The following is a 55,775-nucleotide window of genomic DNA, read 5'->3' as shown; positions in this document are numbered from 1 at the left end:
ACCTTTGGTAATGCGATCGCGGTGCTAAATACTTGAACCGCTGTTCTCAACCGTCGCATCCCCACACGCATCTGATGCAGGGGTTCAGGATCTTTATCTTTTAAAACAGCTGCTTCTTGATCGACAAACCTCTGGAAGTTTTCACGAATGATTTGATATCCGTAATCACCCAGCTTGATGGAGAGGTCTAATGGCTGAGTCTTCATACAACATTACCTTGCATGATTGGTTCAAGGATACATCAATCTGCTTTGGAGGTTCAGCTCATTGATTATATTGTCTCATATTCCAGAAATCCTGCTCCTTACCAAAGAGAAGAGCGTCAAGACTTGGAAGCCACAGATGCTCCAGCAGATCGTCCATTTGATCCATCCCAAGCCAAAAATATCTCTTAATGATCGAATGCCTCCAGCCGTTCTTGATTCCCTATCTTCAGCACCTGTGGAACGTTATTCTTGAATCGATGGATTCCTTTGATCAAAGCCCACGATTCGTGTTAGTTAGTACCCGTGTTGGGCGGCTGGGGAATCAGCCATGTTACTGGAGTATCTTGACCACTGCCGTAGTTCCAGGCTTCTAGGCGACGCTGCCAAGCGTATTGCTGGCTGCCATTGAGGGAATTGATCCACGGAGTCAGTAGAGGAGTCAGCTGGGATAGGAGGGTGTAGGTTCCCAGATTGATATAGTGAGCCATCCAGTTGAGTAAAGCTGGAACCCCTACCTGGGGAAGGACTTTGGCAACCAGTACGGGATGGTGAAGGGCTGTGATCAGCAACGACTGGGAAAGGGCGGGAAACTGCACCACATCCTGAAGGAAGGGGCGCAACACCGGATCCCCCGAATTGAGCCATGCTCTGAAACACAGCCCCGAGTAACTGATTTATCTGATCAGGGGCCAGGGACTGTTCCACACGGGCACTCATCGCCCGTTGAAACAACCAAGTGACTGATAAACTCGGTTGATAGGGCTGCAACAGTGCCAAGTGATCGCGCTGGAGACATTCCTGTCGCAATGCCTGATCAATTCCCGTTGACAGTCGCCCTAGGTGGCGCACCATGGCTCCAAAACCCCCGAAGCTAAGGGGCGACTGACTGCCACTACTATCTCCCACGGGCAACATCCGGTTCCAGGGCAACTGGAGGGGACTCTGTTGATAGCAGGGGAAAAATCCATATAGCGCCCGTTTGAATTGCACTTGGGCTAGTTCGATGCCCTGATAGGCCGGCAGCAGCCGCAGATACTCAGCAAACAATTGCTCCAAACTGGGACGTGCAGGATCAACATCCACATAGGTGAAGAGGTAGGTGGTACGACCTTCCCTGGCGGGGAAGGCTTCCCAAAAGTACTGGCATTGATTTTGTAACGGTGTCAGCGAGACCATTAGATCCCCGGTCAGGTTGGGGGGAAACCCTTGGGCACAACTCCCCACCACCAAGCACACACTGTCGGGTCGTTGCCCTCGGCGAGCCTGCTGTACCAGGGGCGATCCGTGACCCATGGCATCAATGAGTAAGCGGGTTGTTAGGTGGATCTCCGTTCCTTGGCTACGGGCGGCAACCCTCACCCCATCGCCATAAACCGTGGCTGATGTAAACGCCGTCTGTTCGCATAATTGTCCCCCATCTGCTAGAAATCGCTGCCGCAGCGTTGCCAATAAAAAAACCCGGGTCAATGCCAATATTGAGGACATCGCGAACCCAAACCGCTGGCGTACCCGCAAATTGCACCCGTACTGGATTAAATTCAGTGGCGATCGCCTGCTCCAACTCCGCCGAGGTTAATAGCTCTAAGTCTAGAAATGTCTCCAATTCTTGGCGGGAAATATTCCACTCCTGATCCCTGCCCCGCAGCATCCCCTGTTCTAGCACCGTTACCCGCCAGCCACGACGGCTGAGGGCACAACCCATCAGAATCCCCAGAGTCCCCCCACAGATCACCACATCCCAGTCAGGACTGCCTAGGGACACCACATCCTCCTGCACCACCTCTGGAAAGGGCAGTGCCCCTGTTTTGAGGGATTGCCAACGCTGATCGACCCGCCGCAACCCACCCCAGGCATCACCGGGGAGGGCGGTGAGGATCTGTTCTGTGAGGCTCATGGTTCAGTTGCAGTCGTCCCAGAGGCTGGGGTGGGGGTGACCACAGCACTGGGAATCGTCGCCTCGGGAGCAGCACTGGTCGGTTGAACCACGGTGGGAGTAGACGCTGGTTTCAGGAGGTAGCGATAAGCTACTCGCGAGGTTTGGCGAATCAGTTCTTGGGCACGGGGGTCATTGAAGGGACGTTTCACCATAGCCACGGCAACATAGCGCTTGCCGTTGGGCATATCAATTAGGCCCACATCTCCAACCATGGCACCAATATCTCCCGTTTTGTGAGCAATGGTTGCCCCGGCTCCTAACCCTTGGGGTAAGAGGGTGTTGGTAACGGTTTGGCGCATAATAGACAATAGGCGATCGCGGGATTTCATCGAGACGAGCTTCCCCTGACTGATCAGCGCCATGAGGTTGGCCAGATCGTGGGGTGTCGTCACATTGGTTCCGGCTAAATCTGGCAAAAAGTGGTGAATTTGGGTATGGCTCAAACCCCAGTTCAGGAAGCGCTGGTTGAGTTGTTGTGCCCCACCCAAGCGATCAATCAGCATATTGGTGGCCGTATTGTCGCTAATGACAATCATATTGGTCGCCGTTTCTAGGGCTGTGAATTTAGTCCCAACGGGTTGATACTGCATGGTGCCCGATTCGGAAACCACCAGATCCTTTCGCATGGTGAGCAGCTCGTCTAGGCGAATTTTGCCCGCATCAACATCCTGAAAAAACTGCCACCAGCACTGGAACTTTGATCATGCTGGCCGTGGCAAAGGGCTTCGTGCCATTGATATCCAGGTAAGCACCGCTATCGAGGTCTTCGAGAAATACCCCCAGGGTCAACCCCGGATTCCGAGCTGCCAAGGTCAGCACTTGTTGCTTCAAGGGCAGCATTTCTTGAGTGGATTGCAGAGCCTGACTGGGGATGGCAGGGGTAAGGGGTGGGGTGGGGGCAGCTGCTAATTCTAGTCGTTGGTTGACCCGTGGCCCGATCCCCATGCGGTAGTTCGTCGGGTTCCAGATCGCCAAACCAGTTCCTGCGATCGCCCCCAGACCGACCCCCAGAATCAACAACCGAACACCATGTAAAACGGAGAGACCCTGGGCGCTTACGACCACCGCGCAGTCCCGTTGTTGTCACGATGGCACTGGCTTCCCCTGCTACCTGTGGGGCGTTGGGCAGCCGCTCCATCCGGGGATCTGAAACCGGGAGGGAGAAATCAGGAGCTGACGGTTTGCCCGATGTCCCGGAGCGGGAACGTTGGCGACGCTGACGACTCTGAGAGGGGCGTTGGCGTTGCCCCTCCTCCGTCGCCAGATCACTTTCTGAGCGGCGCTGTCCCTTCGACGGACGAGCCTTGTCATTTTCATCAGATGCCCTCTTTTTAACCCTTGCTACCGTTCTGGACGCATTAGAGCGGGCTGCAAACTTCTGAGTCACTCCGTTCTCCTCACACTGCCTATACGAATCGTGACAGATTTCTCACACTGTGATAGTTATAGCTGCTTCTCGGCCATTTCATGTAGGGAAGGAGCAATTAATTTTGTCGAAACCATCAGAGCACAAACAATATAGGTGCTTGGAGATCGCTTCGGTAGTGCGTTAAACAATGGTGGGAGAAGTGATTAGATCATGCCAAGTCCAAGGCTTTAGCGTTATTCCTGCTCGTTGAGCTGCCGTTGTCTTCAATCGACTATGCGGCCCGATCCAGTTGAAATAACTCACGACTAACCGAGTCGTCACTTTGGTTTGCTCCCATACTTTGCCAAACTTATATTGATTAAATTGAATCGCCATCTTCAAGGGGGAAAATGGCTTGATCTTTCACCGCCAGTCAGCACCGTACCTTCGTCAACTTAGCCATCGCTTACCTCTGTCGGGGGTGGGATTTCTGCGCGATCGCATACAAGACATCCACCTCCAGAGACTGCACTTGATTCGTCAGGAGAAATTGAAGGTTTGCCTGTCGAACCCGTTCCCGAGCTGCCGGATCAAGTTGGTCGATTGTGCCTCTGAGTCCCCCACCCAAAACCATGGTCCACCAATCTTCCGGCGCAGCCAGTTCATGAATGCTGGACTCTGCAAAAACCTTGACCTGGGTCGCTCCCCCTGATTCTAGAAGTGCTTGCAGCGAGGCCCGATCACGAATTCGATCCCAGGGTGTCAATTTCTTCACCAAGTCCGGGCGTTCAGTTTCAAGGATTTCCCAGAACCGTTGATTTGCTGGTTCAAAGACCTTTGCTCCCCAGGAGGTAATGGCGAGTTTTCCCCCCGGACGAACCATGCGCCACAGTTCGCGAACCGCTGCCACCATATCAGGAACAAAGAAAATCCCGAACACACACACAATGGCATCAAAGCTTTCCCTGGGGAGGCCGAGATGTTCAAAATCCCCGTGGCGAAACTCGATATTTTTCAGGCCCTGCTGTCGGGACTTCTGACGCCCTAGTTCCAGTAAGGATTCGGCCAGATCTACCCCCAGCACCTGCCCTGTGGAACCGACACAGACTGCGGCGGGAATCGCTGAAGCACCCGTGCCACAACAAACATCCAAAACGCGATGGCCGGAATGCAGAGACAACCGATCAATGGTTTGTTGCCCAAAGCGACTCCAGAAAGATAACGCTGGCGCATCAAAATAATCCGATGCGGCATTAAAAACTTTTGCGGTTGTCGTGTTTGCCTCTTCCTTGCTGATCATGGATGACATCCCTATCCCTGAGGTACGGCAACCGTATTCCATAGGTTTTAAGAATCGGGATGACAGGATTTGAACCTGCGGCATCCTGCTCCCAAAGCAGGCGCGCTACCAAGCTGCGCTACATCCCGTTGCTGTAATGCTGGGTTCTGCAACTGTGCAGCCCACAGAACGACGCATTTTTCAGCTAGCTTACACATCTTAGCAAATGATTTGCTCCAGGGGCGTCCTCTCGTCCCGAGAAAAGTCTCACTAGGTCGCAATCTCACTAAGTCGCAACCCCTGAGCCGTCGCCTCGGGCGATCGCCTTAAATCGATGGACTTGGCTTCGGTTTGTACTGCGGACAGTAGGTGTTCACCGCTGCCGTATTAATCGCAGCGAAGTAAGCCGCTGGATACCGACTTTCCTGGGATTTTTGCTCCGGATCAGGCAGGGTACCGCCCGCAGCCAAGGTTTGGCAAACTTCTTGCCCCAGACTGATCGTGCCGCTGCGTCCCACAATTTGTACCGTATTCAGGACTTGGGGGTCATTGATAGCACTGGAGAAGGTTTCCCAAAAGCGATCATCTAGATTCCCCGCTGCCTCTGGAGCCATCGGCTGACTCGGTGGCGGCAGCGTACTGCCTACAGGGGGTGATAGGGGACTGGTTACCGGCTGAGGGCGGCTATAACCACAGACAGATTGGGACAAATCGATCAGCCGACCCGAACTATCACGGATGAAACACGGAGAATCGGATGACTGGGCAACCGCTGGGATGGCAACAGGGGCAGCGCCCAGGAGCATCGAAATGGCCAGGACTACTTTCCAGAGAGAGACTCGCATAGGTTGAGAGGGCAATTCACCCCCTGGTTGTAGCACTAAATCACGCAATTTAAATCTCCTACTTTTTGGGTAAAGCGGAGATTTTCCCGGTAATCTACGGGGCAGTCAATCACCGCAGGTACGGATTGAGCCAGGGCAAGTTTTAAGGTTGGGATCAGATCGGCACTGGACTCAATCCGATAGCCTTTTAAGCCCATACTTTCCGCTAGTTTGACAAAATCTGGGTTGCTAAATTTGACAAAGGCCGAGCGGCCAAAGTGGTTATGCTGCTTCCATTCAATCAAACCGTAGCCGCCGTCATTAAAGATTAAAGTGACAAAAGGGGTGCCCACCCGCAGGGCGGTTTCTAGCTCTTGGAAGTTCATCATAAACCCCCCATCCCCGGTGACGGCCACAACATGTCGGTCGGGGTGAACTAACTTGGCGGCGAGGGCTCCTGGAATGGCAATGCCCATGGCGGCAAAGCCGTTGGAAATGATGCAGGTATTGGGACGCTCACAGTGGTAGTGACGCGCCATCCACATTTTGTGGGCACCGACATCGCTGATTACAATATCGGCAGCTCCCATCACCTGGCGCAGATCGTAGATCAGCTTTTGTGGCTTTACCGGAAACCCTTGATCCTGGGCATACTGTTCGTAGTCAGCGCGAATGTTATCTCGCAAACTCAGGGAGGCAGGGATCGGTTTGTCCCGGCGATCGGCACGTTGCAAGATTTCGTGGAGGGAATCAGAAATATCCCCCACCACCTCAGCTTTGGGAATATAACTGCTGTCAATTTCAGCGGCGATCGCCCCAATATGCACAATGGGAATCTGACCATCCGGGTTCCACTTCTTGGGGGAATATTCAATCAGGTCATAGCCGACCGCAATCACCAGATCGGCGCGATCAAACCCACAGCTGATGTAATCCCGCAGTTGCAGCCCCACGGCCCACAGCGCTAGGGGATGGGTGTAGGGAATGGCTCCTTTGCCCATAAAGGTATTGGCCACCGGAATCTGTAGCTCGCTGGCAAACTGGGTCAGGGCAACACTGGCGTGGGAGCGAATCACCCCGTTCCCTGCCAGAATCAGGGGATGTTCGGCTTGGGCAATCAGCTCCGCTGCCTGGTGGATGCTGCGAAACGAGGCGTAGGTTTTTTCCAGATCTCCCTTACTCAGGGGGGCTCCCACCGCTGCCATGGCTGCAATATTTTCCGGCACATCAATGTGAACGGCTCCTGGCTTTTCAGACTGTGCCAGCTTAAAGGCGCGGCGGACAATTTCTGGGGTAATGCTGGGGCGGACAATTTGGGCATTCCATTTGGTAACAGGTGAAAACATCGCCACCAAATCGAGATACTGATGGGACTCAATGTGCATGCGATCGGTTCCCACCTGCCCGGTAATCGCCACTAAGGGAGCCCCATCCAAATTGGCATCTGCCACCCCGGTCATTAAATTAGTGGCTCCCGGCCCTAAGGTGGACAGACATACCCCTGCCTGTCCGGTGAGCCGCCCATAAACATCCGCCATAAAGGCTGCGCCCTGTTCGTGCCGGGTGGTGATGAACTGAATTGATGACTGACTCAGGGCTTCGAGTACCTCTAAGTTTTCTTCACCGGGGAGGCCGAAGATATAGCGCACCCCTTCGTTTTCGAGACAGCGCACCAGTAATTCAGCAGTGTTCATAGGGTTCCTTCGCCGCGTTATCGAATCCAAATCGTCTTGATATTGACAAATTCTTGAATGCCCTGGCTACCCAGTTCCCGCCCGTAGCCGGATCGTTTGATCCCCCCAAAGGGCAGCCGCGGGTCTGACTTCACCAGGCCATTTATAAAGACCGAGCCAGAGACCAACTCGTTAATCAGGAGATCGCGCTCTTCAGGGACAGTTGTCCAGGCACTGGCTCCCAATCCAAAGCTGGTTTTATTGGCCAGGGCGATCGCCTGATCCAGATCCGCCACCTGAAATAGCAGCGCCACCGGCCCAAAAAACTCTGCTAGATCAGCCAAACTGCCTGGGGGAATATCTGTCAGCAGGGTGGGGGGATAAAAGTTGCCGGGGCGATCGAGGGGCTGTCCCCCCAGGAGCAGACGGGCTCCCTGCTGCACTGACTGTTGCACCTGCTGGTCTAACTCGTGCAAAATTTGGGGAGTCGCCAAGGGTCCCAGATCCGTTTCCGGCAGCAGGGGATCTCCCACCTTCAGGGCTTGCAACTGAGCCATCAGCTTTTGGGTAAAAACGTCCCCAATCTCCCCGACCACGATCAATCGCTTGGCCGCAATACAAGACTGACCATTATTCAGCATCCGAGCCGTCACCGCAGCGGTGACAGCGGTTTCTAGATCGGCACTGGGCAGCACAATCAAGGGGTCACTGCCGCCCAACTCCAGAACAGTTTTCTTTAAATAATGCCCCGCAGTTGCCGCCAAACTCATGCCCGCAGGCTCACTCCCCGTCAGGGTCGCCGCCTTAATGCGGTCATCGGCGATCAGGGACGCCACTTGATCGGCTCCCACGAGCAGGGTTTGAAACGCCCCCTCGGGAAAGCCTGCCTCGCGAAAAATCTCGGCGATCGCCAAGGCACACTGGGGCACATTGGAGGCATGTTTGAGGATGCCCACATTCCCAGCCATCAGTGCTGGTGCAGCAAAGCGAAACACCTGCCAGAAGGGAAAATTCCAGGGCATGACCGCCAGAATCGCCCCGAGGGGCTGGTATTTCACGTAGCTCTGATGGGCATCCGTGGTCACGGCAACATCAGCCAAAAAAGTAGCTGCATGTTCTGCATAGTAACGACAGACCCAGGCACATTTCTCCACCTCGGCGATCGCCGAGGTCAGGGTTTTACCCATTTCCAGGGTGATCAGCCGTCCGAGATCTTGCCGTTGCGCTGTCAAGATCTCGGCTGCGGTGTTCATCCAGGCAGCCCGCTGGGGGAAGGGAACCCACTGATAGGACTCAAAGGTTGCTTGGGCGAAGGCGAGTTTCTGTTCAATCTCCCCCGGGGTCAGTGCGGCAAAGGTTTTAATCAGTTCACCCGTCGTCGGATTAATCGTTGCGATCGCCATAGCCAATTCCATACCACTGTCTCAACCGTAACCCACAGCTCCCGGATCTAGCAGAGATTTCAGGAGAAAGTAACCCAGGGCGATCGCCCGTCTTCAGGTTTTAAAACATATAAGGGAGACTCCCTTCACAGAGAGACCCCCTTGGCGTAATTTTCTGATTTTTACAACCAGAAAATCGGTACTGCGAAACAGCCCGGATCTGGTGACAAGGCTCTACATCATCCAGGGGATTAGAGATCCTGCTCTGAAAACTCCCGCGTCATGTAGTCAAAGGGTTGATCTAAAAAGGCGACATCCTCAATTCCAGCAGCTGCTACCAGATCTTTGACCATGTCTTTCATAATCTGAATTCCACGAACTGTGGGGGCAATGGGAACCCCTAGGGAGTTATAGGTTTCCCGCAGGCCCTGGAGAACCCGCTCATCTAGAACATCCATACTGCCAGCCACCAATGCATAGCTGGCATAGCGCAGATAATAGTCCATATCCCGGAGGCACGCTGCGAAGCGACGAGTTGTATAGGCATTGCCACCCGGACGAATCAGTTCCGGGAGTTCCTCAAACAACTTCGATCCTGCTTGTCTGACAATCGCCGCTGCGTTGGCATTCACTACACCAGCCGCTTGTACCCGAGCCACACCGCTGCCAAAATAGTCTTTCAGAGCCTCAACAGCATTGCGATCTAAATACTGTCCTTTGAGGTCATAGTTCTCAATCAGGCCGGTCACTACATCCCGCATGGTCTCTCCCAATCATTCCTAATCACGGTTTACTATGATTCTGAAGCGCTACCTACACACCCGAGGAATTGCATCAGATTGTTCTTTCGTAGGTTTAGCGTCAAGTTTACCATGGCGTGTGACCCCAACATTGAACAGGCTAGGCCCCATCGGGACGGCAGCAATTAATCTTTAGACTTTGTTAAGCTCTCCCCTGAAGAAATTCGAGTAGCGGAAGCCCTCATATTTTTTGTAGCAAATAATACAATATTTTCGTCAATTCTATCTCTAGGATGATCTAGGTATAAACGTAGTCGGTTCCTGAGAGGCATGCGATCGCTAAGCATGGACGTATTTTGATGCCAATCTAGTCAAGAGCAGAGGGAATCCAGCGGTGGTGGTGCTTTCGACGGGGGTAAGAGTTGCTAAACCTTTGGTTGAAAGTTCTGAAACAGCAGATGTCTCCGTTTTGTCAGTCCTGAGGCTCTTTGGCAGCCCCCTCGTTAAACCTCATCATTTACTGTGAGTTGAGATTGCTCAGAAACTTAAGGAGTAACGCATGTCAACCCCCCAAGAAATTTTGCAGATGATTAAAGATCAGGGCATTCAGATGATTGACCTGAAATTTATCGATATGCCCGGAACCTGGCAGCACTTAACCGTATACTACGACCAAATTGACGAGAGCAGCTTTGTAGACGGCGTACCCTTCGACGGTTCCAGTATTCGGGGTTGGAAAGCCATTAATGAATCTGATATGGCCATGGTGCTCGACCCAACAACCGTCTGGATAGATCCCTTCATGGAAGAGCCAACCCTGAGCATTCTGTGTAGCATCCAGGAACCCCGAACCGGAGAACCCTATGCTCGCTGTCCACGGGTGATTGCCCAGAAGGCCGTTGACTATCTGAAAGCAACGGGCATTGGGGACACAGCCTATATTGGCCCTGAAGCTGAGTTTTTCATCTTTGAAGATGTCCGTTACGACCAGACCGAAAACAAAGGTTACTACTACGTGGACTCGGTTGAGGGTCGTTGGAACTCTGGCCGGGAAGAAGTGGGGGGCAACTTGGGCTATAAACCTCGCTATAAAGAAGGTTATTTTCCGGTACCGCCCACGGATACCTTGCAAGATATCCGCACCGAGATGCTCCTCACCATGGCCAAATGCGGAGTTCCCATTGAAAAACACCACCATGAAGTGGCAACTGGGGGACAGTGTGAGTTAGGTTTCCGGTTTGCTGAACTGGTGAAGGCAGCAGATTACTTAATGACCTATAAGTACTGCATTAAGAACGTCGCCAAAAAATACGGCAAGACGGTCACCTTCATGCCCAAGCCACTATTTAACGATAACGGCTCCGGGATGCATACCCACCAATCCATTTGGCAGGACGGCCAACCCCTGTTCTGGGGCGATGGCTACGCCAACCTCAGCCAGACAGCTCTCTGGTACATTGGCGGTTTGTTAAAGCATGCACCCGCTTTGCTTGCCTTTACGAACCCTACCACCAACTCCTATAAACGATTGGTGCCAGGGTTTGAAGCCCCCGTGAACCTCGCCTACTCGCAAGGCAACCGCTCAGCTTCCATCCGCATTCCCCTATCAGGCAGTAATCCCAAGGCTAAGCGGCTGGAGTTCCGTTGCCCGGATGCCACCTCCAACCCCTATCTCGCTTTTGCGGCCATGCTCTGCGCCGGGATTGATGGCATTAAGAATCAAATTGACCCCGGTGAACCGCTGGATAAGGACATTTACGATCTGTCCCCTGAGGAACTGGCGCTGGTTCCTTCTACTCCTGGATCCCTGGAGTTGGCGCTCAAAGCCCTTGAGGAAGATCATGAATTTCTGACCGCAGGTGGCGTGTTTACCCCCGACTTGATTAATACCTGGATCACCTACAAGTTGGATAACGAAGTCAACCCGATGCGGTTACGTCCCCATCCCTATGAGTTTGCTCTCTACTACGATGTCTAACCCTCCTTAAGGGGCAGCAATTTCTGATGATTGCTGGGGGAGTTTTGATTTGAAAGGGGTACAGGTTAATCTGTACCCTTTTTTAATGGGGCTGGTCATCCCGCGCCAATCGTTCTATCTGATAGCCAGGGTGCTCCATCATTCTTGCGTTACGATCAGGAAAACAAATTTACAAAAAAACATAATTATGACTGTCGCTTACCCTCGTAAACTTCAGAATGCTCTGAGTGCCCGAGAAATCTTGATGCAGGTGGTGCGCGATCGCGAGGTGCACTTAATTACCCTGAATCGCTACCGCTACAGTGAGCAACGCAGCTGCAAAGACCTGACAGATCTCGTGGAGCAGCTTGACGGCCAGCCCCCAGAACTGGTGCGGGATCTGTCTCGACATATTGCGGATGAGGCTCGTCATGCCCTGTGGCTCACCGAGCTACTGGTCGATTTAGGAGCCAGTGTGGGGACACCACCGGGGGCTTCCTACATTCAAGAGTTTGAGCGGTTGCTAGATCGAGGACAAGACCCGAAGCGAGATGTCGATGATTTTCTCATTGCATCCCTGGCTGCCATCAATGTCACCGAAAAACGGGGGTGTGAGTATTTTTCCGCCCATATTCATGCCTTGAAGCAGGCGGCTCAAACCCCAGAAAATCTTAAAATCCAGGCCACGATTGAGGGAATTTTCCCCGAAGAAGCCGCCCATGTGCGCTGGGGCAATCGCTGGCTGGCAAAAGTGGCTGCCCAAAGCCCAGAGCACCGCCGCAAAGTGGAACTGGCGAAGCAAAGATACACAGCCATTGAGCAGGCCGCCTTTGAGTCTGGGTTGGATATCACCTTAGGAGCAGAATTGCGGCGGGTCGGTTCCCTCCTGGATGTCGCCAATACCTTACCCCTATGGCAACGGCCTCAGTATGTCATAGAGAGACTTCCCCAAAGTCTCCTGTCCCTCGACTTGCAGCAGACTCGCGTTGATGTGATACAACGGGCTTGGCAGCGAGATCCCCAGGGATTTGTGGAGCGATTAATTCCCCTGTTTGTAGGGGGGCTAAGTCGGCAGTCCAAACCTCAGAAGGCCACGGCCTAGACCTGTATGACTTCAAATTGTCGGAGTGCTTGGAGTAAGCTATTGGTTGCGATGGTTAAAGATCGGCCGCCGGCCATCGCTGGCGCACCCTGCTCAGCCTGATCTCTGGGTGGGGGATGCAGCAGCAGTGGCCTGACTCACCTGACATGCTTTGAGGATAAACGCGATGACGACCTTACCGCCCTCGACTGAGACAACGGCCAACGTAGATTTATTTAGCGATTGGCTGGAGTCGATTACCCCGAACCATATCGAGATCATTGAAACCGTCATTTCCAGTCTGGATAGCGACCGCAGTGCCATGGTTAGCCACAGTGACGGCGGCTATCTTTGGAAGTTTAACTATGGCAGTGTGGAGGTCTTTGTCCAACTCACCGGGCTGACGGATGAAGACACCTTTACCGTTTGGGCAAGTGTGCTGAAACTACCTGCCAAGAATGAGCCCCAGTTGATGCGGGCACTCCTAGAAATGAACTGGTCTGCCACCTTTGAAGCCCGATTTGCCATCTTGGATGACCAGGTTGTAGTCTTAACCTCCCGGACGCTGGCAGAACTCTCCCCAAGTGAAATTTCCCGATCAGTGACCGTTGTGGCCTCGATCGCCGACAACAACGATGATGACCTCCAAGCCGAATTCTCTCAGGCATAGTACCTCTGAGATCGACTAATGAGATCGACTAACAGGGCACAGTGACAGTCCTCTTATTGAGGATTTTGAGGCTGCTTTGGGATTGTCGAGCAACCTGCGGGTATGCTAGGACTCAGCTATGGCAATTATCTCGTCTCAATCCCAGCCTTCAGATCAACCCCCTGCCCGACCAAAGCGATCTGGGCAAAAATCTACGTCCCCGATTACCAGACAAACAACTGACCCGTCAGCTCCGGGGCGATCGCCCGCCTCCGAGGACTTGCCGCTCCTCCGGCCCCAAGCAGAACCGGGGGAGGTAGGCAAGCCAGAGGAGAGTCTACGTCCGCAGCAGTTAGCTGAATATGTGGGGCAAAAGGACTTAAAGGAGCTGTTGCAGATTGCCATCCAGGCAGCAAAAGCCAGGGGAGAAGCCCTGGATCATCTGCTGCTATATGGGCCGCCCGGTCTTGGTAAAACGACGATTGCCCTCGTCCTGGCCGCGGAGATGGGGGTGGGCTGCAAAATTACCAGTGCTCCTTCCCTGGAACGCCCCCGTGACATTGTGGGGTTGTTGGTGAACTTGCAACCAGGGGATATCCTGTTCATTGATGAAATTCATCGGCTGCTGAGAGTGACGGAAGAAATTCTCTATCCGGCCATGGAGGATTTTCGCCTGGAGATTACGATTGGTAAGGGCCAGAGTGCCCGTACCCGCAGTATTTCCCTACCCCCCGTTTACCCTGGTGGGAGCCACTACCCGCATGGGTTCCCTCACCTCGCCCCTGCGCGATCGCTTTGGCCTGATTCAACGCCTGCGCTTTTACGAGCTGGATGAACTCACCCAGATTATCCAGCGAGCTGCCATGATCCTCCATACGGCAATCACCCCTGACGGCGCGGCGGAAATTGCCCGTCGTGCCCGAGGTACTCCCCGGATTGCCAACCGCCTACTCAAGCGGGTGCGGGACTATACCGAAGTCAAACAGTTGGGAACAATTAGTCAGGCGATCGCGGGGGAAGCCTTAGAATTGTTGAACGTCGATCCCTGCGGATTGGATTGGACCGATCGTCGCCTCTTAACCTTGATGATTGAAAATTTCCGAGGGGGACCTGTGGGACTAGAGACCCTGGCTGCGGCGACAGGAGAAGAAGCTCAAACCATTGAAGAAGCCTACGAACCCTATCTGCTCCAGATTGGCTACTTGCAGCGCACGGCCAGGGGGCGAGTTGCTACCCCTGCGGCCTGGAAACATCTCGGCTATTCGCCGCCCGATACCCAGCTATCCCTCCTGTCCTAGGTTTCGAGCTATAGTTGCATTGGTTTTTCAGCCCACCGATTGAGACAAACGAACACGTCCTGGCAACCTGGTGAACAGCGCAAAGTTCGGGAATTGTATTCAACCTTGACAATTGGTAGGGGGTTGCACAACAGCATGAAGCTATCGCTGCATAAAACCAATTTGGCTTGGTTGTACAGAACTATAGTTCCTTGTACACGTACTCCGTGGGATGTTAGGAGTCTCTAAGCTGCCTGTGGACGTATAGCGCCTATCAGTCTAGTAAGGTATACTGCAAGGAAGATGCTTTATAGTAACTGATAGACAACATGAGACCCTACTCCCTAGACTTGCGTCAGAAAATTGTTGATGCGTATGAGACCGGCAATATTTCACAACGCCAGTTAGCAAAAAACTTTGGAGTCGCTTTAAGTTTTATCCAAACCTTACTTAAACACTATCGTGAACAGGGTAGCATCGTCCCCAAAGTTCGGACTCAGCAGACCCCGACCAAACTTAATGCGGAACAACTTGAAGTCCTTAGGCAACTGGTCGAAACGCAGCCCGATGCCACGTTAGCAGAGCTTCGGGAACAACTTCGCGAAAAAACTGGGGTCTTAATTGGAGTAGCTACTGTGGATCGGATGGTACGTCTGAAACTCGGTTTCACCTTTAAAAAAAAGCCTCTACCCCACGAAGAAAGGAACGGATGAAGTCCAACTAGCCCGATTTGAATACTGGTCACTCCTGAAGGGTATCAAGTCGTTGAGTAGTTCAAATTGGGCTTGAGACAAATTACTGGGGTAAGCTTTACTCATGACGCTCTCTCAGTGCTGTGTACGACATATTCGCAGCTTACACTGAGTGAGCTTTTTTAACTGACTAACCGACTTTTAAAGCACCCTCTAAGAGTGAGGGGCTTTTTGGGGATGCTCGTACTTAAAACGTAAAGGTAGTCCGAATAACAGCTACACCGGTTGTCAGGTTATTGGAATCTCCTTCCGGATTGAAAATGACAAAGGCACCTGGAGTGACACTAATGTAATCATTCAGACGAATGTTATAGTAAGCCTCCACCTGGTAAGGGGTTGCCCGATTAATTGAGGGACCGCCAGTAAAGCTATTCGACGGAGTAAGAGATGCCCCACCACCAGCAGCAACTCGATACAAGGGTTGCCCAAACATAATCGCAGCGGTATTTCCTTTCACAAGTGCATCTGGGAAGTAGAAGCCCAGCAGCCAGCTAGTAAAGTTTGTATAACCGTCTCCAGCCGCGTTATTTACCATGATGTAAGCACCATAGGTGGCCAAGGATACTTTGGGATGGAATCGCCACGTTAATGTAGCACCAACAGAGTTGAGGTGTACTGGAGTTGTAATGGGTAGGCCGGCTAGGGATCCTGTTGAGAGACCTGCCAGTCCCATGCCCAAAATATTGACCTGATGATAGCTATAGGCGTAGTTCAGCCCAATATCCAGAGTTTTAGCTGGCTTCAGGGTTAACTGAGTAGAAGCAACAAAACTGCCATTAAAAAGCCCTGCTCCTAAAACATTTTCTGGGAAGGGGCCATTGGCAGGGATAGGAGCATTCACACTACCGTATAGGGCTCGCCAGTCAACCTTGGGCGTAGGAATGAAGATAAAGCCAGCTGCAGAAGCCAATCCTGTTCCAGACGTTCCACCAGAAACCCGCAGAACCGGGTTAAGTGCGACAAATCGAGAAATCGCCCCCTGTCCTTCACTAGCCCAAGGAAGCAGCGTTGGAAAGGCATCAGACACTTCGGCCAGTGGTGCAGCAAACAAGGTGAGCTTTTTAGCAACGGGGAAAATATAGAGCAGCTTATACAGGCAAACATCATTTCCCCCACAGCTCGATGTCAAGTTCTGGGGATTAAAGCCAGGAAACTGGGGCTCAAAGTTGAGCTTTGTGTTGCCTTCACTTAAAGGCGAACCAGCATTGGGAAATAAGACTTCCTGGACAGAACTGCCTCCGGCAATCACACTGCTGAAGTTGTAAGACTGCAAGCCGGTAATCAACAAATCCTTACCCGTGAAGCTAGACACCAAATTCAGGCGCACCCGGTTAACCATAATGGGTTGGGGATCTTCTCCAGCAGGTGTCCGGCTGCGAGGTTCCCCACCTGAGCCTCCCACCACAGCAAAAATTGCCTCTCCATTCAACTTGGTTGTTGTCGAGAATTGTTGGGCTTCCAGCTGTGTAGTCCGAGCTTCAAGCGTATCTACGCGCCCTCTCATCGTCACCAGTTCTGCTGCAAATTCCTCTTGCAGTTTTTGCAAAACTAGTAGCTCTTCCTTGGTCAACAAGGGCGAGGTGGTTGCTGACAGTAATTCTTCGATGCGCTGCATACAGGCATTTAGACCAGCGGCAAACTCATAACGAGTCAAGGCCCGCTGGCCGCGATAGGTGCTGTCGGGATAGCCTGCAATGCAACCATAGCGCTCCACTAAAGATTGCAGTGCTTGAAACGCCCAATCAGTTGGCTGCACATCTGACAACTGGGAGACCGAGGTGACCTGAGCCATTGCCTTAGAGCCGTGCTTGTCAGGCTGGTTAGATTCAGTTGAAACCCCTTCTAGATCCTCAACAGCAGTGACTGGAGATGAAGTTGATAATCCTGAGACTTCTGAAGTCGTCTCAGGAGAATCTGAAGATGAGCGAGTCAAGCTTGGGGTAGAATGCTTGACTTCAGCGGCAGATGATTTCGGTAGTGAATATCCTACTCCTAGCAGCAAACACAGCATCCAAAAAACATTCATCATCGAATAACGAAATTGAATCACTCAAACCTCCTCATCACTCTTAACTCAATAAAAAAAACCTTTACCGAAATTGACCAGCAGAGTCTTTGCCTCTGTCAAACCATCGACAAAGGCGAAACCGCAGATTATTCCTGTAATTCCGATGATGAACTTAGCCCAAACAGAGCAAAGATTGAGTGCTATGAATTGGACTATCAGAACTAGAAGAATTGTTAGTCTTAGAAATATAACTTAAAAGCTTTATCTTTCATTATTTGTTTTTCTTACTCCTTGCATAGGAAAATACATTGGGGCATCCTACTTTGGAAGAAAGATAACATCGCCAGTTCAAATTTGAAGTGTATCAATGTCTGATATACAAGAATAGAATACCTCAAATGGAGTACGATAGCTCAGTGTTTTTCGGGGACGATTATTAATTATGTCTACTACTTTTTCTAGATATTCTGGCTTGACAATGTTGAAATTCGTGGCTCTCTCGTTAATATGGTGATAATTTTTTCTAATCAGAGAAGCAAGCTAATAGCCTTTCTCGAAAATTGTTGAAATTCACAAAGCCATAAGCTTGCCGTTTAATCAACTTAATGCGATTATTGATTCCTTCCATTGCTCCGCTCGTCGTTCGATTCCGAAAATAATTGCTAATCCCATCTAAATGATTGCGAATTGTTGTAATCACTTCACTTTAAACTTCGCGGGCTTTACCTAACCACTATTGGAACTGATACTTCCCCTCCTCAACGGTCAATGACTGCTCATAAATAGCACGAAATTCTTCTTTCCATTCATAGGCTTTTGCTAATCGCTTTGCTCTAGACAGATGCTGTTCTAACTTTGACTTTTCTTCATCCGTTAAATCCTTGTCATTCTTCTGGGATGCGAATGAAACCTGGTTGGTGCTAATGATGGAAGCCTTGTTTGGGGCGTTTCCCCTCGCCTATGCCACAATTCTCAATGCCCTGTATATCCCGATTTTCATGATGATTTTCTGGCTGATTTTTCGGGCGGTGGCATTTGAATTTCGAGAACATTCCGAAGGCAAATTTCTTTGGAACTTTGCCTTCGGGGCAGGCAGCTTTATGGCGGCACTGGGACAAGGCTTTGCGCTTGGTAGTGTGATTGAAGGGATCACGGTTAATGAGGCAGGTCACTTTATCGGCTCCACCTGGGATTGGTTAGACTGGCGATCGCTACAGTGCCCGGATTCAGGTTGCCGAAATTCCTCCTGGATCTCCAGTGCTACAAACGCTGGTGACTGAAGTGTATGGTCCCAACTATCAAGGACAGATTGACCTCGCTACCAAAATTCGCCAGTTGTATCAGTCAACCGATGGGGTCGTCGATGTAGACTGGTATGTGGAAGCACCGCAGACCGACTCAAAGGAACCGATGGTAATTTAGTCCCTTTGAGTGCCTTGGTGAAAACGGAAACGACGACGGCAGACACCAGTATTTATCATAAAAACTTGCAGCCCGTTGTCTATATCCTGGGTGACGTTTCGGGCAGAGTAGAAAGTGCGGTCTATGCCATGCTTAACCTGCAACCCCAGATCGATAAACTCGTTCCGACCACTGGCACTAAGGTTCAGACCTACCTGACGGAACAACCCCCAACCACTGAAACTTACGCGATCAAGTGGGATGGTGAATGGCAAGTCACCTATGAGGTTTTCCGCGATTTGGGCATCGCCTTTGCGGTGGTGCTGGTGCTGATTTATGCCTTAGTGGTGGGTGGGTTTCAGTCGTTTGTCATCACATCCACTCCCCCACTCACCCATCCGCTCTCCTACCCTCAAAACCTCATGGAACCCATTCATATTTCCTATTTTTCCGATGTTCTTTGCGTTTGGGCCTATATCGCTCAAATTCGCCTGGATGAGCTGCAAACTAACTTTCAAGACAAGATTGCGATCGCGCCACATTTCGTCCCGGTCTTTGGCGATGCCCGTGAAAAGCTGGAGAATCGTTGGCGCGATAAGGGTGGCTTCCAAGGCTATAGTGACCACGTTCACGCAGTCGTGAAAAAGTTTGATCACATCACCGTTCATCCCGATATCTGGACTGATGTGATACCACCCTCCTCGTCATCCTGTCATTTGTTTCTCCATGCCATTCAACTACTGGAGATGAAGGGTATCGTTCCAAAAGCAGAGAAAGTGTTTGAAAAAGCAACCTGGGCCTTTCGGGAGGCGTTTTTTAACAAAACTGGCGAATGTTTCTGACCGCAAGGTACAATTTGGCATTGCCAAAGAGCTTGGACTGCCGATCGCCGCGATTCAGGAGCAGATTGATACTGGTGAGGCATACGCTCAACTCTCTAAAGACCTTGACTTGGTGAAGGAGCATACGGTGTCTGTCAGCCCCACGTTGATTTTTTAATGAGGGACGGCAACGGCTCAACGGCAATGTGGGCTACCGGGTCATCGAAGCGAATATTCGAGAATTGCTGCACAATCCTCCTGATGAGCAATCCTGGTGTTAATAAATACGACTCGTCATCTCGTTATCCCAATTCGCAACGTAACCTATGTGGAATGAACGATACAGCCAAGCTGAGAGGATGTTTTAAAAGGGTAGGCTTTAGCCTCAAATACAACTCAGAGGCGCGATCGCAAACCCTGGAACCCTGATTCTCTCGTATTAGCTTCTAGGTAGCTAGGGTGGTGAAACACACCCTGAAAGACTTTTAAAACATCCTCTGAGTATGTGTATGGCAAGAGCCCAAATGATTTTCTAGTGTCAGTGGTTCAGCAAATTCCCAAAGGGCGGGTTCTCTGTCTGGCAGATGGGGAAGGCAGGAATGGGGTGTATCTGGCACAGCAAGGATGTCAGGTTACAGCCGTTGATGCCTCTCCTATCGGATTGGAGAAAGCTCAAAAACTTGCAGCAGAGCGTTCTGTAGCGATCGAAACAGTCGTGGCAGATCTGGCTGAGTTCCCCATTCAACCTGATGACTGGGATGCGATCGTCTCGATCTTCTGCCACTTGCCACCCACCATCCGCGCTCATGTCCATCGGCAAGTGGTGACTGGACTGAGATCGGTTGGGGTGTTTGTGCTAGAAGCCTACACGCCCCGTCAACTGGCATTCAAAACAGGGGGACCGCCCACTGCTGAATTGACAATGGAACTGGCAACCCTCCAGCAAGAACTGAAAGGATTGGAGTTCAAGCATGCTGTTGAACTGGAGCGAGATATCCAGGAAGGGTTATTTCATCGGGGGCGTAGCGCAGTCGTGCAGGTGGTCGCTGTGAAAGCATAATTGTTAGCTTATCGAGCAAAGATCATCTTGAGTGCGATCGCCAGCATCGCAACGCCAAACACCTTTTCTAGAAGCACATTCGAGAGACCAGTCGCCAGCTTTGCACCCAGCAACCCACCTAAGAAAAAACCAGCACACAAGAGAGCGGCAATCTGAAAATTCACAGATCCTTGCTTGTAGTAAGTCCATGCCGCCAGTAAGCCAACCGGGGGGACTAACATGGCCAGAGTTGTGCCCTGGGCTTCGTGTTGGGATAAGCCAAACCCAAAAATCAAAATCGGGACGATCACGACTCCCCACCGATGCCAATTAAACCGCTCACAACACCTGCCGTAAGCCCTAAGAGTAAGTACAGTAAAATGTGGGTCATAGGTAAAAGCGCCTGTGATTGGATGAATCGCCACAAGAGGCATTATGGATTCTGGAGTGATTTTGACCAATGGTCTTCAGCCTGAGTCAGTTCTGGTCACTCCAGAGTCATTATTGCCGCTGGGAACGGGTAGCACAAGCATGGCACCTTCCAATGAGCAGATGGTACTGGAATGTAGCCAGTGGTTAAGTTTTCATCGGCTTTGGGGACAGCTTCCAGCACAACTATTAACCGCGATCGCCCAGTCCTTACAGTGCTTTCGCGTCGAACCCCAAACACCGATCTACCGGGAAGGACAAAAAAATATTGGGCTATACCTGCTGAAGTGGGGCGCAGTCGAGATTGCTCGACTGTCTCCGATTGGCAAATCTCTGATTCGCTATCGCAGTGCTGGAGAGCTGTTCGGCTATGTGTCATTGATGGCAAACCCTGAAAACAGCAGGCACCAGACGCAGGCGATCGCCCTCACGGCTAGTGAAATCTGGTTTTTACCCAAGGCTCAATTTCGTCAGTTGATGCAGCAGTCTAGCGAGCTTGAACATCTATTCAACGCCCTGTTAGCGCAAGACTTAAACGCCTTCAGTGCCCGCATTGCTCAAGAACAACGCCGGATTCAAGGCTTACAAGCTTACATTCAAGCGGTTCCAACCGGAGAGATGATCCTGGGCGACAGCAAAGCCAGTCAAAAGCTGGTGGAACAAGTTGATCAAGCCGCCGCTACTCTGAAACCTGTTTTGTTTCAAGCCCAACCAGGAACTGGAAAAACCTTTCTGGCAGGGCTGATCCATGCCCGTTCTGGCATCGCAGACCAGCCGTTTACTGAGCTAGATTGTGCCAGGTTGCCTCGAACAGAGGATGGTAGGCTCAATACTGACGCTTTATTTGGTAGAGTCGGCGGACAATCGGGCATCCTCGCACTGTTAGAGCGGGGAACCCTACTGTTGAATAATATTCAGGTGTTGAGCAAGGGCGATCGCGCCCGCCTGACCGACTACTGCAAAACGGGGGGTGTCCTGCCAAATCATGGGCTGAGTAGTTCCAGCACTCTGACAACCGAGCCTCCCAAGCCGGTTCAGTCCTGGGTTCGCTTAATTCTTGCTGCGCCGGACAAACTAGAGTTGCCAGCGGTAGATGCCATTCCCATCAAGCTGTTTAGCTTGCCCCAGCGCAAGGCAGATATTCCAGCGTTTGCCCGTTACTTTCTAGCCCGGTTCTGTCAGGCACAAAATCGTCCATTGCTAGACCTGGATCAGTCGGATCTGCGGCGCTTGCTGAGCTATGACTATCCGGGCAACCTCACAGAATTAGCAGAAATTTTGCATCGGGCGGTGATCATGACCCCACCAGGACAAGTTGTGCTTGCAGAACAAGCCCTGTGGTCGGTGCAGTCTGCGAAGAACGCCTTCCGAGTGGATTTGCTCACCCATGTAACCGGGCTGCGGCAAGTGCTGCTGAGTCGCTGGTATCCAGAGGGCATCTGGATGGTGATGATGGCAGTTTTTTGTGCCCGTCACGATCGCTGGATTTATTGGTCCCCAAGCACGAGACAGCAGTGTGACGCTCAATCTCTTTTGGGCGTGGTGGTGGCCCGGTTATCTGTTTCTCTTCGTCTTTGTCGGGCGGCTCTGGTGTGCCGTTTGCCCCTTCATGATCACAGCCGAATGGCTTCGCCGATTCTCCCTGTGGCTGTTTCCACGTCAGCAACTCACCTGGAATACCCAATGGCTCAATCGCTGGGGAGCCTGGATCTTGTTTGGTGGCTTTGTGGCCATTTATTTGTGGGAAAAGCTCTGGGATTTGCCGCACCATGCCGTCCTTTCTGCCTGGTTGCTCCTGGCGATTACAGCCGGAGCGGTGATTTTTAGCCTAATTTATGAACGGCGGCTCTGGTGTCGCTATCTCTGCCCGATCGGCGGTATGAACGGGATGTTTGCCAAACTGGCAATGGTGGAGTTGCGATCGACTCAACAGGTGTGTGGGAGTCAGTGCAGCACTTTTGGTTGCTATAAAGGCAGTAGCGCCACCCCTGTTACCTTTGCCGATGCCCTGCCGACGGAAGGACAGGCAACGGGCGGCTGTCCGCTCTATTCGCATCCCGCGCAATTGCCGGACAACCGAGACTGTGTGCTGTGTATGACCTGTCTCAAAGCCTGTCCTCATCGATCGGTGCAGTTAAACCTACGGTTTCCCACATCAGACTTACTGGATCATCACCGGGGCTTTTGGGCAGAAGTCGCGCTCCTCTTGCTGTTGTTTGGTGGGGTATTTATGCACCATGCCCAACGGCTTTTAGGCTGGCTAGGCTTCCACGATGTTCCCCTTGATGCTGACCATCTACTGACCAGTACGCCGATCGCCCTGGCACTCCTGAGTATCCCAGCCGTGCTGACCTATGGCACCCATGCGATCGCTCGCCTGCTTGATCCCGAACAACCCACCTATCTCACCCTCATCTACGCCTATCTGCCCTTTACCCTGGCCGCAAACCTGGCGCACTATATCCCATCGGCAGTCACAGAAGCGGGTCAAATTCTGCCTGTCCTGGCGCGAACCCTGGGCTTCAGCGGCACGGGCTTACCGACTCTCACCTGGAGTGCTGATGTTGCCGCTTTCCTTCAAGGAGTCACGCTGCTCTCCGCTCTGATTTTTAGTGTCTACCCACTGTTACGTATTACCAAGTGCACCTTGCTCAGCAATCTGCCTCATTTACTGTTAATCGCCGGACTGACGGTGACGAGTTTCTGGCTCATTATTTGAGGGCTTCTCGGTTTACTTTATGAACATTTATAAAAACATTACTGAAATCACTGGTCACACACCACTGGTCAAGCTCCAACGCTTACCCCAGCAGTTTGGCTGTGTCGCCGAAATTGTGCTGAAGCTAGAAGGCATGAATCCGGCCAAGTCCGTCAAAGATCGGATTGCTGTCAGCATGATGCTTGAAGCAGAACGAGCCGGACTGATTCAACCCGGAATTTCGACGATCGTGGAGGCAACTTCCGGGAATACGGGCATTGGGTTAGCGATGGTATGTGCCGCCAGGGGCTATCGCCTGATTTTGACGATGCCAGACAATATGAGCCAGGAACGACGGCAAATTGTGCAGGCGTATGGAGCAGAGATCATCTTGACTCCCGCCGCCGATGATATGCAAGGGGCGATCGCCTATGCAAGTCGGCTACTCACCACACTGCCCCACGCCTTTTCACCCCATCAGTTCAGCAATCCTGCCAATCCCAAAATCCATTACGACACCACTGGACCCGAAATCTGGCAGGACACTGAGGGACAACTCGCTGCATTGGTATTGGGGGTGGGGACGGGCGGTACTCTCACGGGCGCTGGACGCTATCTCAAACAACAAAATCCCAGCCTCCAAATTGTTGCGGTTGAACCTGCAAACAGTGCGGTGCTGAGTGGCAAGCCTGCGGGCGAACATAATTTACAAGGCATTGGTGCAGGGTTTATACCAGATGTCTTGCGAGTGGATTTGATTGATGAAATTGTCATCGTTACCGAAGCGCACGCCTATGAGACAGGACGACAATTGGCGCAAGTAGAAGGCATCATGAGCGGTATTTCAACGGGTGCAGCGGTTTATGTGGGGTTACACATCGGGCAGCGATCGCACTACCAGGATCAACGGATTGTGATCATTCAACCCAGTGCAGGAGAACGCTATCTCAGCACGGCAATGTGGCACGAAATTAGCACAGAGAATGCTTCACAAAAACCTCCCGCTGCCTTGAGTCATGGCTAAAAGGCAGCTTAACCCTGAGCAACCCTGGCGAGTGCGCGATCGCTTCTTGGAACTGCATTCGCGTTGGATGACGTTGATTGGCGAACACCTACAAGACCATCAGGGGGAGATCCTGGAATACTGGCGGATTGAGAAGGCAGATTCCGTGATTGTTTTGCCGATTCAGGACGGTCAATTTTTGCTTCCGCCTCCAAGCTATCGTCCTGGACTTGGGCAGGTGACATTGGATTTTCCAGGTGGTCGAGTGTTAGAGGAACAAACGCCTGAACAGGCAGCGATCGCAACCTTAAAGCGAGAATTAGGGATTGAAGCAGCGAATATCACTCAATTAATTCCTTTAAATACCGAAGGTTGGGCAGTAAACAGTTCCTTTTCCAACCAGAAACTGTATGGTTTCGTAGCTCATATCCATAGCCTCTCACCCCCCCTGCCCAACACTATTGCAACCACTTACCCCGTCAGTGCCGCAGGCGTTCATCAGTTGCTTCAAAACCTCAACTGCTTGCAGTGTCGTGCCGTGCTACTGGAATGGGCAATGCCGAACTTGTCTTTTCAGCCAGTAATAACTGTTCAAAACTCTGAGCAATGCGAGTTTTGAAGCGCTCCCGATGCTTGAGCAATTTGAATGATCTCATAACGTCTGGTAACGGCACTGGTTTCTAAAAGGAGGATAACTATAGCGGTTCTTCGTCGGATGAGGTACAGGTAGGACGACACAGGGTAGGGTTTAAGCCTCTAGTTTGTACCTCACGGGAACCGGAAACGCTATATCTGAAAATCCTGCCAGACAAAGATTTCAGGCGATCAAAGCTCGAATCCCTGAAATGGCTGTTCACAAAGGGTTTACTGGTTTCATCATTCATTAGCAGTCCAGTACCAACGCAAGCACCTCTGCACGTTATTTTATAACTGTATGATTATATAATTGTCAGTAGGCGATCTAGAGTTCAAAGCCCTGTTTTGCCTTTCAAGCCACTAGTAGTTTCAGTAGCTCAGCCGTGCTAACCAGCGACTGTCTGTTGTCGCTATTGATGCCTATGCCCCTTCAGGACTAAACTCATACCTGTATGCCATCATTACCATCGCTTCAAATTGGTCAACATCGTGCCCGCTATCCTATCATTCAGGGAGGCATGGGCATCCGCATCTCTGGAGCACAGCTTGCCGCTGCCGTTGCCAATGCAGGTGGGATTGGCATCATATCCGCTGTTGCTCTAGGACTAAACTCACCCTACTTTGATATCACCCAGCCGAATGCTCGCAAACGTAGGGAGCAGTTTTTTGAGGCCAATCGGCTGGCGTTGATTGATGAAATTAGAAAAGCACGAACGTTAAGCCCGAATGGGATTCTGGGCATCAATGCGATGGTCGTTGCCCAAGATTATGAAACGTTGGTGCGGACAGCGGCTGAAGAAGGGGTCAATCTGATTATTTCAGGCGCAGGCTTGCCGCTGCCATTGCCGGAATATGCCGCAGCACATCCAGAAGTGGCACTGGTGCCGATCGTCTCCAGTACTCGTGCGGCGCGCATTATGTGCCGCAAGTGGGAGCGGCAATACGGACGGCTGCCGGATGCGTTTGTGGTGGAAAATCCCAACTCGGCAGGAGGGCATCTGGGGGCTAAATTAGATGAACTGGGCGATCGCGCTTTAGAGGCTGAACATGTCATCCCAGAATTGGTAGCCTATCTCCAACAAAAAGTCGGTCAAGCTATTCCAGTGATTGCGGCTGGCGGGGTGTGGGATCGTGCCGATATTGATCGGATGCTGGCCTTAGGAGCTAGCGGCGTACAGATTGGCACTCGTTTCATCACTACCGATGAATGTGATGCCGTTATCCGTTACAAAGAGTTTCATCTCCATGCCAAACCAGACGATGTGGTGATTATTTCCAGCCCAGTCGGAATGCCAGGACGAGCGTTACGCAATGCGTTCGTGGAGAAGGCGATCGCAGGTTCCCCTGATTTGGAAAAACGGTGTTTGTTCAATTGTCTCCATGCCTGCAAATGCCGCGATGAACAGCAATACTACTGCATTGTTCAAGCCTTGGATAAAGCCGCACGGGGGGATATCGAAAATGGGCTGATTTTTTCGGGTAGCAATGCTGGACGTGCCAAACACATGATGCCCGTTGCTGAGCTGATGGCAGAGTTAGTTGCCTGAATTGTCAGCTCTCATCCTGCTGGAGTTGCAACCCGATAACAGCGGGTGAAATGATAAAAGGGTGGGATAATGAGAAAGACCCGTTTTGGGATCAATCGATGCGATTCAAGCAGTCAATTCAGACGATAGTGCTGGGATTCGCCCTCTGGGTTTGTCTTTTGTTTGGTGCTGGGCAAACCCCGATCATGGCAGCAACGCTCAACGCGGCGGCTGGATCGGTCTCTCAGGAACGGATACAAACTCTGCCTGAAGCAGTCCTAACTCTAGAATCAGGAGTCGATCACTTTCTCACAGCAATGCCAGCAGGCTATTACACGATCGCCAATGTCGAAGGCTTAAAAAGTCTGTTGGAGAACGATCAGCCCCTGTTAGTAGATGTGCGTGAACCATCTGAATATCAGTCTGGACATATTCCTGATGCCATCAACATTCCGCTCCGAACCTTAACTCATAATCTGGATAAAGTCCCGCGCGATCGCCCCGTAGTGTTGTACTGCTCAACGGGCTATCGATCGGCAATGGGAGTAATGACCTTACACCTGTTCGGCTATGATAATGTCCGGGGTTTTCCGCCAAGTTTTGCAGGCTGGAAAACCGCCGGAGAGGCGATCGCTAAAGCCTGACCGTGGGAGACTCGGAAAGGATAAGCGGGTAGTCAACCTACACCATTCGTCATCATCTTGCTGACAATCTTTTGTACAATTTGCACACCTGTCACGGCTTGCCAGCCAAATAGTCCCAGCAGAATCAGGTTTAATGAAACGTGGATGCTGCGAACCCAGTCATGCTTTTGCATAAAGGGCACCAACGCCGCAGACGTGGAAACCAACCCCACCATTCCTAACCCTGCAAACAGGTGGGGACCAATCACAATTTTGCCGTTGTTGAGGTAAGTCACGGTGATGCCTCCGATCGCTCCTATCACCATCAGTGCCAGGAGGATGGAGCCAATTTGGTGATGGCGAATCGCGAACCGACCCTTCACCAGTTCTTTCTTGAGTTCGCCGTCTGCCAACCGCGCCCGCCGAACTTGCACACCCAAATACATCGCGTAGAGCGCAACCACCAACAAGATCCACATCGTAATCGGGTGGAAGAAACTGAGATAGGGCTTGAGAGCGGCTAGACTGTCTGAACTCATGATGCTTATCTCCAAAGTATTTATATATCTTAAAATCAGTTCATCATTCTATAACTTTTTAGCTATAGAATATCTACTTCTGAACAGTCAGCGATTGCCATTCTCCAACCACATCAGGAGAAACATTGAGGATGATCTCTGGCTGGTCGAGGGTGGCAAGGGTGAGCCGTAGCGGCATCGCTAACTCTAGCTGCATCAAGATCGGCTGTAGATCATACTGTCCGACATCAGGTTCCATCTGGGCTTTATCCGTAAACATATCGTGGGATACATCTGCGGCGGTCAACGTTTTGCCCATTGAGTCGGTGAGCGTTAACGGCTGCGAATGATCAATTTCTGCGGTGCCTGGAAACCCAACGAGACGCAAGTAGATCACGGCTGTGTCATCGGGGCGAATGCGCTTGAAGGCGATCGCTTGCCAACTACCGCCCTGCTGATCTTTGAGGGTTTGGCGAGACTGGTAGACCATCTGCCCTGGGGCTTCTTCTAACTGGCGAATAGCAGCTTGAGACGGGGCGATCGCCAGATTAATCGTGAGCGCCCAGACTAGCATTGCGAGTATGAAGGTTGATCCGATCAAACGTAAAACAGTTTTCATTTGCACTCTTCCTTGAATTAATTGAAATCATCATTAATTAACAGCTTTTTGCATTGCTTTTTGCATATCATCGGGAATGAAAACGGCATACATACCTCGCAAGTCGCCAACCTGGAAGTTATACGCTAAATCTTGAGGGTAGCCATCTTTGACAAACTGCGGGCGGCGATCCTTTAAACCATGACAGGCGAGGCAACTGGCTTCCACATCAATGCGGCGGTAGTAGCGGGTTCCTATCTGTTGATCCAGGGTTTCTCGATCCCAAAAACCAATCAGCTCTGGCTCTTGGTTAAATTTTGCCAACGCAATTTGGTCGTGCAAGTTGCCTGGGGCGTGGTCTGGATTGCGATATTTCTTAGCAATCTGTTTGACCTGCCAGCCGTTCTCTTGGCTGAGTTGGATAGCTCGCATTCCGACCGGACGACAGACTTCTTTCATCGTTTGCATCGTGGGTGCTTCGGTACTGCCTTCCAGAGAAGAGGCTAGCCCAGTACGCATAGCATCCAGGGATTCAATTTCTTGGACAGCCTGTGCCAAATCGTTTGGATGAGGAATGACTGGAGCGGCTGAGGCAGTCGCTGGATGCCAACAGATCGACACTAGGCTGACACTGATGATCAGAACAAGGCTCAGAACACACTGGTATAACGTTTGCATCGGTTCCTCCTTTTCAGATGAATTGGATCGTCATCCTGCAATCAGGCTGATCTCAACAGAAGCGCGAGGATAGGGAAAGAATCAACGTAGGGCAACCGTTTCAATGACCGACTACGCTGATTTTTAATGCGAGCTAAATCAAGCCTGGACCTTTGTGTCGCCAATCATGTTCCGCGGTCAATTTACCGCCCTCATCCTCAGACAATTCCTGCAACTGGTGGGCATATTCTGCTTGTTCCTGCGCCGTTTGGTCTCGCATATCGCCAGGAACATTGACGTACATTTCTGGCTCGATCGCGTAGTTATTGAGCAAGCCCTCTTTATCGACCGTGTAGCCCTCTGTTACTTCGCTCAATTCGCCACTAGCTTCGACATGGGAGGTATGCCAAAAATCCTTACCTTCTCGATCCTGACGGGCGGCAGATTCAGCCGGAATGATGTGCGCGTCATATTGCGGGATAGAATCTTGGAAATCATTTTGGGTGCTCATTGCAATAGTCCTTTGTGGTTTTTATTCAATATCTTGGGGTGATTGTCTTAGCTCTCGCTTCTAAGCCTAATGACGAACTCCATAACTGAAATGGGAAAATTGCTTGAGTAAATTCATAACTCTAGTCTCCTTTATTATCCTGATAGCCTGTTAGTTGAATTCTTGTATGAATTGAATGACTACGGCACAAAACGCAAGAGAAAAAAATGATTCATAAAACAAGTGAGAAGGATTTTCAAGTCAATCCTCTAGCTAGTCACTAGACGATCGCCCATCTTCTTCTCATAACAGTTATGTTGGAAGCGCTGGGTCGCCTGTGCGGAGCACGTATCGTACATTAAATATTGCTTTACAATTCTATAACCAATTAGCTATAATATAAAGGTAAAGTTACAAAAACTTGCGATCGCCTTGGGAGTCGCTACTTGCATCACTGCACCAAGGTTTTTGCAATCCGCTCAACAATGGAGATTTCAGCTATGAAAACGAATGTGGGTTCCATCGATCGCCTGATCCGCTTACTGTTGGCTTTGGTGCTGTTTTATTTGGGACTGTTCCTCTACAGTGGTTCTACCCTGGGCATCGGGCTAGTGGTTGCGGGTGGTGTCTTACTGGTGACGGCGCTGATCGGCTTTTGCGGTCTTTATCGCCTTCTGGGAATTCATACCAACCAGATCAGTGAGCAACTTTAAAGGGATGCACTCATCAACACTTAAGGAGATCCTTCATGGACACTAGTCTTCAGATCGAAAGTCCATCCCTATCCCGGCGGCAACTCCTCAACTTTATTACTGGAGCTACTGTTGCTGCCACCGCAGGCTCTGCGCTCTATGTGGCTGGCAAATTCTTCATTCCTCCGGTCGAAAAAACAGGGGCAGGAGGAGCCATTGTTGCCAAAGATATTCTGGGTAATCCCATCCCAGCCACACAAATTCTCGCAGAGGAACCAGGAAGCCGCGCGCTAGTTGCAGGTGTGGGCGGTGAACCCACGTACTTAATCGTTAAGGAAGATCACACCCTAGACAGCATTGGGATACTGGATAACTGTACTCACTTAGGCTGTACTTTTCCCTGGAACCCAAACGATCAACAGTTCCAATGCCCCTGTCACGGTTCTCGCTATGCACCAGATGGAACCGTAGTCCGGGGACCGGCTCCCCTCCCGCTCAAAATCTTCCATATTGCCGTCATCGACAACAGCATTTTGATCTCACCCTGGACAGAAACCGATCCACGGACTGGGGAAAAGCCTTGGTGGGTCTAACAATGCCACATCACCCATCAACTCCCTCAAACTCAACCAATCAGTAAGCTAGTGAATGTGGCTGCAATCAGGAGAAAGCCCCTCTGACTGCAAGCTAATTAGGCGATCGCCCGACTTAGACTCAAGCAGTTCATGCTCGACATCTTTACCAGGCTCAAGAGATTTTATGGAATTACCAATTGGTGGACATTATTCATGAAACCAAATGTGGGGAACACTACATCGACTTCACTCATTTCCATGATGTTGTACCGATAGAACCCTGACCCTGATTGAATACCAATACCGCTAGAGAGAAACCAATGTGGGGAAGTGCTGTTACAGCGTATTTGCATTATTTAGGCTTCATGCTGGCGTTTGGAGCGTTGGTGGTTGAAAGCTTGACGCTGAAAAAAGATCTCAGCTTACAAGAAGCCTGGAGAGTTGTTACGGCAGATACTATTTATGGTTTGTCGGCAACGATGGTTTTGATTACCGGAATTTTGAGAGTCCTCTACTTTGGGAAAGGCACTGATTACTACCTCAGCAGCCCCGTATTTTACACCAAAGTCGGGATCTTCATTGGGGTCAGTTTGCTGTCTCTCTATCCCACCGTTTCATTTGTCTCTTGGGTGAAAGGATTGCGGGATAGCAAACTTCCTGATTTAGAATTACCGCAAATTCAACGGCTCTCCTGGCTCATCAGGGGAGAGCTAGTCGGGTTTGCCCTGATCCCCCTGTTCGCGGCAATTCTGGCACGAGGAATTCGGCTCTTTTAACCACCTACGGGAATGTGCCAGCCCGGTAAATATTTTTTAGAAGAAACGAATCGATGGATAGAATTGTCAACTCATTGATAGATTCCACTTATTTGGCAACCGCTTTTGCCTCCCGTGCTCTATAGGTTGCCGTGTAGTCTACATTATGAGCAACCGCAAATTTCGAGCACATCTCCTGCTTAGAGATAGCGCAATCACCCGTTTCCACAGCCACAAGGTGTAACAAACCATATCGTGATGGAAGCAGCGTTCCATCCGGTTTCGTATGTCCAGTTGTTTCCCACTTGATATCGACTGACGCAACATCCGATCGAATCGCTTTTACTCTAATCTCTTTTGTTTCCAACTGAGCTTTTTTGAGAACGGTTGTAAAGGGTTGAGTGTGTAACCGTTCAATCTCTGCACGATTAGGCATTAATTGCCCAACCACGTCTGTGAATTCAGCATTTTCTGTAAAGTATTCAGAAAATGCTTTCACATCCTTACGATTCCATGCAGCCAAAGCATCTTCTACAGTTTTCAAAAGCAGTGCTTGATTGTCGATCATTTGCCTCATCTCTGTATGTCTAAATTCTATGAGAGAATTCCAACTGATTGTTGATTGATATCTTTATTGCACTACTTTGGACTGTTTAGAAATTCGCTTTCCCCACGGCTTTAGGGTGGAAATAGCAATGATGACAAAGAGAAAAGAGAGCTGAAGCAGTGAGCCAATGAGCACTCCTCTTGTATCAAATAAGTAAAGGGGATTCTTAAACGCATTTAAGCCCTCGGCTAAGGCAATGGTTTCAGCCGTATTGCCCCACGGAAACAACCAGAAGGTGCCGAAAATCATCAGTCCAGTCGTCAGAACCCACTTCGTGATCACCCAATAGAATTTGAAAAAGCCGTAGTTGGTCTGCCAGCAGAGTATAGTTGCCGTAAGCACCGAGCCGATCGCCGCCGGAATCACAACTACATCATCTAGTAAATTAATGGCTGAGTTGAGTGCAAAAAGAATGTCAGCGTTAGCCGTATCTTTGTTTCTGAGCGCAATCAAAAACATGCTGAGAACGGTTCCAGTCCACAGGGCTGCAAAGCCAATGTGAAACGATAAAATCCAGTTTTTTTGCTGAAGGCTCAGTTTAAAAGGCTTCTTGTGTTTTGGTGTTATGTCAGGCTTTGATACTTCTTCGCCTATTTCACGTGTTGTCATTGCATGCTCCTTATACTTCGCGTCATGAGCTGCGTTGTCGAAAGGTGGCAAAATTGCCTCAGCAGACTGTTCTCATGTCATACGCTGAGTGTAGCGATCGCCTGCGATTGAAAGCTTGACTAGATTTGCTCAAACTGTGCCGATCTTGCCGAAATTTTTATTGAGATGCTCTAAAGACCTTGGGCGATACACCAACATATTGGCGGAAGAGTCTGGTAAACGAACTGTGATTGCTTAAACCCACTGCAAAAGCGATTTCAGTGATGGTCAGTTTAGTCGTTAGTAATAATTGCTTGGCACGCTCAATGCGACGCTGAGTTAAATACTGATAGGGAGCCACTCCCGTTGCTTGTTTAAATAGACGACAGAAATGATATTGACTCAAACTCAGTACGTTAGCAATATCTTCTAGAGCAACATCTTGATCGAGGTGGTTGTGAATATAATCCAACACTCTTTGCAACTGAGACTCAGGCAAACGACCTTTATCGTCAGAAGCTAATTGAGGTCGCCAAACTGAATACTGCCTGAGGAGATGAATCACTAGACCAGTTGCTAAAGCCTCACCAAACATTCGACCTGTGGGATGCTGTGCCTCAACATCCACTTTCAAAGCCAGTCCAACTTGCTGCACTAACGGATCATTAATCCCGATGTGTGGAATGAGTTCGACCTGCTTAACGTGAACTGACTCACGCACGACCTGCTCAAAGAACCTGGAAGAAAATCCTAGCAAAGAAAATTCACCTGCTTGTTGCCAGTTTGATGCATAGCGCATGCCAGCAGGGACAAACAGCATCTCACCCGGTTTGCAGTAACAGTGCTGAACTTGTCCCTCTAATCGATGCTGGGACTCAACCGGGTGTCCACTCCGCCCGACAATACCGATGATGTGCTGCCTCCATTGGTGCTCTGGGCTTTCATAAGCGGGATGATCATAATGGTGGAAGAAGATGCCCTGCCACCCCGACTGATCGCTTGACAAAACGGGGTAATCCGCGAGTGCAGGGTGAGTCTGTTGAGTCATATCAACTTGTGGCACTTTACCTGCTGTGGGCATGATAGGAGAGGCACAACTTGTTAATTTCTATAGTCTAGGGCAGGAATTGATGCAAAGAAGGCTTGTTAAGCTCCCTCATACTGCGATCGCGCAATTGCGAGAGTGGAATGCCGAAACAGGTCTGCATTGGCAACCAGGAGCTTTTTCTCGTCCGTAATCACATCGCCTACATAGTAGGGCAGACCACAGTTGGCAAACGAGAGAAACGAACCTCGCTCAAACATGATAATTTCAGCAGTTTCTCAAAGGCGGCGGGCACGGGCAACACAGGATGCACCCCCAGCGACTCCGCCGACAATCAGGGTGCGTTTGCGGTCTATGATCATGACTTTGTCGCTCCGTCAAGCTTGAACTGGGTATCCGGCTTTCCTCCATGCACCAATGCCACCCTCTAAGTGTGTCACTTCTGAAAAGCCAGCCTTTAATAGCTTTTGGGATGCCATGGTCGATCGCTGTCCTGAACGGCAATAAAGCACGATTTTTTGATTTTGAGACTGAGGAATTTGCTTGGGATCAAACGTAGACAGAGGCACCAGAGTTGCTCCGGGAATATGCCCTGTAGCGTACTCATCCGCTTCCCGCACGTCTACTAGAATGACCGTTTGTTGGTCTAACCACTGTTTCAGAGTTTGAGCATCAATCGTCTGTAGGGTGTTGGTTTGCAACGATTGGGAACGGTTGAAGCCGAAAAAATTCATGTTAGGGTCTCCTTTGGGTTGAGCAGAAATGATGGCAAAGGAACAAATCATCTTGCAATCAAACTTAATTCCTCTTTAGATTATACTACTATATGGTAATACAATTATTTAATTAAAGTAGTAAACTAGTTGAAGTCCATTCCTCAACGTATGACACTACCGCCTTCTGCCTTGGCTCCAGTTGCCGATTACTTTAAAGTGCTGTCCGAACTCAGCCGTTTGCAAGTGCTGTGTTCCCTGAAGTCAGGCTCGAAGAATGTCACCGAAATTATGGAAGAAACCGGATTAGGGCAGGCGAATGTCTCAAAGCACTTGAAGATTCTCGCGCAGGCAGGGATTCTTTCCCGCACACCTCAAGGAGTCAGTGTCTATTATGAGATTGCCGAACCGTTCATCTTTGACCTCTGTGAATTGGTGGGCGATCGTCTCTCAATTCGGTTGTCCGAGCAGTCTCAACAACTCAAACAACTAGAAGGACTGCGAAAGCCTGCAAAGGTTGAGACAGGCAGGAGGAATTCTAAAATAGGAGCCAAAGAGGTATAGTGCTCGTCTTAATTGCTAAGTGATCTCATGACCAGGCGCTCTAAAATCGATCGCATTCGAGAGCATCAAGCCAATGAACGGACATTTCTGGCGTGGCTGCGAACGTCGCTTGCGTTAATTGGGTTTGGGTTTGTGATCGCTCGTTTCAGTATCTTTCTCCGCCAGTTGCAAGCGACAGTGACTCAACAAGAACCTGCACAGCGTCCCGTTTTTTAACTCTGAAACGCTAGGGGTCAGTCTGGTTGTGTTTGGAATTGTTGTCATCGCTTTAGCTGCATGGCGTTATAATCAAGTCTTTTGGCAAATTGAGCGAGAAGACTATCACCCGAATCGTATTTTGATTTGGTTACTAACAGGAGTCGTTATGGTTTTAGGGGCACTCAGTGTTCCTTTAGTTTTGTGGCGAGATCGTGTCAATAACGCTCCTAATCCAACATCCAAAAACTCTCAATTTTGACTTGTTGATGTCTGCCTTAATCTGTTGTTTTTACGACTATAGGCAAGACCAAGAAGTAACATTCCTATCAAAATTAAAGGGAGCGATAGCACCTGACCCATTGTGAGCCATCCAAACGCCAAATAACCCAGTTGAACATCCGGCAAGCGAACGAACTCAACTATAAATCTGAAGACTCCGTACAGTAAGGCAAACAGCCCTGATACTGCCATTCTTGGTCGAGGCTTATGAGAGAAACACCATAGCACCGTGAATAAAACAATACCCTCTAGAAAAAACTCGTACAGTTGAGAGGGATGTTTGGGAAGGCTATATCCTGTCGTTGCACCGTTGCAGTAGCGCACAAAGCGAGAATCAGCGCAGGGAAGTTGCATTGCCCAGGGTAAATTAGCAACCTTTCCCCATAATTCTCCGTTAATGAAGTTACCAATGCGTCCTGTTCCTAACCCAATCGGCACCACAGGTACAATAAAATCTGCAATCTCAAAAAACTTGCGTTGATTTTTGCGTCCATAAAGAGAGATCGCAACAATGACCCCGATCAACCCGCCATGAAACGACATCCCACCATCCCAAATTGCCAAAGCTTTCAATGGATGTTGAAGATAGACGAGGAAATCATAAAACAGCACATACCCCAATCGCCCACCAAAAACTACGCCCAGTATTAAATAGATGACCAAATCGCTCAATTGATCGACTGTCCAGTTTAATTTGAGGGACTTGATGCGAACTTGCAGCAACACCCATCCACTTAGAAAGCCAAGCAGATACATCAGCCCATACCAGTGAATGGTAAGAGGTCCTAGCTTGAGGGCGATCGGGCTAAGTTCAGGGTAGGTCAGCATGTGTTCTAGAAGTAACTTCTACCTTTCTTGGGTAGTTTGCACAGGTTGAATGATAACTAACTTTGAAAAAGGCTGTAGAGCAGAATTGTGAGAACAATAAACGTGATGATGACGTAGGTGCGATCGCCCTGCTTTGCAAACATATAGCCAGAAAAAGCCACCCGCAGAATCGGGGTCGCAATCAAAACTAGCAAGCCAATCTGGATCAAGCTACGTCGCCGATGGAAAGTCAGTCCAGTCTCGATAATCTCTGGTAGAACTCGAAATTCGGCGGGTTCGCCTCGAAACACCCGATAACTGGGTGGTTCCATGCCATGACGCATCAGGTATAAAGCGCCTCCAACTGCAACAATCCCTGCTGACAAGACGACCCCACCTCGGAGAAGATTGCCAAGCCATTGTTCAAATTCATGCTCAGTCCATTGTTGCTGTGCCCTTGCCATCTTAAATTCTCCCGGTAATCCCATTGACAATCATCTGAATTGCCAAAAGCAAAATAATTACACTGAAAACTTTACGGAGCGTACTGGGATTAGTATGAATCAGAGTTCTTGCTCCTACCGCTGACCCCAATAGCACCCCTAGCATGACCGGCATGGATAAACCAGGATCAATGTACCCGCGATTGAGATAAACCCCTGCTCCAGCCGCCGCTGTCACTCCAATCATAAAGTTACTGGTGGTGGTAGATACTTTAAACGGTAGGAGCATTGCCTGATCCATTGCTAATACTTTGACTGCACCAGAACCAATACCCAGCAAACTCGATAGGGTTCCCGCCAACATCATTAGGCTAAACCCGAGCGGAACATGCTGCACAAAGTAAGTCTGTTGTCCTTCTGGGGTTGGGTAACTCCCATTCAATCTGAGGCGAGTTGCTATTGGATCAGGAACACTATCGATCTGCTTATCCAAATGCGATCGACTCGACAAGTAAGATGAAATCAGGAGAACCATGCCGAAAACGATTGCAATCCATGAAGTTGGTAGCTTCGTTGCCAGGAAAGCCCCGATGAGTGCCCCAACCGTCGTCGCCACTTCTAAAAGCATCCCTACCCGAATATTTGTGAATCCTTCTTTTACATAAGCAGCAGCAGCGCCGGAGGAGGTAGCGATTACCGAAATGAGCGAGGCTCCAATCGCATAGCGAATGTCAATCCCAAACATGAGCGTCAAGATTGGCACGAGCACTGTACCGCCACCCAGTCCCGTTAATGCACCTAGAAATCCAGCTAGGGAAGAAACTGTACCAACGACCAGGGTAAACTCCAGAATGTTCATGGGGATGTGCTTCTGGTAAAACTATCTATTTGTGCATACAGTGGCTTCCCGACAAAAAACTAATTGACCTTAAAAGGAATAACCAGTCGGTAGTTTAATAGTATGCCTACTATTTTCAGACTCTATATCTAGGTTTCGATAAAATCAAACACTATTATCTATAAGAACAATAGTTTAAACCTATTGATAAATTAGGGCACTATAAAGGGGTTTTTGAAATGCAAAAAGGATTATGTGACCACCAACGGTGTTTAAGTCTCACATTAGGGAAATAATCAGGGTCGTCTGCAAGAGCCAAGGTTTTGTCCAGGGCTTCAAATGCATGGTACGTCCCTCCTCAAAAGTGTCCAAATGGCCATTCTAGTTCTTACCCTTTAGTCGTTAGAATTGCTGTCAAACGTTTATTATCTTGGTATGTTGTTTCATTTGACTCATCAGCCTGATGATAATAGCAGCCATTCAACACAATTGGATGAATGGGTCGCCACCTCTTTTGTACAGTTCCTCAGTGCGAAGGACGCTGGAAAAAACAATCTCTGGTATCCTAACGACTGCCGCAGGCACCTTCTCATCATTTATTCAAGCAGACCTGCTCCGTGCCTTTATTGGCAAATCCACGATTCTAACTCGTTGGAAAGGACGAAAAATATTGGTGAAAAAGAAGTGCTGATCAAAATCAAACGACGGGGCGAACCTCCGGGAGAGGGGCTTCGCCAGCGCTCGGTGGACAAATGGACACTTATTTTAGGAAGTAGTTATTCTAGGGTTATCCTGTAATGAATGATTTAAAGTGAGCACCCTGAGATTCGGATGAGTAAATCAGGTACGCCCGAACATTTGCTAGATAGAGACGACCCAGGTGATGACACCCAAAGTCGCTTTCGCTACCAAGCAACCTATGCCGCACTGAAATCCTTAGCAATGCTAGAGGAAGAGCCTGAAGTTGCTTACATTTTCTGCGAACATTGGGAGGATGTTCTAGTCAAGCGTACCGATGGTCGGTTCATTGGCATCCAAATTAAAACTAGGGCTGTGGGAAAAGATTCTTTCAAAACTAATGATGAAGAAATAATAAATTCTCTCAACCGCTTTATCCAGCTTGAAAGAGACTTCCCAGAGGATTTTGATCGATATGTCATTGCGGCTAGTTGTGGGTTTTGGCGAGAAAGGAAGAATAGTAGCAATTTGCCGTATTTACTGGAAATTGTTTCAGAAAGTAGTCTAGAAGAAACTCTCTCCAATAGCTATCTATCACAACTCCTGAAAAAACTCACGAAGATATCCAAGGGAGATAATTCTTTAATTGTTAGAACTCTAGGGAAAGTGTATTTGGAAGAAGATGCACCAGGGCTTAAAGACGTTGGCTCTAGACTATTTCGAGCACTAGCGTGTTGTCCTCAAGTAAAAAATTTCTCTCCCCAACAAGTTTTGAAGATAGAGGATGCGCTGATCGGAGCTATGTTGAAAGCTGCCGCTCTACCCAAATCATCTCCACGGGAAGAATACCTTGTACTACTTAAAGACTCAGAGCATGAACGAACAAACCTTACAATTCAAGGTAAGAAGATCACAATAGAGCGAATTCTTGAGTTAGTAAATCTCGATGGCTCAGCAGTATTAGATTCACGATCTACAGTTCTACTGACAACCTATGATCACCCACCCCTATCAAAGTTGCCAAGTGGGATGCGGAAAATGGAGTTGAAAATGATTGCTGGCGATCTTTCAGTCGCTAATATTGAACTTGCAAAAAGCCATAAGTTTTCGGCTGAGTATCTTCTCAATCAATGGCTTTTTAAGCATGGTATCTAAAAAGGCAGACTCCCAATATCAACATCTCCGCAACATAATTTGGACAGAATGCCAAGAAGCACATGATGATGTGTACACAGAGTCTATGCCCTTTGGCTCAGATATGCTGAAGGAATTAAGAAAGCGTCTGCGAGATCGCTACAATCGAGATAGGCAGCAATTTTTTGAATGCACTTACGAACATCTATGCGGCATCGCTGGAATTTTAACTGAAGAGTGTCTGGTGTGGTGGAGTCCAGAATTTGAGATTCTAACGGAGGAGATGATATGAATCTCTTCTATACACTGGCAGACTTGGAAGAAAATGATGAACTACATGAGGGACGGTTACTCGTCCTGCTTGGCATTTTTGCAGGGCGTAATGGCAGCAAGACCATCAATGGACTAACAAAGCTCGCCAAGCTAGATTTTTTTGTTGCGCTATCCGGTTTTTCTGGAACGTGCTTTAAGGGCATGCAGTACTGATTCAGCAGAAGCAAACGTTGCTGAACATGAGCGCAAAAGTGTAGAGTCTAGCATGGTGCGATATCGTTATGGTCCCTGGGATTTTAGATATCGACGGTTTATCAATCTTTTGGCAGCCAAGGGCTTAGTCACGGTAGAGGTTCGCGGTCGGACGATCCATATCGGTTTGACTGATACAGGACTGGATGTTGCAAAGCAGCTAGCAGAAGATAATGCTTATAGCGATCTGGCTAATCGCTCTCGCTTACTCAAGAAACACTTCGATTGGGCACCTACCCGCTTGATGAAGTTTATCTATGCGACCTTCCCTGAAATTGTAACTCTACGCCTTGGCGAGGAGATTGAACAATGAAAATTCACTTCAAATCCTTAACCCTTCAATGCAAACAATCCAGGGAGGTAATTGAATTTTCACCGCAGGTTTCCTTCTTTCACGGAAAGATATCTGCGGGTAAGTCGTCGATTGTTAGACTAATTGATTTTTGTCTGGGCGGAGATCTAGAACGCACTCCCGCAATTCAGCAAGAATTAGTTGGAGTTGAACTTGCAGCGCAGATCGGTACTAACAATGTAGTCTTTGAGCGTGAAGCCCAGGGTTCTAACCAAGTTCAAGTAACTTGGAGAGGAGATAATGACTCTGGAACTGTATTAGTGCCGATTCAATCAGGTTCTAATCAATCCCCAATTTGGGGAACAGACATATTCTATCTAAGTGATTTAATATTTTACCTTGCGGGTTCACCAATTCTTAGAGTTCGGAAGAATCAGATAAGTCCTAATTCCCCACTTGTACGACTTAGTTTTCGAGATATTCTTTGGTATTGCTATTTAGACCAGGATAATCTTGATTCTTCTTTTTATAGACTAGAAGAGCCAATCATCTTGTCCAAAAGCCGCAATGTAATGCGCTTTATTGTGGGGTATTACACTGAAAGATTAAACGAACTGGAAACCCATCTTGCTGAAATCAAGGAGCAGAAGATTGGAAAGAGAGAGGCAATTAAACAGATTAGGCTCTTTCTACAAAGATTTGGATATGCTTCTGAAACTGATATTGCTAATGAGATGGATCAAGCTCAACTGGAGCTTAGTGAAGCTCGCTCAGAGGAGACTTCTATTAGACAAGGATATAAGTCTGATACACATTTTGTGGATGAGCTACGACAATCCTTACGAAAATTAAGTAATGAACTTGATCAAGAGGAACAAGCATTAGCAGATTTACATGAAAAAATTACTGAACAAGAATCACTCAAAGCAGAGCTTTTATCTGCAAAGCTAAAAGTTGCAAGAGCCAATTCAGCAGTAACACTGCTATCGGGCGTGTCTTTTGAATCCTGTCCATCTTGCGGCACAAGAATTGATAATCCGAGCTATTCGGAAGAAGGTTCATGCTACTTGTGTGGAAGGCATCCTGCCCAGAATAACGAACAAACGTCATTGAAAAATGAAGTTGTCAAGCAAGATCTGATTTCCAGAATCATAGAACTTGATGAAGCTATCTCAGGGCATAAAAAAGCCGTCGGTAATCAAACAAGAAGAATTGAGAGACTAAAACAAGAGAAAGCTCAGCTTGATATAAGACTTGAGCGAGAACTAGCAACTTATGATTCAGCTTTTTTTGGCAAGATCTCGTGAGATGGAGAGATGTCTCGCGACGCTTGAGGAAAGAGTTCGAGGGCTTCAGAGGATGGCTGACATGATTGCTGGTCTTTCTGAGCTAGAACGTGAGGTGCATGAATTAGCAGTTTCCGAGTCTGAGCTTGAAGAACAAATTCAACAGGAAAAGGATAGCCTAACCAACGCTGATCAAAATATTCAGGATATAGAAAAAGCTTATCTAGAATCATTATTGAACACACATGTTCCAGGCATTTATCAAAGTGACAAAGTTGAAATCAATCGAAAGACTTGGATACCCTGGATCTTATCTAATGGAGATGAAGCACTAAAATGGTATTTCTCAAACGCAGGTAGTGGTGGGAAAAAGACTCTTCTCAAAGTCTGTTACGCACTTGCATTACACGCTGTAGCAGCAGATAATGGCTTACCTTTACCAAATTTTATTATTATCGATACTCCAATGAAAAATATTGGGGAAGATGTCAATCGAGACATTTTTAACTCTTTCTATAACTATCTCTACACATTAGCTGAGACTTCGTTGTCGGATACTCAATTTATCCTTGTTGATAAGGAGTATTTTCCCCCAGGTGAATATGAGGTTGCAGTTTACGAGCGATACATGACTCCTGATGAAGCAGAACATCCACCGCTTATATCCTATTACCGGGGTGCTTAACGACCTGCTTTAAAGAGTCACTAGCACACTTAATCCTTCTGAAAATCGGGCGATTCTCGTTCCGGGAGGCTTCGCCAACGCAGCAGCCGTACTCGCAAGTTCAGCTATATGTTTGAACACGGCTTCAGAAGCCCCATTTCCGCCGTCGCTGGTGTCGTAGAAATAGCCTGCGTACTGGTTACGATCGCCTTCCTCCTTAACCACCGAAAAGTTCACTTCTCTAGGGTCAACCCTGGCGAACATTTGGAGCGATCTCTCACGCCTCAACCTCCCAATCCTCAACCTGCAACCCATCCACTCGTCTAAACTCTCGCGTGTTATGAGTGACCAGAGTGAGGTTATTTGCCAGGGAGATCGCGGCAATGAGCAAATCACAGGCACTGATCGGAGTTTTTACACTAGCATGACGCGCCCGAATTTGCCCACAAACAATCGCAGCTTCATCATCAAATGAAAGTGATGCAAAGCTTGCCAAAAAAATCTGCTGCCGTTCCAACGTTCGGGTTGGGTTGTTGCTCCGCATGGCACCGTGGAATAATTCAGCTTTGACAATCGAACATACAGCCATCTCTTCAAGGGAGATAGAATGCAAGCGATCGCGCACTGAGTCCGAACGACCATTCAAATACATCACACAAACATTCGTATCGAGCAGGTAGCGCATTCTCTAGTCAAACGCTCCAGCAAGGTCATCATCCAGGCTCTCTGAAATTCCTAGATCATCCAGAATAATGGGGTCATCTGCACAGATACCATAGAACTGTTCTAGCGATCGCCCTATCACGATACGAACTCATAGTGAATCTCCGTAATTTTTCCTTTAAAATAAAGCCGAATTCCTTCTGGATACTCCCATCCCACTTCGCCTTCTAAGGGAATCAGCATCCCATCGCGAATAGAATATTCCCAGAATCGACCGCTCCAAGGCATCGCAGTCAGCTTGTCGCGATACCGAGCCTCAGCCCGCATCGTCGAGATAGTTCCTTCAGCATTAAACTGAAACACCAGGGAAACAGTGGTTGCCCCATCCGTCAAAGTAGCGCGAGCAGAATTATCATCAATCGCTTCCCAGCGCACACCCTGACTCGGTAGTAGGGCAGTGGGATACCAAGTAGTTTCTGCAAAGAACCGCAATAATTCACCTTGATTGTTCTCAGGCTCACCGTGCATGTTTGCAACGGTGAAAAGACCGAGTAATGATGCATGTAAGCTGCCTTCTCCTAAAAGATAGGTATCATGGACAAACGCATTCACTCCTGGAGCCATCTGGATGCGTGCATCCCAATCAAAACCGAGCTGTTGAGTCATCACAAGTTGAGTGGCAGTAAACGGACTCCATTTGGATTCTGTTTCACTCATATTGAACTGTCCCTGTTGAGAAAGTTTGACCGCAGCTACGATCGGCTGCCCCTCCTTGAGAACTGTTTGAAAGAAGCGTTGCACCGGAGCTGGCAAACCTTCAAGCTCTTTTGGATTGAAGATTTTTGGCTGCATGGTTTGCCGTCCACCTTTTAATTTGGTGCGTAACTGATCTGTCTCTAACTGCCAGCGATAGCGACCATAAATAGCAGCAATTCCAAGGCAGACGATGATTAAAACACCAATCATTACAATCCATTGAATCCACATGATACTGACCTATGGTTGTTAATTCAGAATTTGATAGAGAGTGATGATGATAATGATCACGAAGAGAGTCGTGTAGATTCGCTTCGTGTACTTGGCTAGCCAAGCTGGAAGATAAATATCGAAATTGTCCTTTGGGGAGTTTGTGTATTTTCGAGCCAGCAGGTTTAAGGGGCAGTGGGAGTTAAAAGTTAGGAGGATTAGTCCCTCTAAAAATACAAATCCATACCCGATCCAGAGCCAGCTATCGAGTTTATGGGCGATCGCGGCATACAGCATATAGAAAATCACAACATTGAAGAATATCCAGATCAACGTATGAATACTTTTAATCAAAGTCAGTTTAGTTTCGCCGTTCATGTACTTTCCCATTTTTGGCGTTAAATTTCGCCAAAGGATAGAACCCGTTCTGAGCATTTCTACGATGAGTAATCCGAAATCTTCTTTGATCCCAAAATTCAAGGATGACTTGCTCTTATTCTCCTTGCAGCTAAATACTGCCAATTACCCTTCCACAATATTAATCCGCCAAATATTGTCAACGTCAGCATCTGCCAGATTGCAACCAAAGAGCCAAACCCGATCGAAACCTCGATCTCATCTCGAGTCTCATCAAAGGCAGCGTGATAAACAGTGACAACAGCAAGGCTCTGCGTCACAGTCCAAATATAGGCATAAACAATTGCGTGCATCACGCTAGGAATTAGACTGACTACCAGCGTAATAGTGATTGAAAGGCCGATATTATCAGTTAGCTTTTCAGTCATGCACATGCTCACAAGCACAGGCAAATGCCATGCCCACCAAACAAATGCATGAAGCAGCAATGCTGTTCTCAAGCTGTATTGTTTTGCCAAGTGCGGTAGCATATAGCCCCGCCAGCCGAACTCCTCGAACAAGCAAACGCCAAGGCGAAGAATACCAACAGGCCCTTGTGGGCGGGGTAGTTCACGCCAAAATGTACTGCGTGTACGTGAGAAACACTATACTCCGTGAGGCAACTACTGTATTGCAGCAGTTAGCCCATGCTTGATTTCTCAATACCGTTGTCCAATCAGCTATCAAGACAACTCTTGAGTAACTGCACCTTACAGTTCTTCCACTTCCATGCGACCCACAACAACAGCACAAAAGGTGAAGGCTGCAATCAGCGGCATCGGGGATGCCAGAACATAGGTTAATGTTGAACCGATCAGGGTTGTTGCGATCGCGGCACCTACCCAGATTTTTTCTTCTAAGCACCAACCCTTTTGGTCTTTAATCGTTTTCAAAACAGTGCCCGGAAGCGGCATGGGCATGACCGCACCGGGAGGAAACGCCCAGTAATGACAATGCTCAATGAATAGATCGGTCCATCCATTGTCATCACACCACTCTCGAATCCATTGTTCTGAAAACTTTTTCATAGTCTGGCCTGTTTGATATGAACTGTGGGGACTCATTCGCTTGTAGTGAGTACTATTGCTTAATGAATAAGCAATAGAGCTGGGTGCTTCAAACCCCCTAGATAGCAACCCCTGTGGGAAAGTAATAGCTGCTGAGAGCAAATCAATTGCTAATTTTGTAAAAGACTAACAGACGGATTCTGCGCTCTGTGGAAAAGAAACCAAATTTTACAGAAAATGTATCGGTAAGTAACAAACCCAGGCTCTCAGGAGGCTGGATGCGATGTCCCTATAGGAATTTGAGATCAGCGTCGAGAGGTTGGGAGCCTACTGGCAGTCTCCTGGGACAAAAACAATGCCGCTTCCAACCAAGTCAGGGTGGTTTGGAGCTGATCATTCACCACTTGCAGATCGAACTCATCGGCGGCGGCAATTTCTTCCGCTGCTCGTTGCAGACGGCGGATAATGGCGGCTTCACTATCCTGGGCGCGATCGCGAATGCGTTTTTCTAGCTCTGCTAAGGAAGGGGGCAAAATAAAGACTCTTAGGGCTTCCGGAAAGGTTTGTTGAATTTGTCGTGCTCCCTGGAGTTCGATTTCCAGAATCACCCACTGTCCCTGCTGAATCCGCTGTTCCACGGGTAAGCGAGGGGTGCCATAGCAATTGCCAGCAAATTCGGCCCACTCCAGTAGATCCCCTTGGGCAACCATCTGCTTAAACTGCTCGTGGCTGACAAAGTAATAATGCTGCCCATCGATCTCATGGGGACGCGGGGGGCGGGTGGTGGCTGAAATCGACAGATAAACCTCGGGGTGACGCTGGAGTAGCAGTTTCAGTAGCGTTCCCTTCCCAACCCCACTTGGCCCTGTCAAGACAATCAATTTGCCGGGTTGCTGACTCACGATGATGCCCTTCCAAGCCCTACTGCTCAGATCATAAAGGCATTAGGTCTCCTCGCCATGGCCATCCCGGTTAGACATAAAGCGATGGGCGACGGTTTCTGGCTGGATCGCAGAGAGAATCACATGACTGGAGTCGGTGATGATCACCGCCCGAGTGCGGCGACCGTAGGTGGCATCAACCAACTGCCCGCGATCGCGGGCATCGGTCACAATCCGTCGAATCGGGGCGGAATCGGGGCTAACGATGGCAATCACCCGATTGGCGGCAACAATATTCCCAAAGCCAATGTTGATCAATTTGATACCATCGGACATGTGCTGTTTCCATCCTCGTGATCAGGGAATACCATCCCCCAAGCGCAGCCGCTGACCGACTATTCTGGATCTGATGTGCCTCTGGGGTCTTGGCGATGCAACCTGTGGACTATACAACCCTAGCAGCAGCCTGTTGGGAACTCCAAACCGATTGGCTTCCGGCTCGTTTAGAACAAGTGTGCCAGCGCGATCGCCACACCGTATGCTTGGCTCTCCGTACCCTGAACCGTCGGGGTTGGCTGACCCTGTCCTGGCATCCCCAGGCTGCTCGCATCTGTATGGCCGATCCGCCCCCCCGTGCCCCCGATACCTTTACCTTTAGTCAGCAACTACGTCATCAGTTACAGGGGTTGGCTTTGATATCTCTCGACGCGATCGCCCCCTGGGAGCGCGTCTTTGATCTCCAGTTTGCCCACCGTCCGGACGAACCAGCTCTCTGGCATCTGTACATTGAAATCATGGGCAAGTACAGCAACCTTGTGCTTACGAATGCGGATCAACTGATTATTACTGCTGCTCACCAGGTCAATCCCCAACAATCGAGTATCCGTCCGATTCAAACGGGTCAACCCTATGAGGCTCCTCCGGCTCTCACCGATGCCATCCCCACCCCCACCGAGTCCCTGGCATCCTGGCAAGATCGCATCAGTCTGATTCCAGGAGCTTTGGCACCCAGCCTGCTCAAGAGTTATCGCGGCCTGAGTAAGGTCTTGGTGGCCTCCCTGGTACAAACCGCTGAATTGCAACTAGAGCGATCCACAGCAAGCTTGAATGCAGCCGACTGGCAGCGGTTGTATCAGCGGTGGCAAGCTTGGCTTGACATCTTGATAACCCATAAGTTTCAACCGGGATGGACAGCTCAGGGTTATACGGTTTTGGGTTGGGGAGAGATGGTACCGAGTGAGACTATCCAGGAACTGCTTAACCGTTATTACAGCAATCAGCTCCATCGACAGGACTTTCAACAACTCCGGCATCAACTCTTTCAAAAGGTCAGTCATGTCCTGGGCAAACTCCAGCAAAAGGCGGCGACTTTCGAGATCCGGCTCCAGCAATCCGCCCAAGCGGAGGCATGGCGTCACTGGGCTGATTTATTGATGGCCCATCTCCAGCACTGGCAACCGGGACTGCGGGCGATCGCCCTTCCCGATTTCACAACGGGTGAACCCATGATCATCCCCCTCAACCCAGAGAAAAATGCAGTGCAAAATGCCCAGTGGCTCTATAAACAACATCAAAAGCTCAAACGGGCGCGGGTGGCGGTGGAACCGCTGTTACAGCAGGTGCAGACAGACATTGCCTATCTACAACAGGTAGAAGTAGCCCTCACTCAACTGGAACAGTACCAACAGGTCAGCGATCTATGGGCGTTGCAGGAAATTCGCGCAGAACTGGTGCAGCAGGGTTATTTAGAAGCTGACAACTACACGAACCGGAGCGATGGTCAAAAAACGCTCTCTGAAAATCGTGCTGCTGACATCGACGGCAGTCTCCCCCATCGCTATCAAACGCCCAGTGGGTTTGAAGTGCTTGTGGGGCGTAATAATCGCCAGAATGATCACCTCACCTTTCGCCTAGCAGGTGATTACGATCTCTGGTTTCATACCCAGGAAATACCGGGCAGTCATGTGTTGCTGCGCCTCCCACCTGGAAGAATTGCCGAGGAAACCGATCTGCAAGTTGTGGCTGATCTCGCTGCTTACTACAGCCGCGCCCGCCAGAGTCAGCAGGTTCCGGTTGTCTATACCCAGCCCCGATATGTTTTTAAACCCAAAGGCGCAAAACCAGGGATGGCGATCTATCAAAAAGAGCAAATTTGTTGGGGGCGGCCTGCGGAGGGAGCCATCTATGCCCAGGAAGCTCCTGCAATCCCCTAGGTGTTTTAAGTGTCACACGTTGGCCTGAAGATGCATCAGATCACGGAGCATTCGACATGACTCCTTACGTTCGACCAGGAGAGGCCAGATTGCGAAAGCGGGTGAATTGAGGTTCAAACAGCAGCTTCACCGTTCCCGTAGGGCCATTCCGGTGCTTGGTGATGATCACCTCAGCAATCCCGCGATCAGGGGTATCCGGATTGTAATATTCGTCCCGATACAGCATCACCACCAGATCAGCATCCTGCTCAATGGAGCCACTTTCCCGCAAATCCGACATCATTGGGCGCTTATTTGTCCGCGACTCGACTCCCCGACTCAACTGAGAGAGGGCAATAATTGGCACATCAAGTTCACGCGCCAGGGCTTTTAAGCCCCGGGTGACCTTCGACAACTCCTGAACCCGGTTATCACTACTGCCTTCCATCAGTTGTAGGTAGTCCACCATCACCAGGCCTAACTTCCCCCCCTGTTCAGCCTGGAGGCGTCGGGCTTTAGAGCGCATTTCAGTCACGGTGATGTTGGGGGTGTCATCAATAAAAATTACCAGTTGGGAAAGACTATTGATGGCATGACCCAAGGGTTCCCATTCCTGCTGACTAATGCGTCCGGCTCGCAGTCGCCCACTTTCAATCTGCGATTCGCTGGAAAGCAGGCGTTGGACCAGTTGCTCCTTCGACATTTCTAAGCTAAAGACGGCAACGGGTAGTTTGTGAGAGAGCGCAATGTTACGCGCCACAATTAGGGAGAAGGAGGTTTTCCCCATGGATGGACGACCGGCAACAATGATCAGATCCGATCGTTGAAAGCCCTGGGTCATGGCATCGAGATCATAGAAACCACAGGACAGACCCGGCAGCACCATGCCCAAAGAGCGATTCTCAATATCATTGAAGGTGGCATCAAGAATCACCGAGGTTGCGGTCAGGCCTTGCTGGGGGCGGGATTGGGTAATGTTAAACACCTTCTGTTCCGCCTGATCTAGCACTTTTTCTAGATCGGTGTTTAACTCATAGGCCAACTGCCCAATTTCTGTCCCTACCGTAATCAGCTTCCGGCGCAGGTATTTGTCCATTACCAAGGCCGCATATTGGTCGATATTGACCGCGCTGACGGTGCGATCGACCAGTTGAGCCAGTTTATTCTGACCACCCACCCTTTCTAGGAGCTTGTGGTCTTGTAACCATGTGCCAACACCCATTAAATCCGTCGGTCGCCCAAGGTTATGGAGCGTCAGGGCTGCCCGATAAATTTCTTGATGAATGGTCAAATAAAAGGCTTCGGGCTGAAGACCATCAATCACTCGACTGATGGCCTCTGGATCTAGCAAAATGCCTCCCAAAATAGACTCCTCAGCATCAATGTTCTGAGGGGGGAGGCGATCGCTAAGCGCTTGAAAGTTGAGTTCTTGAACCACAATGGCAATAGCGGGTTAGCGAGGGACGATAGCGCTAATTGTAAGCCAGGGTCTACAAGCGTTATCTGGGTTCATCTTGGGTTATCAATGGCCTGTGAGTTCTGATCACCTATCCTGTCCTGAGCTAACTGCACATCAGCCGTTGTTATTCAGTGGCTGCAATCACTTCGATATCGACCACAATCGTCACTTCGGGATGCAGCTTAATCTCAGCCTTGTAAGTTCCCAACTGATGAACGTCGGGGAGGGTGATGCCACGTCGATCAATCTCTTGACCCGCGACAGCTAGAATCACCGCGGCTACTTCTCGATCGGTAACCGTGCCAAAAATGGCCTCTTTCTCACCGACTTGCTTACTTACCGTGAACTGTCTCACAGCTTCCAGCTTGGCCTTCACAGCCAGTGCCTGCTGCTTCTCTTCTAAAAGCCTTTGCCGCTCGATTTCACGCCGCCGCTCTACCTGCCGCAGAATGCCAGGAGTGGCGGTTACCCCCATGCCCTGGGGCAGTAAATAATTCCGGGCATAGCCAGGAGCAACGTCAACTAAATCACCCGCACGACCGAGCTTGTTGACATCCCGACTTAAGACTAATTGAACACGCTTCGCCATGACGCTTCTTACTTCCCAAAACCAAGTCAGACGATCCATCGTACCATATGCAGCTACCCCCTAAATAGTTAGGGTTGGGGATCGCGGCGGGGGGTCGCCGATTGCAAAACCGCATCCAGCAGCCCAGGGAAGCGCTGATCAAGGTCTTGCCGCCGCAGGGAATTGAGGTGCTGAGTTCCTTCCTTACGACAGCGCAGGACTCCGGCTTCTCGCAGGACTCTGAAGTGGTGGGACATGGTGGATTTTGCGATCGCGAAGTCAAAGGCGGCACAGGGCTGCTCACCCTGAGTTGCTAGTAACCGCACAATCTCTAAGCGCACCGGATCTCCCAGGGCATACAACACACTGGCGAGGGAAAGATCATGGGGGTGGGGATGATAGAAAAGCCGCATGGTTGCATTATTGCATGGCTCGTACTATAGTTTTGTTGTTCGATTTCTTTGAACTAAGGAATTAATGTAGTCCGGCAAGTTGCCGTCTGGGATGTTGTCCGCAGCCTTGATCTCATTCATCATCGGAGGATCTCATGAACTTAGGATCACAGCCTCGTAACTTGATCGAACACCCCCTAGATGTCCCCACCGCGATCGCCCAGCGGCGAGCGATTAAAAGCTTCAAGCCAGATCCCCTAGAGCCAGAATTACTGAAGCAGCTGTTGGAATTGACGATCTCGGCACCCAGTAGCTATAACCTTCAGGACTGGCGGATTATTCTCGTGCAAGACGAGACACAGAAGGCCGGTCTGTCAGCCGCCGCCTGGGGACAGACGCAAATTTTACAAGCGCCAGTTACTTTTGTCTTTGCTGCCGATGCAGCGGCTTGGCGCAAAGACCTGACCCCGATTTATCAGCAAGGTCGAGCAACGGGGGCTTGGACGGAGACCACCGTGGACTATTTTAAAACAGCCATTCCCCAGTTTTATACAACCCTGGCCGAGCAATCGCGGGAGTATGCGATCAAAGATGCCATGATTGCCGCCACCCATTTGGTTCTTGCAGCTGAAAGTCTGGGGCTCTCGACCTGCTTTATGAATGGCTGGGTAGAAGCTAAGGTCAAAGAGGTGATTGGAGCCACCGCAGATCTCGACCTAGCAATCGCAGTACTGGTGCCGGTTGGCTATGCCGCCGAGGCTCGCCACAATCCAGGTCGGTTGCCCCTGGCAGCGAATGTCTGTGTCGATCGGGTGGGGACTCCCTACGAAGCCTAATTCCCTCCTGGTCTGTCAAGTTTTTTTTCAGGGGGTGAAAACCCTCAACAGATAACTTCCTTAGATAACTTCCTTAAAACGCTTGTTCCATCAACTCAAGGTTGACAGAGCACTAACGGCTGAATTGGGATCTTGAGGGGCTGCCTATTGCCCATCGGAGAGGTGATCATCACATCGGCTGTTCCTGCGATCGCTAAAATCGATCCTTCATGCCCCGCAATCGAGCAAAGGTCTGAATCGGATCATGGCTTTTCGTGATCTGTTGTAAGGCAGATTGATCCCAGCGCAGAAATGGGTTGGTCTGCTTCTCCACCCCTAAGCTGGAGGGAATCGTCGCTTCTCCGCGATCGCGTAGCTGTTGCGTTTGTGCCCATCGAGTCTGGAGATCCAGGTTATTACCATCCACGGTGAGGGCAAACTTGAGGTTATTTAAGGTGTACTCGTGGGCGCACCAAATTCGGGTCTGATCTGGCAACGCCCGAATTTGACTCAAGGATGTCATCATTTGAGTCGGTGTGCCTTCAAATAATCGCCCACAGCCCCCTGCAAACAAGGTATCGCCACAGAATAATTCTCCAGTTCCATAGGTTGTTGCGGGGGGGAAAGTAATAGGCAATATGGGCGCGGGTATGTCCTGGAATAAACAGTACTTCAGCCTCCCGATCGGCAAACTGAACCCGATCGCCGGCTTGGAGAAAAACCTGTTGCCCTGGAATCCGTCCCCGATCTTCAACACCGCCATAAACTACTAGCTGGGGAAACTGCTGCCTCAGCCGCAGATTGCCGCCCACATGATCGGAGTGGTGGTGAGTGTTGAAGATGGCAACCAGATTGGCTTTGAGGTGAAGGAGTTGCTGTAAAACAGGATCGGCGACCGCAGGGTCAACCACCGCTGCTATGTGCTGCTCTGGGTCATGGAGCAAGAAAATATAGTTGTCCTGTAAAGCTGAGAGGCGATAAATCTGCATAGGATGGGATGACTCGTGATCACTCGTCAGGTGAAGGCGCTGCACATGAGACCATTGTCCGCTATGAAACCAGGTGGTTGGATGGCGCGGTAAACTGTTGAGGTTAACGATTCCGCCACTCCCCTTGACACCGATTTGCTATGGCGACTTTCCTGCTTGAAGTTGGGACTGAAGAATTACCAGCCAGATTTGTAGATACCGCCCTAGAGCAGTGGCGATCGCGGATTCCCCAAAGTCTGGCGGAGCACCATCTCCCGACAACGGCCATCAAGGTCTATGGCACCCCCCGCCGTCTGGCAGTGATCATTGAGGGGTTGCCCCAACGTCAATCGGATCAGGCAGCGGAGTTCAAAGGGCCAGCGGTGCAGGCCGCCTTCAAGGATGGCAAGCCCACCAAGGCAGCGACAGGTTTTGCCCGATCGCGCCAAGCTCGGGTCGAAGATCTGGAAATTCGCACTACGGATAAAGGGGAGTTTGTTTTCCTGAGGCAGACGATTCCAGGGCGACCGACGGGGGAGAGTTTTAACGGAACTAGCTCAGTCCTGGATTCTGGGCATTGAAGCCCCCCGGATGATGCGCTGGGGGGATGGCGATTTGAAATTCTCCCGTCCGATTCACTGGTTGGTGTTGTTGCTGGAGGGGGAAGTCCTACCCCTGACCCTGCACAATGGCAGTATTACCTTGGAGAGTGGCCGGGTTTCCCAAGGCCATCGGGTCTTGCATCCCCAACCCGTGGCGATCGCCCAGGCAGCCGATTACAGCACAGTGCTGCGACAGAGCTTTGTAGAGGTTGATCCCGATCGCCGCCGAGCTTTAATTCAACAACAAGTGCAGACTGCCGCCCAACAGGTGAATGGCTGGGCTGAGATTTATCCCGATCTGCTTCAGGAAGTGGTGCAGTTGGTGGAGTGGCCGACGGCGGTGGTGGGTAAGTTTGATCCGGAATTTCTCAGCTTGCCCCCGGCGGTGATTACCACCGCTATGGTGAGTCATCAGCGCTACTTTCCCGTGTGGCAACAGCCTCAAACCACTGACCTGCTACCCTATTTCATTACCATTTCCAATGGAGATCCCGCAAAAGCAGCGGTGATTGCCGCGGGGAATGAGCGGGTGATTCGGGCTCGACTGGCGGATGGGCGGTTTTTTCTATCAGGCGGATTGTGGGCGATCGCTGGAGGGTTACCTGCCCCAACTGGAAACTGTTACCTTCCAGGAAGCCCTGGGTTCTATGGGGGCGAAGGTCGATCGGATTGAGCAAATAGTCGGGCTAATTGCCGATCAACTGCACGTCTCGGCTACGGCTCGTATCCCGATGCTGCGGGCGGCCCGCCTCTGTAAAGCAGATCTGGTGACCCAGATGGTGGGGGAATTTCCCGAACTCCAGGGGATCATGGGGGAAAATTACGCCCTCCAGAGTGGAGAAGATCCGGCCGTGGCTATCGGCATTCGCGAACACTACCTTCCCAAGGGAGCGATCGATCAATTGCCCCAAACCCTGGTGGGTCAGGTCGTGGCTCTGGCCGATCGACTGGATACCCTCGTCAGCATCTTTGGTCTGGGGCTGGTGCCTACGGGGTCGTCTGATCCCTTTGCCCTGCGTCGAGCTGCCAATGCCATCGTCCACATTATTTGGGCGGCCAATCTCAACCTCGATCTACAGGCATTGTTAGAACAAGCGATCGCCATTTTTACCACTGTCTATCCCAAGGCGCACCCTGAGTCGCTGTTGCAGCAGCTCCAGGAATTTTTCGGACAGCGGCTGCGGAATTTGTTGGAAGAACAGGGCATTGACTATGACCTGATCAACGCGGTGCAGGGGGACAATGATCCCGAGTATACGGAGCGATCGCTGCGGGATTTAGGGGATATCCGCGATCGTGCCCAGTTTTTACAGACGATTCGCCGGGATGGTCGTCTCAGTGACATTTATGAAACGGTGAATCGTTCCTCTCGGTTGGCGACCCAGGGAGATTTAGCCACTGATCAACTCGATCCAATCCTTGTCGTTGATCCAAGTCATTTTCAGAAGGCTTCAGAGCACGCTTTCTACCAGGACTTGATTCGACTGTGCCACCAGATGCAGGGACAACGGGATTATTCGCAGCTAGTGGCGGCCCTGACGGCGATCGCCCCCACCGTCAGCAGCTTTTTTGATGGCCCCGATAGTGTTTTGGTGATGGACTCCGATCCGGCGATTAAGCGCAATCGTCTCAACCTCTTAGGTCTTTTGCGAAATCAAGCTCGGATGCTGGCTGACTTTGGTGCCATTGTCAAAAGTTAGCATTCCCGAGGCATTGGGCTGGCTAGATCAAGCCTCACAGATTAAGAATCGGGATGACAGGATCTGAACCTGCGCCCCCTCGTGCCGAACGAGGTAGCTAAGAGCTTGTCTCTAAATGATTATTAAGTTTGCTCTTGTAATTTCGCTAAACGACGCAGCATTAGCCTCGTCATCACTCCATAAAACATAGCCTGGCTCATCTCTGGCAACACTTCGTAGTCCTGACTCAAACGTCGGCAGGAATTCCACCAGGCAAAGGTTCGCTCCACCATCCATCGTTTGGGTAAAATCTCAAATTCAGCGCTATGACGACCAATCACTTCAACCTCAGCCCCAGTTAATTGGTTGACGACCCGAGCAAAATTGGCTCCAATAAATCCCTGGTCTACCCAGACAACGCTGAGATGCAACGCTGAGATGCTCAGTAGCAGGCTCGCTCGCTTCGAAGACCACAGCTTCCCCACCTAAGAGGGTGTTTTAAAAGTCGTTTAGTGAGTAAAAAAGCTCACTCAGTGTAAGCTGCGAATATGTCGTACACAGCACTGAGAGAGCGTCATGAGTAAAGCTTACCCCAGTAATTTGTCTCAAGCCCAATTTGAACTACTCAACGACTTGATACCCGAGCCGAAATTCGGTGGTCGTCCTCGTAGCGTCGATATGTGGGATGTTCTGAACGCCATTTTCTATGTTTTGGTGGAGGGAGTGCGATGGCGAGGGTTGCCAGGGGATTTTCCGGCATGGCAAACCGTATACACCTACTTTCGTCAGTGGCGCAAAGATGGAACCTGGGTGCGGATGCACGACCGATTGCGAGAGTGTACCCGAATTGAACAGGAGCGTCATCGCAGCCCGTCGGAAGCGATTATCGACAGTCAAAGTGTCAAAAGTGCCGCTGGAGTGAGCCAATCGGTGGGCTACGATGCGGGCAAACA

General features: G+C 50.0%; 57 protein-coding genes, 1 tRNA gene and 16 pseudogenes (1 of these 74 running past the window's edge). 34 read left to right on the top strand and 40 right to left on the bottom strand.

What is annotated here, in order from left to right; all coding sequences use genetic code 11:
- The 4 genes and pseudogenes from DO97_RS00315 to DO97_RS27155 all read right to left on the bottom strand — a co-directional run.
- A protein-coding gene (locus DO97_RS00315) for a CHAD domain-containing protein (RefSeq protein WP_052128190.1) crosses the window boundary here: on the bottom strand, positions 1–206 show its 5' portion. 841 nt of this gene lie to the left of the window's left edge; the window shows 206 of its 1,047 coding nt (coding positions 1–206); its start codon is at positions 204–206; its stop codon lies beyond the left edge, outside the window.
- A gap of 290 nt (positions 207–496) precedes the next feature.
- Positions 497–2,100, bottom strand: a pseudogene (locus DO97_RS00310) (FAD-dependent oxidoreductase).
- Entirely contained in the window at positions 2,097–2,768 is a 672-nt protein-coding gene (locus tag DO97_RS20390) for a serine hydrolase (RefSeq protein WP_052128189.1), read from the bottom strand. Before DO97_RS20390 ends, DO97_RS00310 begins: the two are co-directional and overlap by 4 nt.
- A 34-nt stretch (positions 2,769–2,802) precedes the next feature.
- Positions 2,803–3,207 carry a serine hydrolase gene (locus DO97_RS27155; RefSeq protein WP_275574904.1) on the bottom strand — a complete coding sequence of 135 codons (405 nt, stop codon included), beginning with the start codon at positions 3,205–3,207 and terminating at the stop codon, positions 2,803–2,805.
- Positions 3,208–3,230: 23 nt separating this feature from the next.
- Here DO97_RS27155 and DO97_RS27150 point away from each other — a divergent pair, with 23 nt between their 5' ends.
- Positions 3,231–3,362, top strand: coding sequence for a hypothetical protein (locus DO97_RS27150; protein WP_275574903.1), 132 nt, complete (start codon positions 3,231–3,233; stop codon positions 3,360–3,362).
- A 329-nt stretch (positions 3,363–3,691) separates the two neighbouring features.
- Here the strand turns inward: DO97_RS27150 and DO97_RS25580 are convergent.
- From DO97_RS25580 to apcB, 7 genes and pseudogenes are all read right to left on the bottom strand, one after another.
- A pseudogene (locus DO97_RS25580) lies at positions 3,692–3,868 on the bottom strand (IS1 family transposase); the annotation flags it as partial.
- Between the two features lie 88 nt (positions 3,869–3,956).
- Positions 3,957–4,790: a class I SAM-dependent methyltransferase gene (locus DO97_RS00300; protein ID WP_036530177.1), complete on the bottom strand. Its 834-nt coding sequence runs from the start codon at positions 4,788–4,790 to the stop codon at positions 3,957–3,959.
- A 54-nt stretch (positions 4,791–4,844) separates the two neighbouring features.
- A tRNA-Pro gene (locus DO97_RS00295) sits at positions 4,845–4,918 on the bottom strand.
- Positions 4,919–5,095: 177 nt separating this feature from the next.
- Complete coding sequence (locus DO97_RS00290) at positions 5,096–5,614, bottom strand: DUF732 domain-containing protein (RefSeq protein WP_204368403.1); 519 nt, start codon at positions 5,612–5,614, stop codon at positions 5,096–5,098.
- 35 nt (positions 5,615–5,649) lie between these two features.
- Complete coding sequence (locus DO97_RS00285) at positions 5,650–7,287, bottom strand: acetolactate synthase large subunit (protein WP_036530172.1); 1,638 nt, start codon at positions 7,285–7,287, stop codon at positions 5,650–5,652.
- Positions 7,288–7,304: 17 nt separating this feature from the next.
- A complete protein-coding gene (locus tag DO97_RS00280) occupies positions 7,305–8,669 on the bottom strand; it encodes an NAD-dependent succinate-semialdehyde dehydrogenase (protein WP_036530170.1) in 1,365 nt (454 codons plus the stop codon).
- A gap of 230 nt (positions 8,670–8,899) precedes the next feature.
- Positions 8,900–9,409: an allophycocyanin subunit beta gene (gene apcB, locus DO97_RS00275; protein ID WP_036530168.1), complete on the bottom strand. Its 510-nt coding sequence runs from the start codon at positions 9,407–9,409 to the stop codon at positions 8,900–8,902.
- Between the two features lie 538 nt (positions 9,410–9,947).
- Here apcB and glnA point away from each other — a divergent pair.
- The 5 genes and pseudogenes from glnA (at position 9,948) to DO97_RS00250 (ending at position 15,065) form a co-directional block, all read left to right on the top strand.
- Positions 9,948–11,366, top strand: coding sequence for a type I glutamate--ammonia ligase (gene glnA / locus DO97_RS00270; RefSeq protein ID WP_036530166.1), 1,419 nt, complete (start codon positions 9,948–9,950; stop codon positions 11,364–11,366).
- 187 nt (positions 11,367–11,553) lie between these two features.
- Entirely contained in the window at positions 11,554–12,447 is an 894-nt protein-coding gene (locus DO97_RS00265; RefSeq protein WP_036530164.1) for a ferritin-like domain-containing protein, read from the top strand.
- A gap of 166 nt (positions 12,448–12,613) precedes the next feature.
- Complete coding sequence (locus tag DO97_RS00260) at positions 12,614–13,096, top strand: YbjN domain-containing protein (RefSeq protein ID WP_036530162.1); 483 nt, start codon at positions 12,614–12,616, stop codon at positions 13,094–13,096.
- A 118-nt stretch (positions 13,097–13,214) separates the two neighbouring features.
- Positions 13,215–14,373: pseudogene (gene ruvB / locus DO97_RS29960) on the top strand (Holliday junction branch migration DNA helicase RuvB).
- A 329-nt stretch (positions 14,374–14,702) separates the two neighbouring features.
- Complete coding sequence (locus DO97_RS00250; RefSeq protein WP_162182902.1) at positions 14,703–15,065, top strand: helix-turn-helix domain-containing protein; 363 nt, start codon at positions 14,703–14,705, stop codon at positions 15,063–15,065.
- Between the two features lie 226 nt (positions 15,066–15,291).
- Here the strand turns inward: DO97_RS00250 and DO97_RS00245 are convergent, their stop codons facing one another.
- Positions 15,292–16,896, bottom strand: a complete 1,605-nt coding sequence (locus tag DO97_RS00245; RefSeq protein WP_239651315.1) for an iron uptake porin — start codon at positions 16,894–16,896, stop codon at positions 15,292–15,294.
- 16 nt (positions 16,897–16,912) lie between these two features.
- Here DO97_RS00245 and DO97_RS25565 point away from each other — a divergent pair, with 16 nt between their 5' ends.
- Positions 16,913–17,140: a hypothetical protein gene (locus tag DO97_RS25565; RefSeq protein ID WP_239651314.1), complete on the top strand. Its 228-nt coding sequence runs from the start codon at positions 16,913–16,915 to the stop codon at positions 17,138–17,140.
- A gap of 320 nt (positions 17,141–17,460) precedes the next feature.
- On the opposite strand, the pseudogene DO97_RS30500 reads toward DO97_RS25565, so the two are convergent.
- Positions 17,461–17,610, bottom strand: a pseudogene (locus tag DO97_RS30500) (IS30 family transposase); the annotation flags it as partial.
- A gap of 25 nt (positions 17,611–17,635) precedes the next feature.
- A pseudogene (locus DO97_RS25555) lies at positions 17,636–18,037 on the bottom strand (ISL3 family transposase).
- On the opposite strand from DO97_RS25555, the pseudogene DO97_RS00235 reads away from it, so the two are divergent.
- The 4 genes and pseudogenes from DO97_RS00235 to DO97_RS00225 all read left to right on the top strand — a co-directional run.
- A pseudogene (locus DO97_RS00235) lies at positions 17,991–18,326 on the top strand (cytochrome d ubiquinol oxidase subunit II); the annotation flags it as partial. The pseudogenes DO97_RS25555 and DO97_RS00235 sit on opposite strands and share 47 nt — an antisense overlap.
- A 58-nt stretch (positions 18,327–18,384) precedes the next feature.
- Positions 18,385–18,534, top strand: coding sequence for a hypothetical protein (locus DO97_RS25550; protein WP_239651313.1), 150 nt, complete (start codon positions 18,385–18,387; stop codon positions 18,532–18,534).
- 401 nt (positions 18,535–18,935) lie between these two features.
- Positions 18,936–19,615: pseudogene (locus DO97_RS30495) on the top strand (DsbA family oxidoreductase).
- Positions 19,616–19,869: 254 nt separating this feature from the next.
- A complete protein-coding gene (locus DO97_RS00225) occupies positions 19,870–20,394 on the top strand; it encodes an SAM-dependent methyltransferase (RefSeq protein WP_239651311.1) in 525 nt (174 codons plus the stop codon).
- Between the two features lie 8 nt (positions 20,395–20,402).
- Here the strand turns inward: DO97_RS00225 and DO97_RS00220 are convergent.
- Positions 20,403–20,764, bottom strand: a pseudogene (locus tag DO97_RS00220) (TSUP family transporter).
- A gap of 44 nt (positions 20,765–20,808) precedes the next feature.
- Between DO97_RS00220 and DO97_RS25540 the strand changes: the two are divergent.
- The 7 genes and pseudogenes from DO97_RS25540 to DO97_RS00195 all read left to right on the top strand — a co-directional run.
- Positions 20,809–22,068: pseudogene (locus DO97_RS25540) on the top strand (cyclic nucleotide-binding domain-containing protein); the annotation flags it as partial.
- 199 nt (positions 22,069–22,267) lie between these two features.
- Positions 22,268–22,390 (top strand): annotated as a pseudogene (locus tag DO97_RS27970) (hypothetical protein); the annotation flags it as partial.
- A gap of 138 nt (positions 22,391–22,528) precedes the next feature.
- Positions 22,529–23,521 carry a 4Fe-4S binding protein gene (locus DO97_RS25530; RefSeq protein WP_239651334.1) on the top strand — a complete coding sequence of 331 codons (993 nt, stop codon included), beginning with the start codon at positions 22,529–22,531 and terminating at the stop codon, positions 23,519–23,521.
- Positions 23,522–23,540: 19 nt separating this feature from the next.
- Complete coding sequence (gene cysK, locus DO97_RS00210) at positions 23,541–24,524, top strand: cysteine synthase A (protein WP_036530149.1); 984 nt, start codon at positions 23,541–23,543, stop codon at positions 24,522–24,524.
- Positions 24,517–25,122: an NUDIX domain-containing protein gene (locus DO97_RS00205; protein WP_052128187.1), complete on the top strand. Its 606-nt coding sequence runs from the start codon at positions 24,517–24,519 to the stop codon at positions 25,120–25,122. Before cysK ends, DO97_RS00205 begins: the two co-directional genes overlap by 8 nt.
- 469 nt (positions 25,123–25,591) lie before the next feature.
- On the top strand, positions 25,592–26,686 hold the full coding sequence (locus tag DO97_RS00200) for an NAD(P)H-dependent flavin oxidoreductase (RefSeq protein WP_036530146.1): 1,095 nt from the start codon (positions 25,592–25,594) through the stop codon (positions 26,684–26,686).
- 98 nt (positions 26,687–26,784) lie between these two features.
- Positions 26,785–27,309 (top strand): rhodanese-like domain-containing protein, encoded by a 525-nt coding sequence (locus tag DO97_RS00195; protein WP_036530142.1) that lies wholly within the window; start codon positions 26,785–26,787, stop codon positions 27,307–27,309.
- A gap of 32 nt (positions 27,310–27,341) precedes the next feature.
- Here DO97_RS00195 and DO97_RS00190 read toward each other — a convergent pair whose 3' ends face one another.
- From DO97_RS00190 to DO97_RS00175, 4 genes are all read right to left on the bottom strand, one after another.
- Positions 27,342–27,827 (bottom strand): DUF4079 domain-containing protein, encoded by a 486-nt coding sequence (locus DO97_RS00190; RefSeq protein WP_036530139.1) that lies wholly within the window; start codon positions 27,825–27,827, stop codon positions 27,342–27,344.
- A gap of 73 nt (positions 27,828–27,900) precedes the next feature.
- On the bottom strand, positions 27,901–28,425 hold the full coding sequence (locus DO97_RS00185; protein ID WP_036530136.1) for a DUF3122 domain-containing protein: 525 nt from the start codon (positions 28,423–28,425) through the stop codon (positions 27,901–27,903).
- A gap of 33 nt (positions 28,426–28,458) precedes the next feature.
- Positions 28,459–29,082, bottom strand: a complete 624-nt coding sequence (locus DO97_RS00180; protein ID WP_036530130.1) for a Tll0287-like domain-containing protein — start codon at positions 29,080–29,082, stop codon at positions 28,459–28,461.
- Positions 29,083–29,215: 133 nt separating this feature from the next.
- Positions 29,216–29,572, bottom strand: a complete 357-nt coding sequence (locus tag DO97_RS00175; RefSeq protein ID WP_036530129.1) for a hypothetical protein — start codon at positions 29,570–29,572, stop codon at positions 29,216–29,218.
- A gap of 479 nt (positions 29,573–30,051) precedes the next feature.
- Between DO97_RS00175 and DO97_RS00170 the strand changes: the two genes are divergently transcribed.
- From DO97_RS00170 to DO97_RS00160, 4 genes and pseudogenes are all read left to right on the top strand, one after another.
- Positions 30,052–30,264, top strand: coding sequence for a YgaP family membrane protein (locus DO97_RS00170; RefSeq protein ID WP_036530128.1), 213 nt, complete (start codon positions 30,052–30,054; stop codon positions 30,262–30,264).
- Positions 30,265–30,299: 35 nt separating this feature from the next.
- Positions 30,300–30,836, top strand: a complete 537-nt coding sequence (gene petC, locus DO97_RS00165; RefSeq protein WP_036530126.1) for a cytochrome b6-f complex iron-sulfur subunit — start codon at positions 30,300–30,302, stop codon at positions 30,834–30,836.
- Between the two features lie 137 nt (positions 30,837–30,973).
- Positions 30,974–31,102 (top strand): annotated as a pseudogene (locus DO97_RS23500) (ion channel); the annotation flags it as partial.
- 36 nt (positions 31,103–31,138) lie between these two features.
- Positions 31,139–31,594, top strand: coding sequence for a DUF2214 family protein (locus tag DO97_RS00160; RefSeq protein WP_036530124.1), 456 nt, complete (start codon positions 31,139–31,141; stop codon positions 31,592–31,594).
- Positions 31,595–31,682: 88 nt separating this feature from the next.
- On the opposite strand, the gene DO97_RS00155 is transcribed toward DO97_RS00160, so the two are convergent.
- The 5 genes and pseudogenes from DO97_RS00155 to DO97_RS00140 all read right to left on the bottom strand — a co-directional run bounded on the left by DO97_RS00155 (position 31,683) and on the right by DO97_RS00140 (position 34,547).
- Positions 31,683–32,141 (bottom strand): YybH family protein, encoded by a 459-nt coding sequence (locus DO97_RS00155; protein WP_162182900.1) that lies wholly within the window; start codon positions 32,139–32,141, stop codon positions 31,683–31,685.
- A 63-nt stretch (positions 32,142–32,204) separates the two neighbouring features.
- Complete coding sequence (locus DO97_RS00150) at positions 32,205–32,789, bottom strand: hypothetical protein (RefSeq protein ID WP_239651308.1); 585 nt, start codon at positions 32,787–32,789, stop codon at positions 32,205–32,207.
- Between the two features lie 157 nt (positions 32,790–32,946).
- Entirely contained in the window at positions 32,947–33,849 is a 903-nt protein-coding gene (locus tag DO97_RS00145; RefSeq protein ID WP_052128185.1) for a helix-turn-helix domain-containing protein, read from the bottom strand.
- 110 nt (positions 33,850–33,959) lie between these two features.
- A pseudogene (locus DO97_RS30490) lies at positions 33,960–34,175 on the bottom strand (CoA-disulfide reductase); the annotation flags it as partial.
- 15 nt (positions 34,176–34,190) lie between these two features.
- On the bottom strand, positions 34,191–34,547 hold the full coding sequence (locus DO97_RS00140; protein WP_081980571.1) for a rhodanese-like domain-containing protein: 357 nt from the start codon (positions 34,545–34,547) through the stop codon (positions 34,191–34,193).
- A gap of 150 nt (positions 34,548–34,697) precedes the next feature.
- Between DO97_RS00140 and DO97_RS00135 the strand changes: the two genes are divergently transcribed.
- Positions 34,698–35,090, top strand: a complete 393-nt coding sequence (locus tag DO97_RS00135; RefSeq protein WP_052128181.1) for an ArsR/SmtB family transcription factor — start codon at positions 34,698–34,700, stop codon at positions 35,088–35,090.
- A gap of 27 nt (positions 35,091–35,117) precedes the next feature.
- Positions 35,118–35,547 (top strand): annotated as a pseudogene (locus tag DO97_RS30485) (YidH family protein).
- Here the strand turns inward: DO97_RS30485 and lgt are convergent.
- Genes lgt through DO97_RS00115 form a run of 3 tightly spaced genes read right to left on the bottom strand, consistent with a single transcriptional unit; the run spans position 35,538 to position 37,676 of the window.
- On the bottom strand, positions 35,538–36,395 hold the full coding sequence (gene lgt, locus DO97_RS00125; RefSeq protein ID WP_036530118.1) for a prolipoprotein diacylglyceryl transferase: 858 nt from the start codon (positions 36,393–36,395) through the stop codon (positions 35,538–35,540). The pseudogene DO97_RS30485 and the gene lgt overlap by 10 nt on opposite strands.
- Before the next feature lie 56 nt (positions 36,396–36,451).
- Positions 36,452–36,838 carry a DUF1634 domain-containing protein gene (locus DO97_RS00120; protein ID WP_036530114.1) on the bottom strand — a complete coding sequence of 129 codons (387 nt, stop codon included), beginning with the start codon at positions 36,836–36,838 and terminating at the stop codon, positions 36,452–36,454.
- A gap of 1 nt (position 36,839) precedes the next feature.
- Positions 36,840–37,676, bottom strand: a complete 837-nt coding sequence (locus DO97_RS00115; protein ID WP_052128180.1) for a sulfite exporter TauE/SafE family protein — start codon at positions 37,674–37,676, stop codon at positions 36,840–36,842.
- A gap of 387 nt (positions 37,677–38,063) precedes the next feature.
- On the opposite strand from DO97_RS00115, the gene DO97_RS24730 reads away from it, so the two are divergent.
- From DO97_RS24730 to DO97_RS00090, 6 genes are all read left to right on the top strand, one after another.
- Positions 38,064–38,453, top strand: a complete 390-nt coding sequence (locus DO97_RS24730) for a hypothetical protein (RefSeq protein WP_204368402.1) — start codon at positions 38,064–38,066, stop codon at positions 38,451–38,453.
- Between the two features lie 33 nt (positions 38,454–38,486).
- Positions 38,487–39,488, top strand: coding sequence for a dsDNA nuclease domain-containing protein (locus DO97_RS00110; protein ID WP_036530110.1), 1,002 nt, complete (start codon positions 38,487–38,489; stop codon positions 39,486–39,488).
- Between the two features lie 267 nt (positions 39,489–39,755).
- Positions 39,756–39,953, top strand: coding sequence for a hypothetical protein (locus DO97_RS24725; RefSeq protein WP_204368401.1), 198 nt, complete (start codon positions 39,756–39,758; stop codon positions 39,951–39,953).
- 52 nt (positions 39,954–40,005) lie between these two features.
- Complete coding sequence (locus DO97_RS24720) at positions 40,006–40,305, top strand: hypothetical protein (RefSeq protein WP_204368400.1); 300 nt, start codon at positions 40,006–40,008, stop codon at positions 40,303–40,305.
- Entirely contained in the window at positions 40,302–41,591 is a 1,290-nt protein-coding gene (locus tag DO97_RS00095; protein WP_036530106.1) for an ATP-binding protein, read from the top strand. The genes DO97_RS24720 and DO97_RS00095 overlap by 4 nt, the downstream gene beginning before the upstream one ends.
- Positions 41,592–41,643: 52 nt before the next feature.
- Positions 41,644–42,255 carry a P-loop NTPase family protein gene (locus DO97_RS00090; RefSeq protein ID WP_156120364.1) on the top strand — a complete coding sequence of 204 codons (612 nt, stop codon included), beginning with the start codon at positions 41,644–41,646 and terminating at the stop codon, positions 42,253–42,255.
- Between the two features lie 9 nt (positions 42,256–42,264).
- On the opposite strand, the gene DO97_RS29955 is transcribed toward DO97_RS00090, so the two are convergent.
- From DO97_RS29955 to remA, 8 genes are all read right to left on the bottom strand, one after another.
- Entirely contained in the window at positions 42,265–42,498 is a 234-nt protein-coding gene (locus tag DO97_RS29955; protein WP_036530100.1) for a DUF1998 domain-containing protein, read from the bottom strand.
- Positions 42,499–42,511: 13 nt separating this feature from the next.
- Complete coding sequence (locus tag DO97_RS00080; RefSeq protein WP_036530098.1) at positions 42,512–42,919, bottom strand: type II toxin-antitoxin system VapC family toxin; 408 nt, start codon at positions 42,917–42,919, stop codon at positions 42,512–42,514.
- 116 nt (positions 42,920–43,035) lie between these two features.
- The gene (locus DO97_RS00075) at positions 43,036–43,884 is read right to left on the bottom strand and encodes a DUF6920 family protein (RefSeq protein WP_036530095.1); all 849 of its coding nucleotides are present in this window, start codon (positions 43,882–43,884) and stop codon (positions 43,036–43,038) included.
- An 18-nt stretch (positions 43,885–43,902) separates the two neighbouring features.
- Positions 43,903–44,241, bottom strand: a complete 339-nt coding sequence (locus DO97_RS00070; RefSeq protein WP_036530328.1) for a hypothetical protein — start codon at positions 44,239–44,241, stop codon at positions 43,903–43,905.
- A gap of 98 nt (positions 44,242–44,339) precedes the next feature.
- Positions 44,340–44,780: a CPBP family intramembrane glutamic endopeptidase gene (locus DO97_RS00065; RefSeq protein ID WP_052128179.1), complete on the bottom strand. Its 441-nt coding sequence runs from the start codon at positions 44,778–44,780 to the stop codon at positions 44,340–44,342.
- Between the two features lie 189 nt (positions 44,781–44,969).
- The gene (locus DO97_RS00060) at positions 44,970–45,287 is read right to left on the bottom strand and encodes a slr1957 family protein (RefSeq protein WP_036530325.1); all 318 of its coding nucleotides are present in this window, start codon (positions 45,285–45,287) and stop codon (positions 44,970–44,972) included.
- Positions 45,288–45,571: 284 nt separating this feature from the next.
- A complete protein-coding gene (gmk, locus tag DO97_RS00055; RefSeq protein ID WP_204368398.1) occupies positions 45,572–46,168 on the bottom strand; it encodes a guanylate kinase in 597 nt (198 codons plus the stop codon).
- Between the two features lie 42 nt (positions 46,169–46,210).
- The gene (gene remA, locus DO97_RS00050) at positions 46,211–46,483 is read right to left on the bottom strand and encodes an extracellular matrix/biofilm regulator RemA (protein WP_036530092.1); all 273 of its coding nucleotides are present in this window, start codon (positions 46,481–46,483) and stop codon (positions 46,211–46,213) included.
- Positions 46,484–46,578: 95 nt separating this feature from the next.
- Between remA and DO97_RS00045 the strand changes: the two genes are divergently transcribed.
- A complete protein-coding gene (locus DO97_RS00045) occupies positions 46,579–48,360 on the top strand; it encodes an Rqc2 family fibronectin-binding protein (protein ID WP_036530091.1) in 1,782 nt (593 codons plus the stop codon).
- A 64-nt stretch (positions 48,361–48,424) separates the two neighbouring features.
- Here DO97_RS00045 and dnaB read toward each other — a convergent pair whose 3' ends face one another.
- The 3 genes from dnaB to DO97_RS00030 all read right to left on the bottom strand — a co-directional run bounded on the left by dnaB (position 48,425) and on the right by DO97_RS00030 (position 50,779).
- Complete coding sequence (gene dnaB, locus DO97_RS00040; protein WP_036530088.1) at positions 48,425–49,777, bottom strand: replicative DNA helicase; 1,353 nt, start codon at positions 49,775–49,777, stop codon at positions 48,425–48,427.
- A 145-nt stretch (positions 49,778–49,922) separates the two neighbouring features.
- Complete coding sequence (rplI, locus tag DO97_RS00035; protein ID WP_036530085.1) at positions 49,923–50,387, bottom strand: 50S ribosomal protein L9; 465 nt, start codon at positions 50,385–50,387, stop codon at positions 49,923–49,925.
- Positions 50,388–50,455: 68 nt separating this feature from the next.
- Positions 50,456–50,779 (bottom strand): ArsR/SmtB family transcription factor, encoded by a 324-nt coding sequence (locus DO97_RS00030; protein WP_036530083.1) that lies wholly within the window; start codon positions 50,777–50,779, stop codon positions 50,456–50,458.
- A gap of 134 nt (positions 50,780–50,913) precedes the next feature.
- Between DO97_RS00030 and DO97_RS00025 the strand changes: the two genes are divergently transcribed.
- Positions 50,914–51,594, top strand: a complete 681-nt coding sequence (locus DO97_RS00025; protein ID WP_036530079.1) for a nitroreductase family protein — start codon at positions 50,914–50,916, stop codon at positions 51,592–51,594.
- Positions 51,595–51,787: 193 nt separating this feature from the next.
- Here DO97_RS00025 and gloB read toward each other — a convergent pair.
- Positions 51,788–52,562: pseudogene (gene gloB / locus DO97_RS30480) on the bottom strand (hydroxyacylglutathione hydrolase).
- 140 nt (positions 52,563–52,702) lie between these two features.
- Here gloB and glyS point away from each other — a divergent pair.
- Positions 52,703–54,843 (top strand): annotated as a pseudogene (gene glyS, locus DO97_RS30475) (glycine--tRNA ligase subunit beta).
- Positions 54,844–54,965: 122 nt separating this feature from the next.
- Here the strand turns inward: glyS and DO97_RS24715 are convergent.
- Positions 54,966–55,247: pseudogene (locus tag DO97_RS24715) on the bottom strand (transposase); the annotation flags it as partial.
- A 151-nt stretch (positions 55,248–55,398) separates the two neighbouring features.
- On the opposite strand from DO97_RS24715, the gene DO97_RS00005 reads away from it, so the two are divergent.
- Positions 55,399–55,775: IS5 family transposase (locus DO97_RS00005; RefSeq protein ID WP_036530074.1), on the top strand; the 377-nt coding region annotated here is incomplete at its 3' end.

Source organism: Neosynechococcus sphagnicola sy1 (genome assembly GCF_000775285.1).
In the GTDB taxonomy this organism is placed as follows: Bacteria; Cyanobacteriota; Cyanobacteriia; order Neosynechococcales; family Neosynechococcaceae; genus Neosynechococcus; species Neosynechococcus sphagnicola.
This window is presented reverse-complemented; position numbering and strand designations above follow the sequence as displayed.

Bases quoted from the DNA above. Each gene is read 5' to 3' on its own strand.
- DO97_RS00160 (WP_036530124.1), top strand. From the start codon at position 31,139: ATGTGGGGAAGTGCTGTTACAGCGTATTTGCATTATTTAGGCTTCATG.
- DO97_RS00205 (WP_052128187.1), top strand. From the start codon at position 24,517: ATGGCTAAAAGGCAGCTTAACCCTGAGCAACCCTGGCGAGTGCGCGAT.
- DO97_RS00045 (WP_036530091.1), top strand. From the start codon at position 46,579: ATGCAACCTGTGGACTATACAACCCTAGCAGCAGCCTGTTGGGAACTC.
- DO97_RS00090 (WP_156120364.1), top strand. From the start codon at position 41,644: ATGGCTGACATGATTGCTGGTCTTTCTGAGCTAGAACGTGAGGTGCAT.
- petC (WP_036530126.1), top strand. From the start codon at position 30,300: ATGGACACTAGTCTTCAGATCGAAAGTCCATCCCTATCCCGGCGGCAA.
- DO97_RS00025 (WP_036530079.1), top strand. From the start codon at position 50,914: ATGAACTTAGGATCACAGCCTCGTAACTTGATCGAACACCCCCTAGAT.
- DO97_RS00300 (WP_036530177.1), bottom strand. From the start codon at position 4,790: ATGATCAGCAAGGAAGAGGCAAACACGACAACCGCAAAAGTTTTTAAT.
- DO97_RS00145 (WP_052128185.1), bottom strand. From the start codon at position 33,849: ATGCCCACAGCAGGTAAAGTGCCACAAGTTGATATGACTCAACAGACT.
- DO97_RS00150 (WP_239651308.1), bottom strand. From the start codon at position 32,789: ATGACAACACGTGAAATAGGCGAAGAAGTATCAAAGCCTGACATAACA.
- DO97_RS00080 (WP_036530098.1), bottom strand. From the start codon at position 42,919: ATGCGCTACCTGCTCGATACGAATGTTTGTGTGATGTATTTGAATGGT.
- DO97_RS00265 (WP_036530164.1), top strand. From the start codon at position 11,554: ATGACTGTCGCTTACCCTCGTAAACTTCAGAATGCTCTGAGTGCCCGA.
- DO97_RS27150 (WP_275574903.1), top strand. From the start codon at position 3,231: ATGGCACTGGCTTCCCCTGCTACCTGTGGGGCGTTGGGCAGCCGCTCC.
- DO97_RS00200 (WP_036530146.1), top strand. From the start codon at position 25,592: ATGCCATCATTACCATCGCTTCAAATTGGTCAACATCGTGCCCGCTAT.
- DO97_RS00245 (WP_239651315.1), bottom strand. From the start codon at position 16,896: ATGGCTCAGGTCACCTCGGTCTCCCAGTTGTCAGATGTGCAGCCAACT.
- DO97_RS00110 (WP_036530110.1), top strand. From the start codon at position 38,487: ATGAGTAAATCAGGTACGCCCGAACATTTGCTAGATAGAGACGACCCA.
- cysK (WP_036530149.1), top strand. From the start codon at position 23,541: ATGAACATTTATAAAAACATTACTGAAATCACTGGTCACACACCACTG.
- DO97_RS00140 (WP_081980571.1), bottom strand. From the start codon at position 34,547: ATGAATTTTTTCGGCTTCAACCGTTCCCAATCGTTGCAAACCAACACC.
- DO97_RS00195 (WP_036530142.1), top strand. From the start codon at position 26,785: ATGCGATTCAAGCAGTCAATTCAGACGATAGTGCTGGGATTCGCCCTC.
- DO97_RS00070 (WP_036530328.1), bottom strand. From the start codon at position 44,241: ATGAACGGCGAAACTAAACTGACTTTGATTAAAAGTATTCATACGTTG.
- DO97_RS00135 (WP_052128181.1), top strand. From the start codon at position 34,698: ATGACACTACCGCCTTCTGCCTTGGCTCCAGTTGCCGATTACTTTAAA.
- DO97_RS00180 (WP_036530130.1), bottom strand. From the start codon at position 29,082: ATGCAAACGTTATACCAGTGTGTTCTGAGCCTTGTTCTGATCATCAGT.
- DO97_RS00120 (WP_036530114.1), bottom strand. From the start codon at position 36,838: ATGGCAAGGGCACAGCAACAATGGACTGAGCATGAATTTGAACAATGG.
- DO97_RS00030 (WP_036530083.1), bottom strand. From the start codon at position 50,779: ATGCGGCTTTTCTATCATCCCCACCCCCATGATCTTTCCCTCGCCAGT.
- DO97_RS29955 (WP_036530100.1), bottom strand. From the start codon at position 42,498: ATGTTCGCCAGGGTTGACCCTAGAGAAGTGAACTTTTCGGTGGTTAAG.
- DO97_RS00280 (WP_036530170.1), bottom strand. From the start codon at position 8,669: ATGGCGATCGCAACGATTAATCCGACGACGGGTGAACTGATTAAAACC.
- rplI (WP_036530085.1), bottom strand. From the start codon at position 50,387: ATGGCGAAGCGTGTTCAATTAGTCTTAAGTCGGGATGTCAACAAGCTC.
- DO97_RS00290 (WP_204368403.1), bottom strand. From the start codon at position 5,614: ATGCGAGTCTCTCTCTGGAAAGTAGTCCTGGCCATTTCGATGCTCCTG.
- apcB (WP_036530168.1), bottom strand. From the start codon at position 9,409: ATGCGGGATGTAGTGACCGGCCTGATTGAGAACTATGACCTCAAAGGA.
- remA (WP_036530092.1), bottom strand. From the start codon at position 46,483: ATGTCCGATGGTATCAAATTGATCAACATTGGCTTTGGGAATATTGTT.
- DO97_RS20390 (WP_052128189.1), bottom strand. From the start codon at position 2,768: ATGCGAAAGGATCTGGTGGTTTCCGAATCGGGCACCATGCAGTATCAA.
- lgt (WP_036530118.1), bottom strand. From the start codon at position 36,395: ATGCTGACCTACCCTGAACTTAGCCCGATCGCCCTCAAGCTAGGACCT.
- DO97_RS00060 (WP_036530325.1), bottom strand. From the start codon at position 45,287: ATGAAAAAGTTTTCAGAACAATGGATTCGAGAGTGGTGTGATGACAAT.
- DO97_RS24725 (WP_204368401.1), top strand. From the start codon at position 39,756: ATGAATCTCTTCTATACACTGGCAGACTTGGAAGAAAATGATGAACTA.
- DO97_RS00190 (WP_036530139.1), bottom strand. From the start codon at position 27,827: ATGAGTTCAGACAGTCTAGCCGCTCTCAAGCCCTATCTCAGTTTCTTC.
- DO97_RS00075 (WP_036530095.1), bottom strand. From the start codon at position 43,884: ATGTGGATTCAATGGATTGTAATGATTGGTGTTTTAATCATCGTCTGC.
- DO97_RS00175 (WP_036530129.1), bottom strand. From the start codon at position 29,572: ATGAGCACCCAAAATGATTTCCAAGATTCTATCCCGCAATATGACGCG.
- DO97_RS00260 (WP_036530162.1), top strand. From the start codon at position 12,614: ATGACGACCTTACCGCCCTCGACTGAGACAACGGCCAACGTAGATTTA.
- DO97_RS24720 (WP_204368400.1), top strand. From the start codon at position 40,006: ATGGTGCGATATCGTTATGGTCCCTGGGATTTTAGATATCGACGGTTT.
- DO97_RS00155 (WP_162182900.1), bottom strand. From the start codon at position 32,141: ATGATCGACAATCAAGCACTGCTTTTGAAAACTGTAGAAGATGCTTTG.
- DO97_RS00285 (WP_036530172.1), bottom strand. From the start codon at position 7,287: ATGAACACTGCTGAATTACTGGTGCGCTGTCTCGAAAACGAAGGGGTG.
- DO97_RS00115 (WP_052128180.1), bottom strand. From the start codon at position 37,676: ATGAACATTCTGGAGTTTACCCTGGTCGTTGGTACAGTTTCTTCCCTA.
- DO97_RS00185 (WP_036530136.1), bottom strand. From the start codon at position 28,425: ATGAAAACTGTTTTACGTTTGATCGGATCAACCTTCATACTCGCAATG.
- glnA (WP_036530166.1), top strand. From the start codon at position 9,948: ATGTCAACCCCCCAAGAAATTTTGCAGATGATTAAAGATCAGGGCATT.
- DO97_RS00170 (WP_036530128.1), top strand. From the start codon at position 30,052: ATGAAAACGAATGTGGGTTCCATCGATCGCCTGATCCGCTTACTGTTG.
- DO97_RS00095 (WP_036530106.1), top strand. From the start codon at position 40,302: ATGAAAATTCACTTCAAATCCTTAACCCTTCAATGCAAACAATCCAGG.